Source organism: Myxococcales bacterium (assembly GCA_016703425.1).
In the GTDB taxonomy this organism is placed as follows: domain Bacteria; phylum Myxococcota_A; class Polyangia; order Polyangiales; family Polyangiaceae; genus JADJCA01.
In genome coordinates, this window is record JADJCA010000030.1 from 336622 (window position 1) to 381398 (window position 44777).

General features: G+C 68.0%; 41 protein-coding genes and 7 pseudogenes (1 of these 48 running past the window's edge). 15 read left to right on the top strand and 33 right to left on the bottom strand.

What is annotated here, in order from left to right; all coding sequences use genetic code 11:
- The 3 genes from IPG50_38160 to IPG50_38170 form a co-directional block, all read left to right on the top strand.
- Positions 1-682 carry the 3' portion of a methyltransferase domain-containing protein gene (locus IPG50_38160; protein ID MBK6697973.1) on the top strand. Its footprint begins 191 nt before the window's first position, so 682 of the gene's 873 nt are visible here — the last part of the coding sequence; its start codon lies off the left edge, out of view; its stop codon occupies positions 680-682.
- Between the two features lie 198 nt (positions 683-880).
- Positions 881-1993: a hypothetical protein gene (locus tag IPG50_38165; protein MBK6697974.1), complete on the top strand. Its 1113-nt coding sequence runs from the start codon at positions 881-883 to the stop codon at positions 1991-1993.
- Positions 1994-2056: 63 nt separating this feature from the next.
- Positions 2057-3826, top strand: coding sequence for a hypothetical protein (locus tag IPG50_38170; protein ID MBK6697975.1), 1770 nt, complete (start codon positions 2057-2059; stop codon positions 3824-3826).
- A 220-nt stretch (positions 3827-4046) separates the two neighbouring features.
- Here the strand turns inward: IPG50_38170 and IPG50_38175 are convergent, their stop codons facing one another.
- The 3 genes from IPG50_38175 to IPG50_38185 all read right to left on the bottom strand — a co-directional run bounded on the left by IPG50_38175 (position 4047) and on the right by IPG50_38185 (position 5805).
- Complete coding sequence (locus tag IPG50_38175; protein MBK6697976.1) at positions 4047-4556, bottom strand: SRPBCC family protein; 510 nt, start codon at positions 4554-4556, stop codon at positions 4047-4049.
- Entirely contained in the window at positions 4537-4899 is a 363-nt protein-coding gene (locus IPG50_38180) for a helix-turn-helix transcriptional regulator (GenBank protein MBK6697977.1), read from the bottom strand. Before IPG50_38180 ends, IPG50_38175 begins: the two co-directional genes overlap by 20 nt.
- A gap of 276 nt (positions 4900-5175) precedes the next feature.
- The gene (locus IPG50_38185) at positions 5176-5805 is read right to left on the bottom strand and encodes an NAD(P)H-binding protein (protein MBK6697978.1); all 630 of its coding nucleotides are present in this window, start codon (positions 5803-5805) and stop codon (positions 5176-5178) included.
- A gap of 112 nt (positions 5806-5917) precedes the next feature.
- Between IPG50_38185 and IPG50_38190 the strand changes: the two genes are divergently transcribed.
- Positions 5918-6541 carry a TetR/AcrR family transcriptional regulator gene (locus tag IPG50_38190; GenBank protein ID MBK6697979.1) on the top strand — a complete coding sequence of 208 codons (624 nt, stop codon included), beginning with the start codon at positions 5918-5920 and terminating at the stop codon, positions 6539-6541.
- 168 nt (positions 6542-6709) lie between these two features.
- Here IPG50_38190 and IPG50_38195 read toward each other — a convergent pair whose 3' ends face one another.
- Both IPG50_38195 and IPG50_38200 read right to left on the bottom strand, forming a co-directional pair.
- Positions 6710-7612, bottom strand: coding sequence for a nucleotidyl transferase AbiEii/AbiGii toxin family protein (locus IPG50_38195; protein ID MBK6697980.1), 903 nt, complete (start codon positions 7610-7612; stop codon positions 6710-6712).
- Positions 7609-8193, bottom strand: coding sequence for a type IV toxin-antitoxin system AbiEi family antitoxin domain-containing protein (locus IPG50_38200; protein ID MBK6697981.1), 585 nt, complete (start codon positions 8191-8193; stop codon positions 7609-7611). The genes IPG50_38195 and IPG50_38200 overlap by 4 nt, the downstream gene beginning before the upstream one ends.
- Before the next feature lie 89 nt (positions 8194-8282).
- On the opposite strand from IPG50_38200, the gene IPG50_38205 reads away from it, so the two are divergent.
- Entirely contained in the window at positions 8283-8501 is a 219-nt protein-coding gene (locus IPG50_38205; protein MBK6697982.1) for a hypothetical protein, read from the top strand.
- A 62-nt stretch (positions 8502-8563) separates the two neighbouring features.
- Here IPG50_38205 and IPG50_38210 read toward each other — a convergent pair whose 3' ends face one another.
- The 9 genes and pseudogenes from IPG50_38210 to IPG50_38250 all read right to left on the bottom strand — a co-directional run bounded on the left by IPG50_38210 (position 8564) and on the right by IPG50_38250 (position 21971).
- Positions 8564-9136 carry a hypothetical protein gene (locus IPG50_38210; protein ID MBK6697983.1) on the bottom strand — a complete coding sequence of 191 codons (573 nt, stop codon included), beginning with the start codon at positions 9134-9136 and terminating at the stop codon, positions 8564-8566.
- A gap of 385 nt (positions 9137-9521) precedes the next feature.
- Positions 9522-12698 carry a DEAD/DEAH box helicase gene (locus tag IPG50_38215; protein MBK6697984.1) on the bottom strand — a complete coding sequence of 1059 codons (3177 nt, stop codon included), beginning with the start codon at positions 12696-12698 and terminating at the stop codon, positions 9522-9524.
- The gene (locus IPG50_38220; protein MBK6697985.1) at positions 12695-13303 is read right to left on the bottom strand and encodes a hypothetical protein; all 609 of its coding nucleotides are present in this window, start codon (positions 13301-13303) and stop codon (positions 12695-12697) included. Before IPG50_38220 ends, IPG50_38215 begins: the two co-directional genes overlap by 4 nt.
- 184 nt (positions 13304-13487) lie before the next feature.
- Positions 13488-16567 (bottom strand): annotated as a pseudogene (locus tag IPG50_38225) (type I restriction endonuclease subunit R).
- A 28-nt stretch (positions 16568-16595) separates the two neighbouring features.
- On the bottom strand, positions 16596-17411 hold the full coding sequence (locus tag IPG50_38230) for an abortive infection family protein (protein ID MBK6697986.1): 816 nt from the start codon (positions 17409-17411) through the stop codon (positions 16596-16598).
- Complete coding sequence (locus IPG50_38235) at positions 17408-18361, bottom strand: hypothetical protein (protein ID MBK6697987.1); 954 nt, start codon at positions 18359-18361, stop codon at positions 17408-17410. Before IPG50_38235 ends, IPG50_38230 begins: the two co-directional genes overlap by 4 nt.
- On the bottom strand, positions 18358-19050 hold the full coding sequence (locus IPG50_38240) for an abortive infection family protein (protein MBK6697988.1): 693 nt from the start codon (positions 19048-19050) through the stop codon (positions 18358-18360). Before IPG50_38240 ends, IPG50_38235 begins: the two co-directional genes overlap by 4 nt.
- Positions 19051-19078: 28 nt before the next feature.
- The gene (locus IPG50_38245) at positions 19079-20335 is read right to left on the bottom strand and encodes a restriction endonuclease subunit S (GenBank protein MBK6697989.1); all 1257 of its coding nucleotides are present in this window, start codon (positions 20333-20335) and stop codon (positions 19079-19081) included.
- Complete coding sequence (locus tag IPG50_38250; protein MBK6697990.1) at positions 20325-21971, bottom strand: SAM-dependent DNA methyltransferase; 1647 nt, start codon at positions 21969-21971, stop codon at positions 20325-20327. The genes IPG50_38245 and IPG50_38250 overlap by 11 nt, the downstream gene beginning before the upstream one ends.
- A gap of 376 nt (positions 21972-22347) precedes the next feature.
- Between IPG50_38250 and IPG50_38255 the strand changes: the two genes are divergently transcribed.
- The 10 genes and pseudogenes from IPG50_38255 to IPG50_38300 all read left to right on the top strand — a co-directional run bounded on the left by IPG50_38255 (position 22348) and on the right by IPG50_38300 (position 31510).
- Positions 22348-22650, top strand: coding sequence for a ribbon-helix-helix protein, CopG family (locus IPG50_38255; protein ID MBK6697991.1), 303 nt, complete (start codon positions 22348-22350; stop codon positions 22648-22650).
- Between the two features lie 30 nt (positions 22651-22680).
- Positions 22681-23526 carry a hypothetical protein gene (locus IPG50_38260; protein ID MBK6697992.1) on the top strand — a complete coding sequence of 282 codons (846 nt, stop codon included), beginning with the start codon at positions 22681-22683 and terminating at the stop codon, positions 23524-23526.
- A 702-nt stretch (positions 23527-24228) separates the two neighbouring features.
- Positions 24229-24912, top strand: coding sequence for a metalloregulator ArsR/SmtB family transcription factor (locus tag IPG50_38265; GenBank protein ID MBK6697993.1), 684 nt, complete (start codon positions 24229-24231; stop codon positions 24910-24912).
- Positions 24912-25652 carry an MBL fold metallo-hydrolase gene (locus IPG50_38270; GenBank protein MBK6697994.1) on the top strand — a complete coding sequence of 247 codons (741 nt, stop codon included), beginning with the start codon at positions 24912-24914 and terminating at the stop codon, positions 25650-25652. The genes IPG50_38265 and IPG50_38270 overlap by 1 nt, the downstream gene beginning before the upstream one ends.
- Positions 25649-27199 carry an MFS transporter gene (locus tag IPG50_38275; GenBank protein ID MBK6697995.1) on the top strand — a complete coding sequence of 517 codons (1551 nt, stop codon included), beginning with the start codon at positions 25649-25651 and terminating at the stop codon, positions 27197-27199. Before IPG50_38270 ends, IPG50_38275 begins: the two co-directional genes overlap by 4 nt.
- 2 nt (positions 27200-27201) lie before the next feature.
- Positions 27202-27555 carry a DsrE family protein gene (locus IPG50_38280; GenBank protein MBK6697996.1) on the top strand — a complete coding sequence of 118 codons (354 nt, stop codon included), beginning with the start codon at positions 27202-27204 and terminating at the stop codon, positions 27553-27555.
- A pseudogene (locus tag IPG50_38285) lies at positions 27555-28711 on the top strand (NAD(P)/FAD-dependent oxidoreductase). The gene IPG50_38280 and the pseudogene IPG50_38285 overlap by 1 nt, the downstream one beginning before the upstream one ends.
- Positions 28712-28716: 5 nt before the next feature.
- Positions 28717-29673 (top strand): cysteine synthase family protein, encoded by a 957-nt coding sequence (locus tag IPG50_38290; protein MBK6697997.1) that lies wholly within the window; start codon positions 28717-28719, stop codon positions 29671-29673.
- Complete coding sequence (locus tag IPG50_38295; protein ID MBK6697998.1) at positions 29670-30371, top strand: class I SAM-dependent methyltransferase; 702 nt, start codon at positions 29670-29672, stop codon at positions 30369-30371. Before IPG50_38290 ends, IPG50_38295 begins: the two co-directional genes overlap by 4 nt.
- Complete coding sequence (locus tag IPG50_38300; GenBank protein MBK6697999.1) at positions 30368-31510, top strand: cysteine desulfurase; 1143 nt, start codon at positions 30368-30370, stop codon at positions 31508-31510. The genes IPG50_38295 and IPG50_38300 overlap by 4 nt, the downstream gene beginning before the upstream one ends.
- Before the next feature lie 47 nt (positions 31511-31557).
- On the opposite strand, the gene IPG50_38305 is transcribed toward IPG50_38300, so the two are convergent.
- From IPG50_38305 to IPG50_38395, 19 genes and pseudogenes are all read right to left on the bottom strand, one after another.
- Complete coding sequence (locus IPG50_38305) at positions 31558-31860, bottom strand: hypothetical protein (protein MBK6698000.1); 303 nt, start codon at positions 31858-31860, stop codon at positions 31558-31560.
- 173 nt (positions 31861-32033) lie between these two features.
- On the bottom strand, positions 32034-32264 hold the full coding sequence (locus IPG50_38310; protein MBK6698001.1) for a hypothetical protein: 231 nt from the start codon (positions 32262-32264) through the stop codon (positions 32034-32036).
- 8 nt (positions 32265-32272) lie between these two features.
- Positions 32273-32671 (bottom strand): gamma-glutamylcyclotransferase, encoded by a 399-nt coding sequence (locus tag IPG50_38315; GenBank protein MBK6698002.1) that lies wholly within the window; start codon positions 32669-32671, stop codon positions 32273-32275.
- On the bottom strand, positions 32668-33108 hold the full coding sequence (locus IPG50_38320) for a gamma-glutamylcyclotransferase (GenBank protein ID MBK6698003.1): 441 nt from the start codon (positions 33106-33108) through the stop codon (positions 32668-32670). The genes IPG50_38315 and IPG50_38320 overlap by 4 nt, the downstream gene beginning before the upstream one ends.
- Positions 33109-33211: 103 nt before the next feature.
- Positions 33212-34129, bottom strand: a complete 918-nt coding sequence (locus IPG50_38325; protein ID MBK6698004.1) for an amidoligase family protein — start codon at positions 34127-34129, stop codon at positions 33212-33214.
- A gap of 199 nt (positions 34130-34328) precedes the next feature.
- Positions 34329-34946, bottom strand: coding sequence for a hypothetical protein (locus IPG50_38330; GenBank protein ID MBK6698005.1), 618 nt, complete (start codon positions 34944-34946; stop codon positions 34329-34331).
- A gap of 109 nt (positions 34947-35055) precedes the next feature.
- The gene (locus tag IPG50_38335) at positions 35056-35343 is read right to left on the bottom strand and encodes a hypothetical protein (GenBank protein ID MBK6698006.1); all 288 of its coding nucleotides are present in this window, start codon (positions 35341-35343) and stop codon (positions 35056-35058) included.
- A complete protein-coding gene (locus IPG50_38340; GenBank protein ID MBK6698007.1) occupies positions 35340-35534 on the bottom strand; it encodes a hypothetical protein in 195 nt (64 codons plus the stop codon). The genes IPG50_38335 and IPG50_38340 overlap by 4 nt, the downstream gene beginning before the upstream one ends.
- Positions 35535-35605: 71 nt before the next feature.
- Positions 35606-35878, bottom strand: coding sequence for a hypothetical protein (locus IPG50_38345; GenBank protein ID MBK6698008.1), 273 nt, complete (start codon positions 35876-35878; stop codon positions 35606-35608).
- A 122-nt stretch (positions 35879-36000) separates the two neighbouring features.
- Complete coding sequence (locus tag IPG50_38350; GenBank protein ID MBK6698009.1) at positions 36001-36585, bottom strand: hypothetical protein; 585 nt, start codon at positions 36583-36585, stop codon at positions 36001-36003.
- Positions 36585-36821: a hypothetical protein gene (locus IPG50_38355; GenBank protein MBK6698010.1), complete on the bottom strand. Its 237-nt coding sequence runs from the start codon at positions 36819-36821 to the stop codon at positions 36585-36587. The genes IPG50_38350 and IPG50_38355 overlap by 1 nt, the downstream gene beginning before the upstream one ends.
- Before the next feature lie 16 nt (positions 36822-36837).
- Positions 36838-37527 (bottom strand): N-acetylmuramoyl-L-alanine amidase, encoded by a 690-nt coding sequence (locus tag IPG50_38360; protein ID MBK6698011.1) that lies wholly within the window; start codon positions 37525-37527, stop codon positions 36838-36840.
- Between the two features lie 44 nt (positions 37528-37571).
- Positions 37572-38006: a hypothetical protein gene (locus tag IPG50_38365; protein ID MBK6698012.1), complete on the bottom strand. Its 435-nt coding sequence runs from the start codon at positions 38004-38006 to the stop codon at positions 37572-37574.
- 10 nt (positions 38007-38016) lie between these two features.
- Positions 38017-39919 (bottom strand): annotated as a pseudogene (locus IPG50_38370) (hypothetical protein).
- Positions 39920-39992: 73 nt separating this feature from the next.
- Positions 39993-41338, bottom strand: a pseudogene (locus tag IPG50_38375) (phage tail protein).
- 10 nt (positions 41339-41348) lie between these two features.
- A complete protein-coding gene (locus IPG50_38380; protein ID MBK6698013.1) occupies positions 41349-41738 on the bottom strand; it encodes a hypothetical protein in 390 nt (129 codons plus the stop codon).
- Between the two features lie 4 nt (positions 41739-41742).
- Positions 41743-42437, bottom strand: a pseudogene (locus IPG50_38385) (hypothetical protein).
- A 10-nt stretch (positions 42438-42447) separates the two neighbouring features.
- Positions 42448-42995 (bottom strand): annotated as a pseudogene (locus tag IPG50_38390) (hypothetical protein).
- Positions 42995-44513: pseudogene (locus IPG50_38395) on the bottom strand (t4-like baseplate wedge). Before IPG50_38395 ends, IPG50_38390 begins: the two co-directional pseudogenes overlap by 1 nt.
- Positions 44514-44777 lie beyond the last annotated feature (264 nt).

Genomic DNA, 44777 nt, shown 5'->3' on the forward strand with positions numbered 1-44777 from the left:
CGCGCTGCATTGCGTCGCGGAGCGCGCAGCCCTTGGTCGCGCGGGGAACGTGCTGGCGACGGACTTCTCCTCTGAGATGGTCGCGCTTGCGTCGAAGAACCTAAGCGTGCTCGATGCCGGCGACATCGTCCGCTGCGCAGTGCACGACGGGCAGGCGCTGGCGCTCGCGTCGGATTCGTTCGACGCCGTCTTCTCGGCCTTCGGCATCTTTCTATTCCCGGACCGCTGTGCGGGATGGCGTGAGGCTGCGCGGGTCCTCAAGCCGGGTGGGCTCCTCGCAACGGCGGTGTGGCGCGGCCCGGAGGATAACGCGCTGGCGCGGCTTCAGATGGGCCCCGTCATGGCAGCGCTGCCGGAGCGCATTCGGGCGGCGGTCCCTCGGCCTTCATGGCTCGATATCGCGTCACGCGAAGGCCTCGAACGGGAGCTCGCGAGCTCGGGCTTTGAAGAGGTCGAGGTGACCGTATTCGACGCGGTCCTGACGGCCCCGACGGCCCGCGTGATGTGGGAGTCGATGCGCGAGAACCCGGTCACACGAGGCTTCCTCGCCCCGTGTACGGATGCCGAGCTTCTCGCGGTTGAGGACGCGGTCCTCTCGAGCTTCCTTTCCATCTCGGGGGGACCTGACCGCCCGGTGCGCTTTGAGGCGTCTTGCCACTTGGCCGTCGCGCGGCGCTCTTGACCTGATCTCCTCAGAGCGCCTCGCCGCGTCGACCTGATCGATCCGAGGGGCGCCTCGGTCGACGGGCCGCTGCATGCGAACCAGGTGCGCGGGGAGAGCAGGGTGCTCACCCAAACGATCTTGCTGCATTCGGCCCTCGCTCGACCGGTTCCGGAGCGGCACACGTTGTGCGACTGCCAGCGCACCGAGGTGCTCCCCATGAAGCTCGACCGTTCGCTTTTCCTTGCCGTCGCAACATCCCTCGCCGCCGTCGCCTGCGGCAGCTCGTCCGCCGAGACCGACACCGACGAAGGTGCCGTGCAAGGCGCCGAAGGCGCCCGCTGCGTCGATCCGGGCCAGGACGGCGCCGGTCCGTCGTCGGACCTCGCCTTCTGCACGGACTTGGCGACGCGCGCTGCCGCCGTGGGCGAGCACTTCCAGAGCGTGCAGAACGTGTGCAGCGGCTACCTCACGAACTTCAAGAGCGAGGCGGCCAAGCGCGCCAAGACGTGCATGACCGGGCTCCGCACCGAGCTGGCCGGTCGTGGCCCGGCCTTCGATTGGATGGGGCTCTACGAGTGCGGCTACTCCAGCCTACGAGGCACCTGCGAGGCGAATGGCATCACGTCGGCCTGTCGCGACCTCATCACCGAGCCGAACCAGATGTCGACCTCAACGGCCATGGCCGAGCCCGCGATGGTCGAGGCCGAGTGCGTGTCGTTCCTGTCGGGCCTCAAACGCGCCGGCGTGGAGCAAGTGAAGGGCTGCGTCACGCAAACCAAGTTTCCTGTCTACTCCTGCGTCGAAGGCATCGAGCCGAATACGAGCGCCAAGAACCTGTGCCTCGACACCAAGGCGCGCACCGAGTCGGGCGCCACGCGGCTCCAACTCGCCGAGGGTTGCAAGCACCTCGCCATCGACGAGGATGCGAAGGGCGTCTGTTACCAGTTCGTGAAAGCGAGCCGCGTCGCCATGGCGGAGCGTCTGGTAACGGCCATTCAGCAAGCCACCGTCGATCGCCGCGCGCCGCTCACGGCCGCCAACGTTCACAACATCGGCGTGAGCGCGCTCCGCGAGGCGTGCCGCGCCCCCGCCGAGGTCGACGCGATCTGCACGCAAGTGGTCGCCAAGTACACGGCGGCGGGAAAGAGCAACGCCGGTGGCCGCATCACCCGCGAGTGTCGCGCCGTCTTCCCAGGGCTGCTCAAGGCGGCGCGCGATCGCATCCTCTCGGGCGCCGTTCCGGTCGATGGCCGCATCGTTTCCGCCATCGTGTCGTTGCCGACGCCGGTCGATGCGACGGCGGACGAGTTCCCCGAAACGGCCGAGTGAGCCTACGCTGGCGCCGCGAAGGGCGGCGCCGATGTCGCTCGAGCAAATCGGGAGCGGTGAGGTATGGGCGAGGTTGACGAGCTTTCGAAGGTCCAGAGGCGTCAGCTGGGGGCGGTCGTCGAGATCGCGTCGGCGAACACGAGGTGTCAACGGCCCCTCATCGCCCGAGCGCGCGCCGCACCGATCGCGGCCGCGCTGTGTCTCGCGGGCGTCGCGTTCGTTGCGTGTGGTGACGAGGTTCGCGACCTTGCGGGCAGCGAGGCCTCGGTCGACGCCAGCTCGAGCGACGTAGGTCTCACGAGCCCCGCGGATGGCATCGCAAGCGACGCTGGCGACATGCCCGATGGCAGCGTCACGGGGAGCGACGCAAGCGCCTTGGATGACGCGAACGGCTGCGGGGCCGACGGCATGGCGTGCACGTCGACGACGGTATCGAGCGGCCTCTGCAAGTCGGGCCAGTGTGCCCCGTGCAACGAGGCCCTCGATCAAGCCGCCTGCGCCACAGGCTACGTCGACGCGGGCCCACACGTCTGCGTGGGCGGAACGTGCGTCGCCGCGAGCTGCTCCAGCGCCGCTTCATGCCCCAGCGGTCAGGGCTGCGCACAAGGCACGTGCGTCGCCTGCGACGCTCAGTCGGGGAACACCTACGTCGTCGACCCCGGCCTCGGCAGCCTATCGGCGACGGGTAGCGGCAAAGCCTTGAGCGTGACGACCCCGGCGTGTGCTTTCCGCACCGTCCGCCAGGCCCTTGATGCGATTGCCGCCAAGGCTGGCGACGCAGGGCCGCCCCCTCCCGGGACCACCATCGTCCTGCGCGGGCCCAAGCTCGCGACGGCTTCGTCCGACGAGCCCATCTGGCTTCCGGAGAATGTGACGATAGCGGGCGAGGCCGGCGGCGGCGTAGAGCGCCCTCCCGCATACGTGGCGCTCGTCGTCGTGGGCGTCACGACAAAGAACGTGAAGCTCCGGGGACTTGTCATCGACGGCATCGCACCGACGGTCGGCGGCAACACCGCTTGTCTCGGGACCCATGGGGATTCCACCGTGGTCCTCGAGGACGTCGAGCTACGCCGCTGCGATGTCGGTCTCCGCGCCTCTGACACCTCGAAGGTGACGGTGAACGGGAACACGACGATTCGCGAGATGGGGACCGACGGCATCGTCGGTTTCTCCGACACGGAGATCAACGTCACCGGCATCGGCGGGCCCATCGCCTTGCTCAAGAACGGAACGGCCATCACCGCGCTCGGCTCGTCGAAGGTGACGCTGTCGAGTTCACTCACGCCGATCCTCATCGCGGAGAGCACCGCCGGCGGTGTCGCAGCGCGCGGCTCGGCGACGGTCAGGCTGCTCGGCGGCGCGGCGCCGATCACGCTCCGCGACAACGGGGTCAGCCTCTCGGTGCAAGAGAACGCGAAGCTAGTGGTCAAAGGTGACGCCGCGGCTCGCAACGTTCTCGCCACGAACACCACCAGCGGCACCGACGGCCTGCGGATTCTCCTCGTTACGCAGAGCGGACTCGTCCACACGCTCACCACGATCGACCTCGGGACCGATGTCGGCGCGAACGCCGGGGGCAACACGCTCCAAGACGTATCCAAGCCGAACACGGGGGCGGGGATCTGCATCTTGACGGCCCCGAACCTGGGCGAGACCCTCGAGGCGCGCGGCAACAAGTTTGTCACCGGCGGCGATGCGGGGCTTGCCGTCGATTGCAAGGCCGGGGCTGGGGGACTTGGTGCGCCGAAGGGGTTCTGCACAGGTGCCGTCAACGTGGCCGGCACTGGAGTGACGGGCAACACGATCCGCGTGGACGGCTGCACGCTCAACTGAGCGACCCGTCTCGCAGGGGCGTCGAGTGAGGGGCCGGCTTGTCCACGCGGGCACCACGAGCGGCGCCGACGTCGGTGACGGTCATCGCGGGCTTGAGGTCGAGCGCGCGAAAAGAGCTCGACGCCCGCGTGTGGACCTGCGCATCCCAGGGGGCGCTACTGGCGGCTTTCTTGCCTTTGGGGGGCGGCCGCGCGCTTCGTGCGACGGGTCGACCGCGTCGTCATACGTGCTCGGCGCTCGCGGCGAGGCTCGCGAGGAACGCGTCGAGCTGGTCGAGTTGCTCCGGCATCGCGCCCGTCGCCCCCGAGGCCTCGAGCGCGTCCTTGGAGGGATAGAGGTCATGCACGACCAGTACGGTCTTGCCGTCCTTTTCGTCGAAGGTGACCGTGGTGACCGTCACGCCAGCCTCTCCTTCATCGTGCGTCCAAACGAGGCGCGAGGGCGGCGTTACGTCGCGGTACGTGCCGAAGAACGCCATGGTCGAGTGGCCGTGCCGAAACACGAGGCGATACTGCCCTCCAACGCGAACGTCCATCTCGCAAGACAGCAACGTCAGTCCATACGACTTCGGCACCCACCACCGTTGAAAGAGCTCTGGCTTGGTCCACGCTTCAAACACGAGGCGTGCCGGGCCGTTGACGGTACGCTTGACGACAAGCTCGCGGTCGGACGTGCGTTCTGCTGTCGTGGGATTCATGGCGGTTGCCCCGTCATCGCTTCTTTCGGCCATGGCTCTTCTCCTTCTGTTTCAGTTCATCGACGACCAAGTCCAACTCGTCGAAGCGCGCGGCCCAGAGCTGGCGGTAGCGCTCCATCCACGCTGTCTCCTCCTCCAGGCGACGAAGACCGAGTCTGCAGGTCCGCACACGCCCGACTTTCTGGGTGGCGACGAGCCCCGCCTGCTCTAGGACCCCAACGTGCTTCTTCATGCCCGTTAGGGTCATGTTGAACTTGTGGGCGAGGTCGGAAATCGACGCGTCGGCGCGCCCGAGCTGGTCCAAGACACCACGCCGGGTCGCATCCGAGAGCGCCGCGAATGAGGCATCGAGGCGGTCACTCGAAGACTGAACCATGCGGTTCACCATAGCGAGATGCATCGCGTCTCGCAAGACGCCTGGCAACCTGCCGAGAAGGCCGGTGCGAGGAGCCGGGCAAACCCGGTCGAATTGGCCTCGCCCCGCGCGCTATCGCGTTGATCGCTAGGCGATGGCGAGAGGCGAGGTCGTCACGAGCGCCGCGTCGGTCGCGCCCAGGCCCCACGGCTCGAGCATGAACCCAAGGCCGAGCAGCGTATCGGCGCCGGTGGTGATGAGCGCGAGGACGTCGAAGGTCATGCTGGTCTCCTTGGCTCAGTTGCTGATCGAGGGTGTTTGCCGAAGGAACTCCGGCCCCGCGGCGCGGGCGAGGAGGAACTCGGCGACGGAGGAGGCGGTGATCGTGAAGCCGAGACCTTTGCCGTCTTCGGCCATGCGAATGGGCTTGGCTGCCCCTTCAGTGATCCCCACCAGGCGCACGGCGACCCACTCGAGCGCCGAGGCACGGAGCGCGCTCTCCATGCGTTCCTTGTCGTCGATGATGGGTTTCAACCAGCGAAGAAACACGGGAACCACGACGCGGTTCACCAGCCACGGCCCGCTGCCATTGGCCCCAACGTTCGACATGCAGACGATGCGGGGAACGCCGTGCCTCTGCATGGCTGCCAGTGTGGCCTTTACGGAATCCGAGATGAGCGTCGTGGGCTTGCCCGTGCCCTTGCCGCCTACTCCGAGGCAGTGAATCACGACGTCGGCACCCCGCACGCAGGTCTCGACGTCCCCTGCTGATGTCGGACTTCCGCCGATCACCGTGAGCCGTTCATGCTTCCGGCGGACCGTGTCAGGGTTCCTCACCACCGCGGTCACTCGATGGCCAGCAGCCAAGGCGCGGTCCACGACCAGACCGCCGGTGAGCCCGGTGGCTCCAAAAAGGGCGATGTTCATGGGCAGACTCCCGCCGCGAACGGCGGACACGAGGAACCGAAGGGTGCGACGAGGTTCAATATGTTCACAGCGTGAACTTTACGCGATAAGTTCACGGTGTCAACATGATGACGTGGCTCCCTCGAAAGCGCCCTACCACCATGGCGACCTTCGGAACGCGCTGGTTGATGCTGGCGTGGGGCTCATCGAGCAGGTCGGCGCCGAAGCCTTCAGTCTCCGTGAGGTGGCGCGTGAGGTCGGTGTGTCCGCGAACGCGGCGTATCGTCACTTCGAAGACAAGGGGGCGCTCTTGACCGCGATCGCGGTGAGCGGCTTCGAGCGCCTTTCCTTGGGAATGCAGGAAGCCATGCTCGCGGCTCGACCCCGGGGCGCCGTGAAGTCGCGCGCGGTCACCCGATTCAACGCCGCGGCGCGCGCCTACCTGGACCTCGCCCGCGAACATCCCCAGCTCTACGGGTTGATGTTCGGCTCGGCAGGGCGTGCGTGCCTTGCAGCGGAGGGCACGCTGGTCGGTCCGACGCCGGGGGCGCTACTCGGGCGGGTCCTCGACGAGCTCGTCGAAGAGAAGCTGATGTCGACGAAGCGTCGCGAGGGGGCAGAGGTTCACGTGTGGTCCGCAGTGCACGGCTTCGCCTCGCTGGCGCATGGCGGACCGCTTGCTGAGCTCAGCCCGAAGGCGCGCGCCGACGCCCTCACAGAGCTGCTCCTGTTCGTCATCGCAGGACTCCGCGGCTGAGGTCGAACGGCATCAAGACGAAGGACTGCAGCTGCAACCTCGACAGTCACAGGACGCCGACGCCGCGCCTGCGGTTCAGGCATTCTTCTGCGCAGCGACCCATGCGCGCAGCGGACGCTTCTTGCGGCGCTTTTCTGATGGACAAGATCGCCGTGCGAGACACGACGGTCATTGCGAACGCCAGGACCAGTTCTCGGGTTCCCACGTCGCATCGAGTCCACCGGCAAGCACGGGGTCGAGAAATGCTTGGGCCGCCTTGGTTACGTCGTCGAGGCCGGGCCAAGTGAGGTGGTCCTCGCGGGCCATCGCGGCGTAGGGCGTGCTCCAGGCTGACAGCGGGGTGGGCACCGACGTGGGCAGCGCGTGCGTCTTGCGGAACGCAAACGTCTGCTCGAGCGCCGCTTGCAGACGCTTCGCGTCGATGGGCTGCGCGGTCGCGAGCAGGGCGATGTCGGGGAGGTCCTTCACCCGCGAGTTCGGGCGTGACCGCGGCATCGTGTACGCGTGCAGCTTCTCCGCGAGGTGCGTCTCGATCGGGTAGAGGCGCAGCGTCGGCGGTGCGATGCCGGCGAAAGCAAGGACGTCCTCGGCGACCGCGATCTCGGGCTCGCCCAGGATCGGATCGCCGAACGCGACGTCGACGCCGAAGGGCTGGCCGTAAACTTTCCCCGCGAACTTGCACTCGGCGCGAAAGCGAAGGCCATCGTACTGCATGCCGTCGTTCTGGATCTCCGGGTGGTCTTCATCGGGGCCAACCTCGAACGTGAGGAAGTCCCCAAGGTCGCGCCGCCCCGCCTCCTGCAGCCTCGCGAGGACGTCGTCGGGCGAGCCGACCATGCGGAGGTCGACATCCTTCGTGGTTCGGGCGCGGTCGACGCGCAGCTCGAGGACGAGTCCGCCCTTCAGCGTTGCTGCATCGCCGAGCACGGCGACGACGCGCGCGAGGAAACGAGCGAACACGAGCAGCTGCCGCTTGCGCGCGAACTCGGCGCCGGACTTCGCGGAGGAGCGCAAGCGCTGTTCGAGGGCCTGCTTGAAGGCCTCGGGGGACGAGTACGTGCGGACCGTCATGCGGCGATCCCTCCGAAGGGCTTGAGCGCAACTTCGACGTCGTCGAGCTCGGACTTCGTGACGAGCCCACGGCGAAGGGCTTGCTGTGCCGCTTGTCTCAGCATCTCGGGCGAGAGTCCCTCGCGCGCGCAGTCGTTCAGTGTGCGTCGCGGGTTCGTGAGCGGGACCGCGGTGAACCAAGCGCGATCCTCAGGCGCTACGTCGGCGTGGTGCAGCACCACATCGGGCGGCACGCGGAAGCGACGCTTCCTCCACGCAGCTGGGAGCGTGAGGTGGAGCTGCGCCGGCAGCACGTCGGAAAGGCCGTGCAGCGACAACGCCGTTTGGTGCGAGATCACGCCAGCCTGCTCGGACCAGAGCCAGGCGGTGACCAGCTCCTCGTGCTCGGTGGCCGGGAAATGCACGAGCCGGTAGATCCCCCGCTGAGGCCGCGTCACGCGGCCGGCGTGAATGTGCTTCCGAAGCAGGTGGGTCGAGTAGCCTGCCTCCGCGGCCTGTTTCGTCGTGACGTACCCGGACTGCGCGGCAGCGGTCTCGAACAGCCGGTCCCAGTCGGGGCCATTGGGTTCCGACCGCAGCATGCACAAAACGTAACCCGTAGTTCCGTTGTGTGCAATGGGCCAGGGGTGGACACCACGCTTGGGAACTGTGGGTTCCCTTTTGTGCGACGTTGTCCTCCGTTCACCCTGGGCGTTCGGACGGCTCGCGGGCGGGCATCCTCGCGGCCTCACCCTGCGGGAGATGGCTCGCCCTCTCCGGTGAGCTGGTCGACCTCCGCACGATGACGGGGAGGCCCTTCGACGTGGCCGACGCCGCACTCTTCCATGGAGACCGCGGCGCGTTCGTGCTGGCCGACAGCGAACGCGTCTGGCGCGTTGCGCTGCCATGACGTCGCACCACGCGGCGTCCGCTCGCCGCCACGTGCTGAGGATCCTGGCCACCCGGCAGTAGCTACGGCGCACTCTGCGCCGCCCAGAAGTCGCTCAGAATGCGCTGGCTCTCCTCAGGCGAGCGCAAGGCGATGGGCTTGCCGTCTTCGCCGATGGTGAAGTGGCCCTTGAAGGCCTCCGGCATGGCGTCGTAGTTCGCCTGCGCGAGCGTCAGCGCTTCCTGGAGGCAGGCGTAGCCGTAACGGGCCACCAGGTAAGGCAGTGCATCCTTGCCCAGGATGCACTCGTAGGTTTGGTAGGCATACGGAGTGTTGACGGCCAGCTTACGGAGGCTCTCGCTGACCTTCGCGAGCGGACCGACCAGCGCGTTCTCGTCGCGAAACTGCGCCAGGCCACGAAGCGCGCGCACGCGCATGTCGAGGTGGCGTTCCTTGCGGAAGGCCTGCTCGAAGAAGCCCTCGAGAACCTCGAACCTCTTGTCGTAGAGCAGACGCAGGCAGAGGTTACGGACGTGGAGGTCTTTGGCCCCAGCGTAAACAGCAACAATCCTCCGTCCCATCGCCTCGTCGACCGCCGCGGGCGCGAGCGCGTCCAGCTCCATCCACGACAGTGCTGGTTTCGTCTTTGCCGCCATCGGAGCTTCCGAGGCGAGGATAGCCGGTCGACCCTCGGCGACGTCCCACCGAGCGACTGGCACGCCTCGATCATTCACCAGCGGGTGGGCCGATCCAGCCGTGAGTGAGAGAGCCCCGAGCTCGGCCTTCCGTTCTTTTGTTCAACGCGGGGTCGGCTGCATTGCGCCGACTCGAAGTAGCTCCGGGACCGGGCCGCCGTGACGAGGTTCGGCGCGCCGTCGAGCCGAGAGGCTACGAATGCGCGGACGCACGCGGGGGATCGCGGCGCGCGGAGTTGAACGCGAGCCTCGGCGGGATGTTCGCCGCGTAGGTCGGCGGCGTTCTCGGCGATCGGCGTTCGGAGAGGGACCCGAGCCGCGCGCGCGGCGCGCTCCGAGACGGGCATCATCCCTCCCCCTCGATGATCGACCAGACGCGGTGGTAGCTCTGGCCGCGCTCCCCGAGCGCCGCCGTCCATGCGTCGACCTTCGCGCCGCGGAGCTTGGCGCGCACCGCGTTGAGGGGCTCCGAGGCGCCGACCTGCAGGGTCCGGGCGAGCGGCGTTGCCGCCGTTCGTGGAACCCCGAGGAGTCGGAGGGCCACGGCTTCATCGGAGTTGACCCCGTAGTACACGCGCGCCGGCAGGTTCCTGAGAACCCGCTGGTCGTCGTCGGTCATCGTCTCGAACGAGTCGCCGATGGTCAGCGACTGCAGAGCCGAGAGACCCCATGAGGCGGTTTGCGTCAGGCGACCGAAGACACTCCGGCAGCACCGGGTCATCGCTGCGACGGGATCCGCGTCGTCGGCCGCATCCTCGTCGTCCCCTGTCTTCTTGGCGAAGTACTCGGTGGCCATCTCGGTCAGCGGCCGGCCCTGCACCCAGTCGCAGATGATCCGGGAGAGGGTGTCACCGTCGGGCTGCGGTCCACCAGTGACTTCCTTGAGGGGCTCGCGCAGCTCGGGCACCTGCAGAAGGATCCCCATCATTCGCTGGAGATCATCGCGGCGAGTGCCGAACAGGTCGGGCGTCCAGACATCGCTCGTTACGCGTGCCTGGTTCAAGCGCACGAGGGTGTTGGAGACCGACTCCCACGAGAAGCCGGTCGCGTCGACGAGCTTCAGTGGCTGCCCTTTGATGCGCTCAGCGTAGTTGTAAACGCCTTGCACGAGGCTATCCGCCCAGCCCTTGTGGCTCTTGCGAAGCGCCTGGAATCCCAGCGTTCCACGCAGCACCTGCTCAACCTGCGCGGCAAAGCGCTCGTGGCTTCCGATTTGACGGTAGGTGTGCGCGAGGTACTGCAGGAACGAGGACCAACCAGGCTGCCAGGACAACGTCTCGAGCTTCAGCAGGCTTCCGCTCGCGGCTGCCTGCTGAACCATCTCGATGAGCGTCGAGTTGAGCGCTCCGACGGAGCGGCCGATGAACTTCTCGAGCTGCTTCGCCTTCGCGTCGTCATGGCCGGCAAGCGCGACGATGCCGAGGTCTCCTTGATCGACCCGGCCCGCGCGCCCCGCGATGTTCCAGAAGTCCTCCGGCGGCATGTCCTGGCCGTAGGGGTACTGATGGCTCGCGAACACCACCCCAGACACCGGGAAGTTCACGCCCTGGGCGATCGTGGTGGTCGCCACCAGTGCCTTGAGCTTGCCCTGCTCAGTCAGCCACTCGATCAGCGTCCGAGTGTCCTCGGAGAGACCGGAGTGGTGAACGCCGACTCCGTACTCGAGCAGACCCGCCAGCGGGAAGTCCTCTCCCATTTCGTCAGCGAGAAAGCGCCGAATGTGGCCAAGGTCAGCGCCACCGACATGAACGCGATTCTCTTCCACCTTGAAGGCTGCGGCCACCCCCCAGCTATTGCGCGGCTTGTCGACCAGCACGATCACCGTGCCGCGGCGCTGGAGGATCTGTGCCGTCGCGGCTGCCAGCTTTCCGGGCGAGCCAGAAACATCGGACCAGGACAGTCCAAGCGGTCTTCGCTCGCCGATGTCGAGTGTCTCCGGCACGCTAATGGTGTTGCGGGTCGTGTGCTGCGTGACGAGTCGGACGGCGAAGTCGCCTCGCTTATCGCCCTGCACGGCACGAGCGATCGCGATCACGCGATCGTTGGGGCTCCAGTCGACGCCCAGCTCGATGTTCTTGTTGCTGTCGGGGGACAGCCAGCGCGCGATCTCTGCCGCGTTGTGGATAAACGGCGTGAGTAAGAGGAATTGTGTGTAGCGGCACTCCCGGTTGATCGTTGCGAGAAGGAGCTCGAGCTTGAGCCCGCGGATCTGCAAGCCAAGGCCGTGTGCCTCGTCGACCACCACGAGCGTGAGCGGTCGACCAATCTTTTCCTCCCATCCGCCGCGGAGCATCAGATCGAGCTTTTCGGGCGTCGTCACCAGGATCCGAAACTGCCCGGCCTCGTCCTTGTCAGTCAACATCCCGGCCTCGAGACCGTCGATCTCGAGCGCCGGGCTCACCTTCTCGACGATGGTGCCGAGTGGTCCAAAGTCCCGGCGCAGACGAAGCGCGAGCTGATTCACGAGCGCGCGCGTAGGGGCAAGGTACGCCACCCAGCCGCGCTCATGGTCGAACTGGTTGAGGGCCTGGAGAATGCGGAACTCGGCGATAAACGTCTTGCCGCTCGAAGTCGGGAGGCTCACGACGACTGACCGGTGGCCGGAACCGAGCAGGCCTTCCTCGCGCAGCGTCCGACGCTGCGGTGGCAGCATCTCGAAGATCGGCTGCTTGCGGTCGCGCGAGATCAACGAGCCAACGAACTTCGTCACACGGCTGTTTACCGCGCGGGTGACCGTCCAGATGCTGTTGTCGACGAGGACGCGAGCGGTTCGGGCAAGCAGGCGCGCCAGAGCTTCTTGCGCCATCAGTTGCCCACGACCGGCCGTAGCGATTGCGCGATCGAACTGCGCTTCAAGCTGTTCGCGAATGTCGTAGTGGCCTTCGACCGAGCCCTGGGAAAGGTAGACGCCAAGGATCTCGGCGGCCTTCGCCAGGTGGTACTGCGACATCAGCTCCCACGCAGGGCGCGCATCCTTTCGGTCCTCGGCTCGAGCAAGAAAGGTTGGCTCGCGCGCTCGCTGGTCGGCGCGTAGACTCGCGACCCGCTGCTGAACCGCGTCGAGGTCGTCCCAGCCCTGTTTGCGGAAGAGCCGCAGCCAAATGTCGAGGATGCTGGCTGAGACCCGCGTGCCCCAGTCGGTGGCATCGAGGGGCAACACAGGCAGCCCCTCATCGAGCAGCAGTCGACGAACGTCGGCGCCGCGGTCTCCAAGGACGCCGAGGCAGCCAAGGCGAACGAGGGCGGCCGCCGCATCGAGCGGGAGCGGCCCTCGTGGAAGTGACCTCGCTACCTGGAACGCCTGCACGGAGGCGTGCCGCAGCGCTTCGGCGTCATCCCCGTCGAGCAGCTCAAACGCGCGGAGCTCAAGCGCGTTTGCCACGAACTGCATGCGCTCGTCCGAGAGCGGCGTTCCGCCATCAGTACCCAACGCGTTGCGAAGGCGTCGCCGGCCAGACTCTTCCGTTGCCTCCCGAATCTTGTCGGCACCGAGCGATTCGAGAATCCAGGAATCGGCAGTCATGGCGCCTCCTCCTGCAAGAGCCGAGGCCAGTCCGCGATGGGGACGGGCAAGTACCAAGCGATCAGCTCAATCCGCGTTGGCGCGCCCAGCTTCCCGGACAACGCCTTGCCGCGGCTTTGAAGGTCGGCCTCGTTCGGTTGGGTATCCCGAATCAGCACACCAATGATGAGCAGCTCCTTGCCTTCAGAGCCGAGGTAGCGGCTCACCGCCTTCTCGTAGAGGTCGCGGTAGGGCTCGCCAAGGCATCGCGCGTGCAGCCACTGCAGCAGCGAGCGCTGAATGTCGAGGCGCTTGGCACTCTCCTCGAGCTGCCAGGCCATCCCGCTGCCGCCGTACATCACGTTCGGGGGCGCAGTTGCCTCCGACGAGGTCTTCACCTCACCGAAGAGCAAGAGCACCGTCTCGCCCTGGCGATAGAAGCCGACCAGATCCGTTCCCGGTAGGCTCGCTCGCGGCGTGCGCCTGTCCCGGACGGTGTTCCACGGCCAGTGCACCTCGCGGCCTGAATCCTGCTTGAGAGCGCACTCTGCAAGCGCTTCGCCGACTTCCCAACCTTCCGGCTCGGGCACGGCTTTGAGCAGGCGCTCCACGAACTCCGTGGCCATGCCTGTTGTGGCTAGCCCCCTCAGGTCCGGCTCGAACGAAGCGGGCTCATCGACCACACGCGGTCGCACGACATCGCGAACGAAGCCGGCGAATCGCTTCGCATCAGCGACGTGTCGTCCCTCCCAGCAGGCACTACCGTGTTGCCCTGGTACGAGATCGTCGAAGCGAGCGCGGCCGCAGACGTCATGTCGCGCTCGCCTTCGTCCAAAAGTCCGACAGCAGCTCAGCCTGCTGCAGCACCGTATTCGTCGCGGCTTCCTGCTTGTCGGGCGGGTAGCCGTACTTGCGCAGGATGCGCTTTACGATGACACGCAGCTTGGCGCGGATCGATTCCTTCACGGTCCAGTCGATGGTGACGTTGTGCTTCACCGTGTCGACCAGCTCGCGCGCGATGGTGCGCAGCGTCTCGTCGCCGAGGACCTTGACGGCGGTGTCGCTGACCTCGAGCGCGTCGTAGAAGGCCAGCTCGTCGCTGCTGAGCCCGAGCTCCTCGCCCCGCTTCTGGGCGGCGCGCATCTCCTTCGCAAGCTCGATGAGCTCCTCGATGACCTGCGCGGCCTCGATGGCGCGGTTTTGGTAGCGACGCACCGACTTCTCGAGGAGATCCGCGAAGGAGCGTGCCTGCACCAGGTTGTGCTTCGAGCGCGCCTTCACTTCGTCGTTGAGGAGCTTCCGGAGCAGCTCGACCGCGAGGTTCCGGTGTTTCATCCCGCGCACGTCGGCGAGGAACTGGTCGGACAGGATCGAGATGTCGGGGTTCTTGAGGCCGGCCGCCGCGAAGATGTCGATGACCTGGTCGCTCACGATCGCCTTCGAGACGATTTGCCGGATGGCGTGGTCGATGTCGCCGGAGCCTTTCCGGTCCCCGACCTGCGTCTTGGCGATCGCCGTGCGGACGGCCTGGAAGAATCCGACGTCATCGCGAATGCGGATCGCCTCGTCGTGTGGCACGGCGAGCGCAAACGCCTTCGAAAGCTCGGTGACGACCTGGAGCAGCCGCTCCTTGCCGCTCTCTTGGGCGAGCACGTGCTCCTGCGCCGCGGGCAGCACCGAGAGGCGCGCGGCCGGCGAGCTGCTCATCCAAGCGCTCCAGTCGAAGCCGTGGAAGATGTCCGAGCACTGCTCGTAGCGCTCGAGCATCAGCGCCACGGCCTCCTCCTGGTCGAGCGCCGTCTCGCCCTGTCCGCCGCTCTCGGTGTACGTGTGCAGGGCCTTCTTGAGCTGATCGGCGAGGCCCAGGTAGTCGACGACGAGGCCGCCCGGCTTATCCCGGAACACGCGGTTCACGCGCGCGATGGCCTGCATCAGGCCGTGCCCCTGCATCGGCTTGTCGATGTACATCGTGTGCATGCACGGCGCATCGAAGCCCGTGAGCCACATGTCGCGGACGATGACGAGCTTGAACGGGTCGCTCGGGTTCTTGAACCGCTTGGCGAGCGCCTCGCGGCCTGCTTCGTGCGGATGTGCTGTTGCCAGTCGCTCGGGTCGGACGCGGACCCGGTCATCACGACCTTGATCGCGCCCTTGTCGTCGCTCTCGTCGTGCCAGTCGGGGCGTAGCGCGGTGAGCGCCTGGTAGAGGTCGACGCAGATCCGGCGGCTCATGCAGACCAGCATCGCCTTGCCGTCCATGGCCTCGAGGCGAGCTTCGAAGTGCTCGACGAGGTCCTCCGCGATGAGCTGCACGCGCCGGTCGGTCCCGACGAGCGCCTCGAGCGCCGACCACTTCGTCTTGAGCTTCTCACGCCCTTCGAGCTCCTCGCCCTCGGTCAGCTCGTCGAAGGCCTCGTCGAGGTGCGGGCGCTCTTCCTCTTTCAGCTCGAGCTTCGCGAGACGGCTTTCGTAGTAGATGGGGACTGTGGCGCCGTCTTCGACCGCGCGCTGGATGTCGTAGACGCTGACGTAGTCGCCGAAGACCGAGCGCGTGTTCTTGTCGGCCGCGTCGATGGGCGTGCCGGTGAAGCCGATGAACGATGCGTTCGGCAGGGCGTCGCGCATGTGGCGCGCGAAGCCGTCGATGAAGTCGTATTGGCTGCGGTGGGCCTCGTCCGCGACCACGACGATGTTCGAGCGCTCGGAGAGTTGCGGGAACGTGTCGCCGCGGGTCTCGGGCATGAACTTCTGGATGGTGGTGAAGACCACGCCGCCCGAGGCGACCTTGAGCAGCTCCCGCAGGTGGGCGCGATCCTTCGCATGCTCGGGGCTCTGGCGCAGGAGGTCCTTGCAGCGCGCGAACGTGCCGAAGAGCTGCTCGTCGAGATCGTTCCGGTCGGTGAGCACGATGAGCGTCGGGTTCTGCATCGCCGGGTGCAGCACGACGCGGCCCGCGTAGAAGGCCATCGTGAGACTCTTGCCCGACCCCTGCGTGTGCCAGACCACGCCGACGCGACGGTCGCCCTGCGGGCGCGAGGCCGAGATCGTGGCGTCCAGCGCCCGCGCCACGGCGTGGAACTGATGGTAGCCCGCCATCTTCTTGATGGCAGTGTCCCCGTCGTCCTCGAACACGATGAAGTAGCGGAGCAGGTCGAGGAGCCGGCGCTTGTCGAACACCCCGCGGATGAGCACCTCGAGCTGGCTCATCGTCTTTGACGCGAGCGCCTCGCCCTCGATGGTGCGCCAGGGCAGGAAACGCTCCTTGTTCGACGAGAGCGTACCGATGCGCGCTTCGAGCCCATCGCTGATGATGAGCAGCTCGTTGAAAACGAAGAGCGACGGCAGCTCCTGCTTGTAGGTCTGGAGCTGCTGGAACGCGCTCCAGATGGTCGCATTCTCGCTCGCGGCGTTCTTCAGCTCGATGACGGCGATCGGCAAGCCGTTCAGGAACACGACGACGTCGGGGCGTCGGTTGTGGCCGCCCTCGCTGACCGTGAGCTGATTGACGACGAGCCAGTCGTTGTTCTCGAGCACCTCGAAGTCGACGACCCGCACCGGGTCGTAGCCGATGGTGCCGTCGGCGCGCAGGTACTCCACGCTGACGCCGTTCACCAGATAGTAGTGCAGCTCGTGGTTCGCATCGACCGGCTGGGGCGACGAGATCCGCGTGAGTTTTCGGAACGCCTCGTCGAGGCCTTCGCGCGAAACCGTGGGATTCAGCCGCGCGAGCGCGTCGCGCAAGCGGCCGTCGAGCACGACGTCGCCGTAGGTCCGCCTCTCCTGGCCGGGCTCGCCGGGCGCGATCGAGGGGCCTCCCGTGATCGTGTACCCGAGCGCCTCGAACCAGGCGAGGGCCGCTTGCTCGACGACAGATTCGGTGAACCCGCTCATGGCTTCTTCCCCTTGCGAGACGTGCGGGTCATCGCGCCGCCTCCAACTTCGACGAGGCGGACAACAGCCCCCGCTCGCGCTGCACGAGGTAGGACTCCACGAGGAACGTCGCGACGGTCTTCGCCGCGTTCACGATCACGCGGGCGTGGTGCGCCTCGGGCTTCCGCTCGCGGGCGTGACCGTCGCTCATCTTGTTGCGGATGGGCGCGAGCCCGTTGACCACCTGCACGAGCCCGCGCGCGACTTGCTTGAAGTTGTCGTCGAGGTCGGTCCGCTCGTCGTCGATGCGGAGCTGCTTGGCCACGGCCTTGAACTGCTTCGGCAGATCGCCCTTGTAGTCCCCCGGCGCTCCAACGAGCTGCTTCTCCAGCTCGACGAGCACAGCCTCTAGCATCGTCCGTGCGGCGGTAATGGCGCCCTCGAGATCCGCAGCCGAGAGGCGCTGGTCGATCTTGATCTCGAGCTCGTGAACGTATGCGAGGCTCAGTACATCAACCGCCCGAGTGACTGGCAGCATCGCCACCTGCGCCTTCCGCAGACGGGCGATCAAATTCTTCACCTTCACGATGTTGGTCGAGGCGTCATCGCCGTCGCGTGTACCTCGATGTTCGAGAAGCGCCTCCAACGCCTGTGCGACACGAGGAGCATCGGACGACCTCAGAAAGGCGCGCAGCCTGTTGGCCTTCGACCCTTCGGGGAACTCCTGGTCGATGTCGATGCCGAGGTCAGCAAAGAACTCGCCGAACGTTCGGTTGCTGAAGTCGAGCACGTAGCCGCTGCCCATTCCGAAGATGTCTTCGACGGCACGCAGGTCCATCGCACTGACGGTGGGCGGCACTGTCATGGCAGCCTCCCGAGATGGCCGTTCAGTGCCTCAGCCCACTCGCGAACGCCCGACGCCATCTGCTCGACCTCGGACGCCGTAATCGCCACGCGACGCCCGAGCTGCGCGCTGCGGTCCCCTGACTGTCGAAGGTAGTCGTCATCGATCACGCCCATGCGATGGGCAAGCAGGTGCCGCTTCTGGAACGCGCGATGGAGTCCGGAGACGACACCAGCGCCGAGGACTGCCTCTGCATCGAACGCGAACTGGGTCTTGAGCGCCTCCTGCGCGCGGGTGACGTTCTGAAAAGAGATCTTACCTGCCTTCGCGGGCTCAGCGGCTCTGGCAGCGAACACCTCGCAGACCGCGCGGCCCCAGCCGTCGAAGGCTGAGACACAGTCCTCGAGCGCGTTCTCGACGAGGCTTCTGGCAACCTCGGCATCGACCGTCGCGGCGAGGGAGAGCATCTTGGCTACGACGCGCAGGTTGGCGTCGAGGATGCTGAGGTTGTTGTGGGCGCCGCAGTCGGGACAGAAACCGAACACGCCATAGATGGCATAGCGGAGCGTGCACGCGTCGCAGAGGCTCTCGGTCTCGAGGTCCAGCTCGGAGTAGCCGCGAATCGGTGGCGGCTGTCCATGAACCCTCATCGATAGCCCGATGCCACCACCGCGGTGGCTGAATTCCATCGACTTCATGTCTTTGAGGAAAGCTCCGACGACCTTGTTCTTCACGACGGAAAGCGCGTGGTCGATCTGCGCCTGCGTGAAGAACGTGTTGCTCGGGCCTTCGTGGCCGCAATAGGGACAACGGCAGGTGCTGATGCCGTTCAGACCCGTTCCCGGCGTGACCTTGAAATAGCGCTTGCAGTCGTCCTGTGGGCACTCGCGCCCGATGTAGCCGTCGGCGTCGGCACTCAGCGAGACGCTAAACGTCTTGGGCAACGATTCGAGGTTGCGCGTGCGGCTCATGACGCCCCCTCCGCGGACGATGGCGGGCTTTCGACTGCGGCGCTCGCATCATCCTCTTCGGAAGAATCGAACGAGGCGAGCGCGTCGCGGTATGCCTCGTGGTCGACGCGAAAAAGGACCTCGCTCGCACGAAAGCTCAGCTCGAAGATCTGGATGCTGCCGTGCGCGTCGTCGACGTAGTCGTTGAAGTCCGCGTGATCCTCGAACCGCAAGGGCGCAGTCCTCTGAACGGCGCGTTCCTGTTGGTGCGTCGCGTGCAGAAACCCGACGATCGTGTCAGCAGCTTGCGCCGCCAACATCGCCTGGATGCTCTCCATCCGCGGACGGGATCCATCTGACCCATGTGAGGCGAAGCCGAAGTCGTTGCGCAGCTCGCAGACGCCCTGCAGCGCCGTGTGGAGACCGTTGAGCGTCTGCTTGAGGCTCTTCTGCCCGCCAGAACTGCTGCTAGCCGAAGGAGGCGAAAGCGGCAGGAAGGTTGTGACGGTCTTGAACAGCTTGGGCAGGTCGTCATCCGAGGCGTACGGCTGCTGTCGCTCGGTAAGAATCGTTCGGCATGCGCTCTCTACGAGCGTCTTCGCGAGATCGAAGGCGAGACCTGGGTTCTCCACCACGGCGCGTTCGAGCGCCGTCACCTGCTCCTCCACGTGAGCGAGGCCCTGGGCCATCGCGGCTCGTGCACCGCGCATGACGAATGCTTCGGAATTGGTGACGGCCTCAGCCATCACCGGCTCCTTGCCTGTCGACCAGCGGACCGACGTCAAGGCTGCCCGACAGCAGACGCGGAAGCAGCTCGTCGCGAAGACGCGCGAGCGTTCGTGACTCCTCGGTCAACGCCCTGAAGCGCGCGAAAAGCGGGTCAAGGACCGAACCGAACTTCGCATTGACGGCATCAGGCGCGACAACGAGCGGGATTTTCCGCATGTTGCCCTGGCTCAGCTTTGCTTGAACGGCGCCTGTTACGTAGGCTGCAATGTTCGTTTGTTGAAACAGCAGAAAGAGATGCTCCTGCGAGAAGCCGCGAACGCCCGTAAGGACGTGCGCGTGGTTGTTAACCCAGAAGCGGCCCCACACGTACTGAGTGAACGGCAGTCCTTCAGGCGTCACGACCGATCCGTCTTCGCCGACGAGTACGAAGCGGCCGTCGAACAGGAAAGCGTCGACATAGTCCATGACCGACGTCGCGCCGTAGTATGGGAAGTCCCCACGGCGTTGCTCGCGCTCGCGCGAAGACAGGGGCACTCGACGTGAGTCGTGGATCTCGATCACGTCGCCAATTCTTCCGGCTTCCCACCCCTTCGGAATGCTTCCCAGTTCCGATTCGACGAACTCGCTTGGGAACAAGCTCGCAGTCTCGGCATCCATGCCGCTTGGGGTGCGGCCTTCGGACTTGGCGCGCACGGGGTCGAAGTCGACGAACCATGACTTGAAAAGCGCCCGCGCCATCGCCTCGAGCGTCGCGTTCATCTTGCTGTTCAGCTCGATCTTGTCGTCGAGCGCACAGAGGATGCGGGCGATTGCGCGCTGCTCGGGGACCGGCGGCACCGGGAAGAGCTGCGAACCGAATGTGTCTCTACTCAACGACGGATTCGAGGTGCCGTCCTTCAGGTGGTTGAGCCCGACGTACTTGACGAGGTAGTACGCGAACTTCAGGTCCACGTCGTCTCGTAGAGGTCTGAGCGAGTAGGCGGTGTCGATGACCCAGTAGTCCGAGTCGACCCACTCTACACCGAGCGGCCCTTGCCCCTTGCGCCCGCACACGACGCCAGGCCCCGCGAAGAGAGCCGTGTCGTGACTTCCGCACCGCCCATTGGTTCCGAAAACGGGAACCGGCCCTGGGCGTCTGCTCGTCTCGACGAGCGCCTTTCCATATCGAAGCTCGAAGAGAATGCTCGAGCGAACGAGCGGCCACTGGACCGAGTCCGGCGCAAAGCCCCGCGCCAACGTCGCGCCGAGGAACTCTTCAGCCCCCATACCCGAGCCCCCGCAGGTTCTTTCGGATCTCCTTTTCCAGCCGCGCCCCCTCCGTGAAGTGCTCCTCAAGCGTCGCCACGAGGCGCTTCATCTTCTCGTCGAAGGGCTCGCCGTCGTCCTCGACTTCCTCGGCGCCCACGTAGCGGCCGGGCGTGAGCACGAACTGGTGCGAGGCGACCTCGGCAGTCGTCGCGCTCCTGCAGAAGCCGGCCACGTCCTCGTACTTGCCCGCGCCGTCACCGCGCCAGCGGTGGTACGTGTCGACGATCTTCGCGATGTCATCGTCGGAGAGCTCGCGATGCACGCGGTCGACGAGCGTGCCGAGCTTGCGCGCGTCGATGAAGAGCGTCTCCTTCTGGCGATTGCGCATCTTCTTGCCGCGACCACCGAGGCCGTTCTTCTTGTCGCGCGCCAGAAACCAGAGGCAGACGGGGATCTGCGTCGAGTAGAAGAGCTGCCCCGGCAGCGCGACCATGCAGTCGACGAGATCCGCCTCGACGATGGCCTTGCGGATGTCGCCCTCGCCCGACTGCTGCGACGACATGCTGCCGTTCGCCAGCACGAAACCGGCGATGCCGGTCGGGGCGAGGTGGTGAAGGAAGTGCTGCACCCAGGCGAAGTTCGCGTTGCCCGCGGGCGGCACGCCGTACTTCCAGCGCACATCTTCCTTGAGGCGCGGCTGGCCCCAGTCGCTGTCGTTGAACGGCGGGTTCGCCAGGACGTAGTCGGCCTTGAGATCCTTGTGGCCGTCGGCGTGGAAGGTGTCGCCATGGACGATGTTGGCGTCGATGCCGCGGATCGCGAGGTTCAGCTTCGCGAGGCGCCAGGTCGTGTGGTTCGACTCCTGGCCGTAGATGCTGATGTCGCCGACGCGTCCGCCGTGCGCTTCGACGAACTTCTCGCTCGAGATGAACATGCCGCCCGAGCCGCAGGCCGGGTCGAAGACGCGGCCCTTGTAGGGCGCGAGCATCTCGACCAGCACCCGCACCACGCCGCGCGGCGTGTAGAACTGGCCGCCGTTCTTGCCCTCGGCGGCGGCGAACTTGGTGAGGAAGTATTCGTAGACGCGGCCGAGCACATCGCGCGCCCGGTTCTCCCGGTCGCCGAGGCCGATGGTACCGACGAGATCGATCAGCTCACCGAGGCGCGTCTTGTCCAGCCCAGGCCGCCCGTAGTCTTTCTGCAACACGCCCTTAAGCGTCGGGTTCTGGGCCTCGAGGGCGACCATCGCGTCGTCGATGAGCTTGCCGATCGTGGCCTGCTTCGCGTTGCCCTGAAGGTGCGTCCAGCGCGCCTCCTTCGGCACCCAGAAGATGTTCTCGGCGCGGTACTCGTCGGGATCTTCTGGGTCGGCGCCCGACTTCTTGTCGGCCGTGAGCGCAGCGTGCTTCTCCTCGAACGCGTCCGAGATGTACTTGAGGAAGATGAGCCCAAGAACGACGTGCTTGTACTCGGCCGCGTCCATGTTGTTGCGGAGCTTGTCCGCCATCTGCCAGAGCTTCTCTTCGAAGCCCACCACGGCATCGGACGTGGAGCCGTTCTTCGTGCTCGCCTTCTTCGCGTCGGGCGCGGCCTCGTTCGCTGCGGCCTTGGGCGGTCGTCCGGGCTTCTTCCTGCCTGTGTCACGCTTCGCCATCACGTCCCGTCCTCACCGCGCGGCTGCGCATCGATCCACTGGTCGAACTCGGTACGCTTGATGCGCCCCCCCCGAATCTTGAACGCAGGATTCTATGTCACGGCCTCGGCAGGCTCAACGCCTGTTCAGGCCGCCGTCCAAGGTGCCGGCAACGCCCCCCGACCGCCTGCTGCGGTCACCCGGCGGGCGCGGGATCAGGCCGACATGATCGACGCCGACCGCGACGTGCTCGCCCAACAACAACTCCTTGGTGCGCAAGATCGGCGAGGCGCTTGGCGCGGACGCGGGAGACCGCGGCTGCGTCGCAGACCGACGCGCCGACGACGGCGCCCACGACGACTCGGCTGACCAAGCTCTCCGTCCCGAACTCCACGCAATGTACCGCGAGGTCCTCGGGCGCGAGACCCGGTCCTCGGACTCGGCGTACCCGGTGTGGAAGCCGAGGCAGGCCCAGAACGGCCGCATCCGCGCCGGGCCGATCGAGCGGCGCGCGCCCGGCGCGGCCGCCACCGTGAAGGTCCTGCCGCTCCGCATGACCGCCGCCGAGGTCGATGCTCTCGACGAGGCGTGGAGGCGCCTCGGGTTCAGGAGCCGGACGGCGATGATTCGGGCCGTGATCGCGACCTATGTCGCCGACAGGAACGCTCTGCTTCCCGACCAGGCACTTGCGCCGAGGTGATCGACCTTCCTCCTCGCGCAGCGTTCGTTCATGATCGCGCGCGAGGCTCACATGAACTCGATGGAGTACGCGAACTGGGCGCGGCGGGCGTTCTGCTACTGCGAGGCCGCCCTCGCAGAGGAGATCGCGACTCCCTCGCAGTTGTGCATCACGGAGGAGTTGGTCCGCGCCGCCTTCGTGCGCGGACTCGGGCATACAAAGCCAGCCGAGGCACACAGGCTCAGGACCGAGGAGCCGGCCGGGTTCGCGGGCGCGGTGTGCTGGAATGATCCCTCCCACGGTGCATCGTCGGGCCGTCCCATCCAGCACGACGTCGCGGTCGCTGCCGGCAACGACGCTAGCGGCAATGCTGACGCCGGCATGATCACCGAGGTGAAGTGGCTGAAGACGAACAAGGCGGACGACGTCGGCCGCGATCTATGGAAGCTTGCGTTCGCGCGTGGCGCGTCGGTGCACTCGGCCGCTCCACGGGCGTTCCTGCTGATCGGAGGAGAGGCGTCGAGCTTCTCCAGCTGCCTCCGCTCGCTGCGCGCAGGTGGTGCCGACTTGCGCTGGTCTGACGCCGGGCGCCAGGGCGGCGCACCTTCGCCGACGACCATCAAAGTAGACGCTTTCTGGAAGACCGCGTTCGGCCGCCGAGCGTTTGATGGGCTACTCGGCTGGGGCGCCAACGGCCACGTTCGACAACCGCCAGGCTGCGCACTGCGGGTGAGGATGACACGTCGGGCTCACTGGCTGCGGACGCTTCCGAACGAGACTGGCAACGGTTCGACATCATGGCGCCTGGTGCTGTGGGAGATGACTACTCACGGCGCCGGCAACCCAAGCCCGGTGCCGTGGCCGACGATGCGGGCTCAGGCGGGTCTAACGTGCTGATCGAGGTCATCCATGGAGGGCACCGTTCACCCACCGGTCGCTGAGTAAAACGCCCCGCGCCTCGCGAGCCCGATTCTCCTGGAGAAGAGCCCGCCGAGAACGCCCGCACGGACGCCCGCGACCACCTCGACGCCGCCTCCCGCGCTCTCCTCGCGCACGATCGAGAACACCGTGCGCGCACCGTCACGCCGCGCCGTTCCGCGAGAAATGCAGAACCCCGAGAAGCTCGCGCCGCTCGGGGTTCCGTTTACCTGCTGGTCGCCCTTTTTGGCGCGACTCGAAGTAGCTCCGCATGGGGAGCGGCTTGCGAACCACTCTCTGCGGGCTCTGACGGGTCGCTATCTCCGTCGGGGGTCTGTCCCGTCCGTTCTCTGCATAGCGAACCCCGCGCAGCCACTGGGGCGATGATCCGGGACAGCTTTCGGTTGTGGGACTGCTCTCCGCTCTCTCTGTCGGCGGCTCACTGATGCCCCCCGTGCCGCGCCGAGGTGCCTCGCTGGTGGTGGACAGATTCAACGGATCCAACTGCGTCCCGTTCGCCTGGACTGTCCGGCCACGTCGAGCGACCGCCGAGGTGCTTCGCATGGTGAGCGCGGCGCTCGCGGGCGCCGATCTGCCCAAAACGGGCCGGCTCACGGGTTTCACGGCCAAATGCGATCACATCTCTTGACTACTCAAGTATACGGTTGAATACTTGAGCGCATGACGACGCCCCATCGGCGGTTCAAGGACGCCATCTACGAGCAGTTCGCGCGGCTCGGGAAAGCCGTCTCGGCGCCCAAGCGGCTCGAGCTGCTCGACTTGCTCTGCCAGGGCCCCCGCACTGTCGAGGCGCTCGCCGAGCAGGCAGCCATCTCGGTCGCCAACGCTTCGCAGCACCTGCAGGTGTTGCGCGCCGCTCGGCTCGTCGACGCGGAGAAGAAGGGCCTCTACGTCGAGTATCGCCTCGCGGACGACGAGGTCTGCCGTTTCTTCTTCGCCCTCCGTGGGCTCGCCGAGGCGCGACTCGCCGAGGTCGACCAGGTCGCCCGCGAGTACTTCGACCAGCGCGGCGCGATGGAGGCGGTCGAGGGCGACGAGCTCATGCGCCGCGTGAAGAGCGGCGAGGTCACCGTGCTCGATGTTCGTCCGCCCGAGGAGTACCGGGCCGGCCACATCCCCGGCGCGCTCTCGATCCCTGTCGGTGAGCTGAAGGCGCGCCTGAAGGAGCTGCCGAAGGACCGCGAGGTCGTCGCCTACTGCCGCGGCCCGTACTGCGTGATGGCAGTCGAGGCGGTGGAGCTGCTCCGGAAGAAGGGCTTCAAGGCCCACCGCATGGAGCAAGGAGTCGTCGACTGGCGTGCCCGTGGTTGGCGCGTCGAGGCCGAGAGCCAGGGAGCACGCTGATGATCTTCAAGCCCTACTACTACTTCGAGACCGGCTGCGCTGCGTACCTGTTCGGCTGCGGGGGCCTCGGCAAGTGCGCCGTCGTCGATGCCCACGAGGAAGACGTCGACGCCTACGCTGCGTTCGCCGAGTCGAAGGGCATGCGCATCACGCACGTCATCGACACGCACGTGCACGCCGACCATCGCTCCGGCGGCCCTGCGCTCGCCAAGAAGGTCGGCGCAACCTACTGCCTGCACGAGTCCGCCGACGTCGCGCTCGCGTTCGAACCCCTAAAGGACGACCAGGAGATCGAGCTCGGCAACACGCGCGCGAAGGTGCTCCACACGCCCGGCCACACGCCGGAGAGCATCAGCCTCGTCGTCACGGACCTGCGGCGCGGGGCGGACCCGTGGTTCGTCCTGACCGGGGACACGCTCTTCGTCGGTGCTGTCGGGCGTCCTGACCTACCCGGTCGGGCACGCGAGAACGCCGGGGAGCTTCACGACAACATCCACGCGAAACTGCTCACCCTGCCCGATGAGCTCGAGATTTACCCGGGGCACTTCTCGGGATCCGTGTGCGGCGCGGGCATGAGCGGCAAGCCCTCGAGCACCATCGCGTTCGAGAAGCGATGGAACCCGCTGCTTTCGAAGTCACGCGAGGAGTTCATCGACGCCCTATGTGATGTGCCGCCAAAGCCCGCAGAGATGGCGCAGATCATTCGCATCAACCAGGGCCGCGAAGGGAACACCCCATGAGCAGCGTGCGTCTCGGTCTCCGCGAGAACCTCGCGCAGTTCTCGCTGCTGGTGGTGGTCAACGCCTTCGTCGGCGCCATGGTCGGCATGGAGCGCACCATCCTGGCGCCGATCGCGGAGCAGGAGTTCCACCTCGCCGCGAAGACCGCGGTGCTCTCGTTCATCGTCGTGTTCGGCGTGACGAAGGCGCTCACGAACTACCTCGCCGGGCGGCTCTCCGACCGCTTCGGACGCAAGCACGTGCTCGTCGGCGGGTGGCTTGTCGCCGCTCCGGTGCCGTTCCTGCTGATGTGGGCGCCGACCTGGTCGTGGGTGCTCTTCGCCAACGCGCTGCTCGGCGTGAGCCAAGGCCTCACGTGGTCGACGACCGTCATCATGAAGATCGACCTCGCCGGTCCTGCGAAGCGCGGGCTCGCGATGGGACTCAACGAGTTCGCTGGCTACTTCGCAGTGGCCGGAAGCGCGCTTGCCACCGGCTTCATCGCGGCGCACTACGGCCTGCGCCCCGAGCCCTTCTACCTGGGCGTCGGCTTCGTTGTGATTGGTCTCCTGCTCTCCGCGCTCGCCGTCCGAGAGACCAAACACCACGTCGCCGCGGAGTCGAAGCTCCACGGCGAGCTGCCTCCCGAGGGCATGCCCACGCAGCGCGAGGTCTTCTGGCGCACGACCCTCACCGACGCGAACCTCTCCAGCGTCAGCCAGGCTGGCCTCGTCAACAACCTGAACGACGGCATGGCCTGGGGCCTGTTCCCTCTCTTCTTCACTGCGGCCCGCATGGACCTCGGCCAGATTGGCACGCTGGCCGCCATCTACCCGGCGACATGGGGCGTCACACAGCTCTTCACCGGCGCGTGGTCCGATCGCGTCGGCCGCAAGTGGCTCATCGCCTCCGGCATGTGGGTCCAGGCGGCGGGCATCGGTCTCGTCGTCCTCGCGAGCGGCTTCGCAGGGTTCGCAACGGGGGCCGCGCTGCTCGGCGTTGGAACCGCGATGGTCTATCCGACGCTGCTCGCGGCCATCGGCGACGTGGCACATCCCTCGTGGCGCGCATCCTCGGTCGGCGTCTACCGACTGTGGCGCGATCTCGGTTACGCCATCGGCGCGCTGCTCGCTGGCGTCATCGCCGACGCGCTTGGCCTCCCGGCCGCGATGTGGGCCGTCGCGGCGCTCACGTTCGCGTCGGGTGTCGTCGTCGCGCTGCGCATGACGGAGACGCTGCGCCCCGCCGCTGGAGCGCGAGAGCCCGGACCAACGTGCGTCGAACCCACCCAGCTCGACCAGGTGGCGAACGCAGTCATCGTCGACGTGCGCTCGCCGGACGAGTTCGCCGCTGGGCACGTCGAGGGCGCCATCAACATCCCGCTCGACGCGCTCGCGGAGCGGGCCTCCGAGCTTCCCCAGGGAGCCGTCGTCGTCACCGTGTGCGGCAAGGGTGGCGGCCGCTCCGAGCGCGCTGCCGAACAGCTGCGTGCGAGCGGGTTCTCGTCGGCTCGGTCCCTTTGCGGTGGGACCCAGGCTTGGATGCAATTGACCGCGCAAGGAACATGACCATGGCAAAGACCCTCTTCATTCTGAACGACCCACCCTATGGCACCGAGCGCAGCTACAACGCGCTCAGGCTCGCTGGCTCCCTGTCGAAGCGCGAGGGCGAGGAGGTGAAGGTCTTCCTCATCGGCGACGCGGCTGCGTGCGCCAAGGCGAACCAGAAGGTGCCGCAGGGCTACTACAACCTCGAGGTGATGCTGAAGGCACCCGCGCGCCATAGTGCCGAGATCGGCGTCTGCGGCACGTGCATGGACGCGCGCGGTATCGCGGACGCGGAGCTCGCGGAGGGCACGAAGAGAAGCACGCTCGAGGAGCTCACCAACTGGACCCAGTGGGCCGACAAGACGTTGGTGTTCTGATGAGTACGCCCAAGACGGTGGTCATCCTCGGAGGCGGCGTCGGCGGTCTTGTCGCTGCTCGCGAGCTTCGGAAGCGACTTCCGCGCGAGCATCGCGTCGTGCTCGTGGACCGCGAACGTGAGCACCTGTTCGCTCCCTCGCTTCTGTGGCTCATGGTCGGACTGAGGGACGCCGCGAGCATCAAGCGCCCGCTCAAGCGCCTCGAGCGCAAGGGCATCGAGGTCCGTCTTGGCGAGATCGAGAAGATCGATCCCGAAACGCGCCAGGTAACCGTGGCCGGCGAGACGCTTCATGCCGACTACCTCATCGTCACGCTGGGCGCGGAGTTGGCTCCCGAGGCCGTGCCCGGGCTCCAAGACGTCGGGCACAACTTCTACACGGAGGCCGGCGCGGAAGGGCTGCACGCGGCGCTCCAGTCTACGCGAAAGGGTCGCATCGTCGTGCTGACGGCGGCGCCCGCGTACAAGTGCCCGGCGGCCCTTACGAGGCCGCCTTGCTCATCGACGCCTACCTTCGCAAGCGCGGTCTGCGCGACGCGGTCACGGTCGAAGTCTACGCCGCTGAGCCCGGTCCGATGGGCGTGGCTGGACCGGAGATGTCTGGCGCTGTGAAGCAGCTCCTCGAAGCCAAGAGCATTCCCTACTACCCCGAACATCAAGTGAAGGCGGTTGACGCGGCGGGACGCCGGCTCGAGTTCGCGAATGGGGCGCAGGTGGACTTCGACGTGCTCGCGTACGTCCCACCCCACCGCGCGCCACGGGTGGTGCGCGAGTCCGCGCTGGCAGGCGAGACGGGCTGGGTCTCTGTCGATCGCCACACGCTCGAGACGCGCTTCCCCGGCGTCTACGCGATCGGTGACGTGGTCTCGATCCCGCTGAAGCTCGGCAAACCGCTCCCGAAGGCGGGCGTGTTCGCGCACGGTCAGGCCGTGGTCGTCGCCAAGAACATCGCGGCCACGATCGCTGGCGGAAACGCCGCTGCCCGCTTCAACGGCCACGGCGAGTGCTTCGTGGAGATCGGCGACGGCAAGGCCGGGTTCGGCGGCGGCGACTTCTATGCCGAGCCGAAGCCCAACGTGACGGTGCGGGCACCGAGCTGGCGCTGGCACCTGGGCAAGGTCCTCTTCGAGAAGTCGTGGCTGTACACAAGGCTGTAGAGGTGATCGTGAAGCACGACCGTCAAGGCATCCTGCAGCACATCGGGCGCACACCGCTCGTCCCCCTGGAAAGGATCGCGCGCGGCCTTCCCGTGCGCGTGTTGGTGAAGTGCGAGCACCTGAATCCCGGCGGGTCGATCAAGGACCGCATCGCGCTCGCCATCGTCGAGGACGCAGAGGGTCGCGGAGTCCTTCGCGCTGGCATGACGCTGGTCGAGGCGACGGCCGGCAACACGGGGATGGGCCTCGGGCTCGTGGCTGCCGCGCGCGGCTACCGCCTCGTGTGCGTGATGCCGGAGAAGATGTCGATCGACAAGCGCCAGGCGCTCGCGTCGCTCGGCGCGAAGGTCGTCATCACGGCGAACGCGCCACCTTCGAGCCCGGAGAACTTCCGCAACGTCGCTCAGCGCATGGCCGAGGAGCACGGCTGGTTTCTCACGGACCAGTTTCGGAACCCTGCGAACGTTCGCGTCCACGAAGAGACGACCGGCGCGGAGATCCTCGAGCAGACCAGCGGGCGCGTCGGCGCGTTCGTGGCGGGGGCCGGAACAGGAGGGACCCTCACGGGCGTCGGGCGTCGGCTGAAGGCGGCGTACCCCGGCGTCCGCGTGGTGCTCGCCGATCCGGTCGGCTCGGCGCTCGCCGACTGGGTCGAGACCGGCACGCTCGGTGCGGATGGTTCGTACGCCGTGGAGGGTATCGGAGGCAGCGAAGCGCCCGAGAACCTGCACCGTGACGTCCTCGACAGCGCGGAGCGGGTCAGCGACGACGAGAGCTTCGCGATGGTGAAGCGGCTCGTACGCGAGGAGGGACTCCTCGTCGGCGGCTCTGCCGGCACCAACGTGGTAGCGGCGCTTCGACTCGCAGCTCGAGGCGGTCTCGATGGGCCCGTGGTCACGGTGCTCCCCGACTCGTGGGATCGCTACCGTGCGAAGCCGTGGATGCAGGGGTGGGCGTCGTGACCGAAGCTGCCGTCGCAGCCGGAACCTACGCTCGATGGCGAGCGACGGCGCTCGGCGGCATCACCGAGCGAGTCGAGACGCGGGTCGTCTTCGAGCGTGCCGGCCCCCTCAAGGGCAAACGCGTGCTCGATGTCGGAACCGGTGATGGGACCTACGCAATCGAGGCCGCTGAGCGCGGTGCAATCGTCACGGCGCTCGACCTCGAGCAGGAGATGCTGGACGCAGCACATGCGCGTGCCGTCTCACGCGGAGTCGAAGTGACCCTCCAACAGGGGCGCGCTGAGCAGTTGCCGTTCGAGGATGCCTCCTTCGACGTTGTCGTCGCGGTGACGGTGCTCTGCTTCGTGCCGGACGCGCAGCGCGCTGTACGCGAGATGGCTCGCGTTCTGACGCCTGGCGGTCGCGTCGTGCTCGGCGAGCTTGGCCGCTTCAGCGTGTGGGCCGCCGAGCGGCGCGTCCGAGGTTGGCTCGGCGCGAGCACGTGGCGGCGTGCACAGTTCTGGTCCCGTGGCGAGCTCGCAGCGCTCGCGCAGGGCGCTGGGCTTCACGCCGCGAACGTGCGCGGCTCCGTCTTCTTTCCGCCGAGCAGCCTTGCCGCCCGGCTCGTAGCTCCCGTCGAGCCACTCCTCACCCGTCTCCATGCCCCGGGCGCGGCCTTCCTCGCGCTCGCAGCGGACAAGCGCGAGTTCCCGTCATGAACCCCAGCGATCCCATCTACCTCGACCACAACGCCACGACCCCTCTCTTGCCCGAGGTCGTCGAGGCGATGCTCCCCTATCTGCGCGAACACTTCGGCAACCCCTCGAGCGGCCACGTGTACGGTGCTCGGGCACGCAGCGCCCTGGCGCACGCGAGGGAGCAGGTGGCGGCGTTGCTCGGTTGCGACCCTGACGAGGTGCTCTTCACGTCGGGCGGCACCGAAGCGAACAACCTGGCGATCCGCGGCGTGGGCGAGGCGCTCGAAGCGCGCAGCCACATCGTGACGACCGCGATCGAGCATCCAGCGACTGCGCGCCCGTGCGCGTGGCTCGAGAAGCACGAGCGGAGCGTGACCCGCGTCGGGGTCGATGCCGAAGGACGCGCCAGCGTGAACCAGGCACGGGAGGCCATCGACGGCGACACGGCGCTCGTCACGGTGATGCACTCGAACAACGAGACGGGCGTGCTTCAGCCCGTCCGCGAGCTGGCCGGTCTCGCGCACGGAGCCGGCGCGCTCCTCCACACCGACGCCGCGCAGTCGCTCGGCAAGGTACCCGTGAACGTGCGCGACCTCGACGTCGACCTGCTTTCCGTCGCAGGACACAAGCTCTACGCGCCCAAGGGCGTCGGCGCGCTCTACGTGAAGCGTGGCACGCCGCTCGTGCCCTTCGTCCTCGGCGCGAGTCACGAGCGCGGGCTTCGCCCGGGCACCGAGAACGTCGCCTCCATTGTCGGCCTCGGCGCCGCATGTGCAGCGGTTGGGCGCGACCTGGAGGCGGCGGCGAACCGGATGCGCGCGCTACGGGACGAACTCTGGGCTCGTCTCGGCGCCGACGTTCCCGGGTTGGCACTTAACGGCCATCGCGAGCTGCGCCTGCCGAACACGCTCAACGTCCGCTTCCCGCGAGCTACCGGAGACGCGGTACTGACCGGCGCGCCGGAGATCGCCGCGTCGACGGGCTCGGCGTGTCACGAGGGCCACGAGAGCGCGTCGGCTGTCATCCTGGCAATGGGTGTTGCCCCCAAGGAGGCGCTCGGCTCGGTGCGGCTCACCCTGGGGCGAAGCACCACGGAGGACGACGTCGCGCGGGCGAGCGAGGCGCTGGTGCGGTCCTGGCGGCGCGTGGCCGGCGAATAGCCACTTTCATACCAAAGCGGCTATTCGCCGCTCCCGCAGCTCCGGGCTCACCCCACCAGCTTCTTGAGCATCGCCATCCCCCGCTCGGCCTCGGCCGGCGTCGCGTCGGCCAGCTCGAGGTACACGCGGCCGCGGGCGTCGTAGAAGCTCTCGGTCTGGACGATCCAGCGCTCCCGCTCGGGCGTGGCCAGCTCGACGTCGGCGGCGAGCTTGTGGAGCGCGGCGCTCACCAGGCGGTGGCTCGTGCCCTTCGGGAGCCGGATCTCGATCTGCGGCTCGGCGGTCCCGTAGCGGCTCTCGCCCTGGCTCACCGTCTTCGTCGTCTGCGTGTTCTGGCTCGTGGTCCGCATCGTCGTCCTCGCGTTCTGTAGGGCGGCTCGTCGCCCGTTGCGAGGGACATACAGGCTTCGGTTCGCGCCCCTAGCAAGGCCAAGAACGTCGGTTTCCGATGTCTTTTCGAGCGGTTGGAATAGGCGCGAGGTTCCGCGCCCTTCGGGCCGCGCAGCCGACGGAGGCCGATGGCCTACATCCGCCGCGTGAGCCCGGCGCGAAGCATCTCGGCCACGAGTGAAGCGGCCAGCTCTTCGTCGGTCTCGCCCTTCACGGCGAGCTCGATCTCCTCGAACTTGCGCGCGTTGGCCACCACCCACTCGATGTACTTCGGCACCGTGAAGTCCTCGACGCCGAACGCGATGTCCTGCATCGCTTTCACGATCTGCAGGGCGGTGCCTTGGAACACGCGCCCGTCTCTCATCACGATCTTCATGCTGCGGTCTCCTTCCGGCGCGCTCGCCAGTTGCCCGAGTCGATGACGGGGCGACCTTCGACCTGCTCGGGCGCGAGGAGGTAGGTCTCGACGGCGGCGCCGTCCTCGAGGGCGATGCGCGTGCGCCGGTAGAAGCGCGGGTGCCCTTCGAGCTGGTCGAGCGCGGCGAGCGTGGCCTCGTCGACCTCATACACCTCGCCGGCCACCGCGTGCTCGCCGCCGCGCACGAGCCCGGGGAACGCGCCGAGGTCGCGCAGCTCGAACGCCGGCTTGGTCCTCGCCTCCGCGACGAGCCGGGCGCCCGTCAGGAGCCGGTGGTTCGGCTCGCCCGCGAGGAGCGTCCCGTAGACGAAGACGCGCGTGGGCGCGCCACGCTGGCCCTTGGGCGTGTTCATGGCTCCACCCCCGCTGCGGTGGCAAGGGGCGCGACGTCGAAGCCCAGGCGGGCGTACGCGCGCCACAGGACGCGGAAGTAGCCGGGCTGCGGCGCCCAGGGCTCGAACCCGTCCTCGGGCTGCAGGTACGTCGTCGCGCGGCGGCGTTGCCCGTGCTCGTCGAGCACCAGCTTCACGACGCGCTCGTAGGCGAATGGGTGGCCCTCGAAGCGATCGAGCGAGCGGAGGTCCGCGTCGTCGAGGCGGTAGAGGAGCCCCTCGACGCGGGCGCCGCGGGCCCGCACGACGCTCGCGACCGCCCCGTCCCAGCGGTGGCTGAAGCCGCCGAAAGCGAGCGCGTAGTTGGGCAGCGCGGCGCGCGCCACGGGCTGCGCGCTCGCGCACCGCGAGCGCATCTGCTCGTCGTCGAGGTTCGAGCCGTACGCGAAGTAGAGCACCTGTCCCATCTTCTCATCTCGCCGCGGGCCGAGGCCCGCCGTAGTCATCCATCGCTTCCGTTGGCGGCCGAATCCAGGGCCGGCGTACCCGGCCCCGCGCCCCTCACGCTGCTGCTCGGGCATCGCCCACCTCCTCGCTCGCCGGGGCGCTCGCGGCCGGGCGGCGGTCGCGGCGCTCGCCCTTCCAAGCCGCCGAGCCCGCGAGCTTCTTGGTGAGGTGCAGGCGCGCGGTCTTGAACTCGTCGCCGATGAGCCCGAGGTGCAGGAGCACCACCCGGAAGTCGTACTTGGCGGTCGCGGGGTTGAACTCGCGGCGCTTGCTCGACGCGGCCTTCGAGCCGAGGGCCTTGGCCGCCATCGCGAGCGCCAGCTGCACGTAGGCCTTCACCTCGCCCGCGTGCAGCGTCCCGTTGAAGTAGCGCAGCTCGATCGTGCCGCGGAAGAAGAGGCTGTTGAGGTTGAGCCCGTGGTAGCGCGAGGAGTCGTAGCGCTGCGGGCTGGTGTTTCGGTACCCGTACCAGGCGTCGCTCACCTCCTGCATCGTCCTGGGGCGGCGCGCTTCGATGCGCTGGATGAACCCCGAGTCGATCGGGCGGCAGTAGCGCGCGAGGCGCGTCTCGCTGACCCCGAGCGCGTGCTCGAGGAGGCGCTCCTGCTTGTGCACCAGCTTCACCAGGTTCGTGACGCTCTTGGCGTCGAAGCGGCTGCCGTCGATGTGGATGTGGATGCCCGTCGAGGTGTCCGCCTTCGCGCCCGCGGTGCGCACCGCCCGGACGACGTTCTGCAGCTCGTCGATGTCGTCGTAGCCGAGGACCGGCGAGACGATCTCGCCGCTGTTCTCGCCGCCGCTCAGCGAGCCGTCCGGGACCACCTGCCAGCGGCGCCCGCGCGCGTCGGTGATGCGCCAGCTGCGGTACTCGTCGGCGACCGTGCCCCCGACCACGCTGTGGATGGCGCGGGCGAGCTTCTCGCGGCTCAGGCCCACCGTCTCGATCTCGATCCCGAATCGCAGCGTCTTCATCGTCGTCGTCCTCGCGTTTCGCGCGGGGCCCAGTGCCCGTCGCGTGAGGACATACAGGCTTCCGTTCGCGCCCCTAGCAAGGCAGAACACGGCGCTTTCTGATGTATTTTCAGGCACTTGGAATAGCCGCGACCTTCCGCGGACTTGGGGGCGTCGCGGACTCGGTGCCGCCGCGACGCCCCCCGGATCTCGGTGCCCTTCACGCGCTGGCTGCGCCCGCATTCGTGAAGAGCGCTGCGGCCTCCTCGGCGCCCAGGTGCGAGAGGTAGTGGCCGAGCGCGCGGCGGAAGAACTCCATGCGGTTCTTGATGCCGCGCGTGCGCCACGCCTCGTCCATGCGCTCGACGACCTCGGCCTCGAGTCGCAGCGGGAGGATCTTCACGTCGACGGGCTCGCCGTTGCGCTCGCGCGTCTTGCGCGGGCCGACCGGGATGCGACCCTTCTCGGCCTCGCGGATCTTCCAGATGAGGTAGCGCCGGTCGTCGCTGCCCGTCGCCCGGCCGACCGCCTCGAGGTACTTCGCCTGCAGCTCCTCGATGCTCATCGACGTGAAGCGTCCCCTCACGTGCGTCGGCGTGGCCGCGCTCGCGTTGGACGCGGCGCTCTCCTCCGCGGGCGTGTCGACCGCGGGCGGCGGGCTCTCGGGCGCGGCCGGCTGCTCCGCTCGGGCGGCGAGCGTCTCCTCGATGCGCCGGATGAGGAACTTCCGGTTCGGGCTCCGTGACGTCTCGCCCACCACCTCGCGGAAGCGCGCCTGCAGCTCCGGCAGGCGCAGTCGCTCGAGCTCGTTCCTGGTTCGCTTGTTTCGGTTGCTCATGGTCCGTCTCCTCGTCGGGCGCCGGGTACACGTCACCCTTCACGCGCGCGCCCTGGCTCGCGTGTCGGGCTGCGCTCCGCGATGGAGCGCTCTGTCGGTCAGCTCGTCGTCAGTCCTTCAAGTCGGCGAAGCACTCGAGATCGATCGCGCGTGGGTCGCAGTGCACGAAGCTCGCGCTCCCGTCCGCGCGCAGATGGGCGACGTCGAGGCGATCGAGCCTCGTCACGCCGCCGAGTCGAGCGAGGACCTCGTCGTCCGTGAGGAAGTAGTCGTCCGCGTCGACGTTCACGTCGGGGCGCAGGGCGCCGCGCATCACGCCGAAGATGCGCACGCGCTGCCCGTTGAACCCGGGGATCTCGCTGCCCACGTACGTCGTCGTTGCGCCGATGATCTTCATCGCTCCTCCTTCTTCGCGGCGGCGAGCCCCGCCCGGTACGCGGCCTCGAGCGCGGCGCGCAGCTGCCACACCGCGAGGTCGCGGAAGTCGAGGCTGTCCGAGCGGCGCGTCTCGAGCGTCGAGAGCCCGAGATGCTGCTTCGCGATGTCCTCGATGACCTTGCTGTCGCTGGCTGATCGCTCGCGCTTCATGCGGGACATACAGGCTTCCGTTCGCGGGGCTAGCAAGGTCGTTCCGAGAAGAATCGACCTCGCTGCTCCACTCAGCGCGACGCGACTCGCCACGCGGCCTTCGAGCCGTAGCGAAGCTGCTGGCCCTCGACGAGGAAGACGTCGGTCGGCGCGGTGCCCTTCTCGTAGCGGGGCTCCTCGCGCTCGTCGTCTTCGCAGTCCTCGTCGTCGTCGTCGACGAACTCCTCGCGCACCGCGACGCCGGCGACGGCGTTCTCGAAGGGCCAGCTCTCCTGGCTCATGATCATCACCTCGGCGTCGGGGTCCTGGTCCTGCAGCAGCTCGATCAGCTCGCTCACCTTCATCGTCGTGCTCCGCTTCGGGGTGGTCCGTGAATGCGCCCCGTTCGCGAGGGACATACAGGCTTCCTTCTGCGGGCTATCCAAGGCGAAGAAGCGAGAATCGACCTCGCTCGCGGAACTGCGCGTTACCCCGCCAGAAGTCCGGGGAGCCTCGCCAGATCGAGCCACCCGCGCAGCACGCGGGCACCGACGCGGAGCGCGGTGGCGCCGACGCCGAAGCTCGTCTCGCGGGCGCGCCCCGCGGGCTTGTTCACGGTGTTGTCCCAGAGCCCGTAGTCGAAGGTCGCGATGCGGCCGTGCTGCTCGTCGAGTCGCTCGAGCACGCAGACATGCTCGGGCGGTGCGAGGTACAGGATGTCGCCGGGCCTCGGTCGCAGGTCGCGCTTCGCCCAGACGAACGCGTCGCCGGTCGCGAAGACGAGCCGCGAGAGGTTCGTGCCGCTCTGCCACGGCGCGCGACCGCCGTCGTCGTCGCGATTGAGGATGCGCTCGTCGCGGAAGCCCAGCTCACGCAGCACGTAGTGCGCGAGATCGCCGCAGGCCGAGTAGCCCTTCCAGCGGTTGCGCCCCTCGGTGACGAGCTCGAACACGGGGTCGCCGAGCACGCGGCCGGCGGCTCCGTTGCAGGCGAAGCGCGCCGCCTCGACGGCGGCGGCCCGGAGCGTGGTCTCATCGACGAAGCGACGCGCGGGCGAGGCCTGCACGTTCATCACGCCGTCTTGTCGTGCAGGTCCTTGATCGCGTCCTTGAGCGCGACGAGCGCGGCCTCCACCTTCGTGACAGCCTCCGTCTGCGCGCGGCCCATCTCCGCGACCTTGTCGAACAGCTCGCGGAGCGCGGCGTCCTTCTTCTCGTTGACCCGCCAGAAGGCCCAGCCGAGGACCGCCACGAGCCCGTAAGGGCCGGTCGCCTGAAGCCACGTCGCGATGGTGCTGAACTCGTTCATGTCGTTCTCCTCGTCGTCAGGCCACGGGCGTGGCGGGAAGCAGGTCTCGAACGTCAGCGGCGCGCCGCACGCCCGTCGCGCGCCGTACCGCCTCCTCGAACGCGACGTCCGGAGCGAGACCGACCTCGAGACGCAGCCACGCGTAGAGGACCAGCCACGCGCCGTCGGCGTGTCCGAAGTAGTGGTGCGCGAGCACGCCTGGCAGCGCCTTGCCTGCCTCGGCGAGCGGCCCGAGCTGGAAGCTCGCTGCACGCAGCCCCGGCCAGCGGCGCGGCACCTCGAGGCCCGGCGCCGGCGCACTCGTCGCCCACCGCACGAGCGAGGCCACCGCCTCGGCCTGGGCGGGCGTCGGCAGCACGTACTGCCCCTCGTGTGCCCACGGAGCCTTGATGCTCCGCTCCCACGGGAGGCCCTTGCGGAGCAGCCGCGGGTAGTACGGGTTCACGACCTTGACACCGAAGGACGGGCCGTTGTGCACGGGTCCGGCGTGCCAGAGCATCTCGGACGCGAGGTCGCCGTGCTGGGTCAGTTCGCCGTCCGGCCCGAGGACGAGATGCACGCTGAGCCCTCGCTTCTTCAGCACGGCGATCGTCGAATCGACGCTGCGCGTGACGGTCTCGTGGATGACGAGCTCGGTCGCGCGCGTTCGCTTGCCCTTCGATACGAAGCGCGCGGTGCCGTCCTCGAGGAAGGTCCGGACGCGCACGCTATCCGGCGCGCTGCTCGCGACGCCGCGAACGACGAGCCCGCTCACCGCCCGGGCTCCTTCACGCGGGCGGCCTCGGGGAGACGCGTTTCGATCTTCAGCCCCCGCGGGAACCAGCGCGCGACGTCCTCGGCGGCGACCGGCTTCGCGAGCTTCGCGTCCACTCGCCCCTGCTGGTCCTTGAGCAGCGGGATGACCCGCTTGCGCTTCACCAGCTCGGCGTGGACCTCGTCGACGAGCATCCTGTGGAGGTGGCCGAAGCTGCCCGGCGCGGGGTGTGCGGGCTCAGCATCCGGCGACCGAAGCAGGAACTCTGTCGAGCGACACGTGGGGCACGCGGGCAGCGGCACAACGGCCGCGTCGGCCTGCTCGTCGCGCGCGACTCCGACCTCGAGCGAGTCGAGCACGATGCGGTTCTCGGCGGCGCACTTGCCGCAGCGTTGAAGGACCTCGGTGGCGTTCAGCTCGTGGATCGACATCGAGGCCTCCTCAGGCGACCGCCGTGTACGTGCCGAACCACCAGACCGTCCCGAGCGCAGGGAGGGTCTGGTAGCTGAAGTAGCCGAACCCATCGCGATCGACGGTGAACGTCGACGGGTTCCCCGAGAAGCCGCTCGACTGACTGAGCGACGAGAACGTGATCGACGACGGTGACGCCGGGAAGCGGTTGCGGAAGTTGGTCGCGCCGCCGCCCGCGAGCGTGCGCGAGGCCGTGTCGGCATTCGAGTACTCCATGCCGAGTCGGCCAACCTCCTGGACGCTGCCCGTCAGCTCGAACGCCGAGTTCGTGGTGCTGCTCATGGGCAGATTCCACGAGCGATCCCACGTCGTGAACGTCGCCTCGTTGTTGAAGTCGTGGAGGAACTCGAGCGAGTTGCGGCCGAAGCGGAAGGCCGCCGAGTTGTAGAGCGTGCTGTCGCGCGTCCAGCCGGCGCCGTTCCACGAGGCGTTCAGCGTGAACCACACGGAGTCGCTGTCCGCGTAGATGCGCAGGTGCGTAGGCGCGGTGCCCGACGCATTCGAGTCGAGGATGAGCGCCTTCGATCCGCCGAGCGCGGGCTGCCGGATCGTTCGGTGCTGGCCGGGGTTCGCCTCGTTGCCGCGGAAGTGGTCGCCCTCGACGGCGTCCAGGATCTCGGCGAGCGAGGTCTCGACGTTCACCGCGTTGAGGTTGTTGCCAGCGTCGGCGACGGAGATGGCCGACGCCGCGTGGGCGCCCGCGGCCTGGTTCACGTGGCCGTTGAGGCCGCCGAGAAGCGTGACGAGCGCGGCTCGAAGCGTGCCCGCCGCGATGGCCGTGGGCGCACCGGCGATGGCGTCGACGCCCACGAGGCCCGCGCCCGGAGCCGAGGCGCCCGTCGCCGAGAGGTCGGTGACGATCTCCTGCAGCTGCGACTGCACGTTGATGCCCGCGATGTTGTTGTGCGCCGTCGCAGCGATGGCGCTGGCTGCGTGCGCTCCGGTCGCAGCGCTCACGTGCGTGTTCAGGAAGCCGAGGAGCGCGGCGAGCTGCGTCTTCACGGTGCCAGCGGCCAGCGCGTTCGGAGCACCGGCCGACGCGTCGACGCCGACGCGGGTGGCACCGGACGAGCCCACGGCGCCGGTCGTGAGGTCGTCGACGACCTCGTCGATGGCCGCCTGCACATTGGCGGCGCCGACGAAGCCGTGCGCAACATAGTCGATGGCGGTCGCGGCGTGCCGGCGTGCCGCCGCCGTGAAGTGGTCGCGCAGCTCCGCGTCCACCTCGTCGAGCGAGGCCTGCACCGTAGCCGCGAGCGGGGCGAGGATGCCCAAGCCCCGTCACGACGGAGACCGAGGAGCCCTGCGCGAAGATGAAGGCCTGCCGTCGCGAGGTGTCGAGGTCGGCGACGAGGATCTGCGTCTGCCCGGGGCGTCGCCGCACGTCGCAGAGCAGCAGCTCGTCGGCCTGCAGCGCCGCCTTGGGCGCGACGCCGATGGCGCCCTCGGGCGCCTGACGGACCACGAGCTCGAACGACTCGTCACGCCGGAAGAACACCTGCTGCGAGTTGCCGTCCGTCCGGGGATCGGAGAGCAGCCGCTTGAAGCGGAGGAAGATGCCGAGCCAGCGCTCGTTGCCGACCGTCGCCACGTCGGTCGGGATGCCGACGAGGTCGACGGCGCAGTCCACCGTCTGGCCGGTGCCGAAGAACATGCGCTGGCCGAGGTTGTCGTAGGCGCGCGCCGGTGCGGTCAGGTCGACCGTTAGGTCCGGTACCGGCGAGTGCGGCGCGGGGACAGCACCCGCGACGATGCCGTAGATGTTCAGGTCCGCGGCGAGGTCCCGGTCGGCCTTCTCGAGCAAGGCGAACGCGAGGTCGAGCTCGGCCTCGGTGACGCGCTGGCGGAAGTAGAAGTCGACGCGATCGGCCATGTCCTTGCCTCGGAGCGCACGGGGCCCTCCGGTGAGGCAAAGCCGGCTGACGCGGCTTTCGGGGGACAGGCCTTCAGTGCAGGTCCGTCGTCTCCCCCAGGTCGCTGAGACCCAGCTCCCAGTGGTTCGGCAGGATGGGCGGGAGCGGCTCGACCAGGGTCCGACGAAGTGGGTGTGTGCGGGCTTCAGGTATCTCGACGATGGCGCGGAGCCCTGCCGGCGCTCGCGCTCGGCCAGGATGCGCGCGACCTCGACGTTGAAGGCGTACCGGGCGAAGCGGGTCCGAGGGGCCCGAGGACCCAGTCGATGCCCAGCCCGGACTCGCCGAGGATGAGCGTGTCGGCGTTGGGAACGGCGAGATGGCCGAGATGTCGATGCCGAGGAAGAAGCGGATCGCGTTCTGATGCCCCTTCGCCGTCCCCTTCTGCCGGTACATCTCGACGAGCACCGACGCGAGTCGGCGCTTCCCATGGTGTCGAGCTCGAACGGGAACGGGTTGCCGAGGTCGCGGAGGATGAGGTCGAGGAAGCCTCAGGCGCGCGCTCGAGATCGAAGATGTCGGGCCAGCGATCGAGGTCGGCCAGCAGCAGGTCGGTCACTTCCTGCAGGCAGGCGATGAAGCGGAAGAGGTCTCCGGTCTGATCGTCGCGGCGGTTGTGCTTGGGGAGCATCCGCCAGAGGTCGAAGCGACGCGTCTGCGGCCGCGCAGGGCGGAACCCGGTGAACGTCGCGCGGTGGTAGGGCGCGAGGACGACGTTGCCGAACAGGTCCGTGACGCCGAGCGCCACGACCTCATGCACGACGTCCGGGGGTCATCTCGGTGTCGAGCGTGAGCAGCACGACGCTGCCATCGACAACCGAAGCGACGACGGCCAATGGCACGGCCGGCGCTCCCTTCGGCGTAAGGACAAAGCTCGAGCCGCCGGGCAGCAGGACGGGCTCGTCCAAGGCGACGCGAACCGTCTTCTGCGCGAGCGCCTGCGCCCCCACCAGCCGCGGCGCCGTGCGGTCCTCGACGACGAACGAGTACACCTCGTCGACGGAGGCGGCACCGCCCACCGTCTGCCCCGCTACGCGCACGGAGACCGTGGCGAGGCTCGCCATCTGAACCACCGGGTGCAGCACGACGCGAAGCGTGTCGACGGTCTGCGTTGCTCCGGCGAGCGGGCCGGCGAAGGCGGCGGTGATCTCCGGCAGCGCGCCGCCGTCGAAGGCCAGTACGCCGTCGACCCAGACATGGACACTGGCTCGGTTCACGCCGTCCGCGCCGGTGTCGATCAGCTCGAGGGCGAGCGTCGCGTCGACGGGCACGCCGGTCTCGCCCGGGCTTGGGTCGCGGTTCACGACCACCAGCCGCGGCGTGCTCACGACGAGCGCGACGCTGTCGACGTAGAGCGCGGGAAGCTCGAGCGTGCTCATGCCGGTGCCCTCATGCGGTCACCAGCTCGAGGCGCACGCCTACGGTGTGCACGCCCGACAGCTTCGAGACATTGGCAGCGAGGTCCGTGACGAGTCGCTCCCGGCCCGGCTTCGCACGCATGCGCGCGAGCGCGGTGCCGTCGACGACGAGGGAGGCCTCCCACGCGAGTCCCGCGGGCGTGCTCGCCGGCACCCGAAGGCGAAGCAGCGCTCGCACCAGCTTCACGCCCGTGAGGTCCGTCGACTGCGTCACCTCCGTGTGGTCGCCGAGACCGAGCTCGAAGAAGCGCCCCGGCTCGTCCTCGCCGAGCACGAAGGCGTAGTCGCCTCCGGTCGCCTTCGAGGTGACCAGGCGTCCCTGGCCTCGCCCGAGTCGGCTGGTGAACGCGGTGAGCGCCATCGCCTCACACCTGCCGGAACAGCTCGACGTGGTCGAAGAAGGAGCGCCGCGTCACGTCCTTCACCGAGCAGCCGAAGCCGCCGCGCCCAGAGGTGAGCGGCTGGCTGCCGGAGTTGATGCCGAGGTGGTCGTCGATGAACTCGACCATCCCGGAGACGGGCTGCCAGTCGGGCGGCGTGCCGAGGGCCGTGCGCCGCGAGGTCGTTCTGGAAGACCTTGAGCACCACGTCGCCGTTGGTGTTCACGATGACGTCGAGCCGCAGATGCACCCAGGTCGCCTGCGCGAAGCTCGCCGCCGACTTGAGCAGCACGCCGGGACCATCGGCGTTCGGCAGCCCCACCGTGACGGCACCCTTACGGAGCACGATGCGGTGCGGGTCATCGTCGGAGAGCCCGAGCAGGTACGCGCTGTCGTTGACCGAGTTGCCCTGGCAGCAGAGGAACAGAACGGCGAGAAGCCGCGGGTCCGCCGCCAGGGCTGCGCTGAACGACGCCGAGAATGGAGCCACCCTTCGCCATCGGAGCGAAGCTCGCGAGGTTCGCGAACAGGGCTACCGCGCCATCGACGGCCGCGAGGGAGTTGAAGGCGTAGAGGAAGCTCCCGCCGCCTCGGGGTCGAGCGATGCCCGCGGTGACGCCGCGATCCACCGTCGCGATGTCGAGCCCGTCGTTCAGGTACGTCCAGTCTGCGGCGGCCATCGGTCGCTCCTCAGAGGGTGGCCGCGTTCGCCCAGGCGTTGTTGAAGTCCTCGACGGCCGGCACGCCTCTGTCGAACAGCGCGGTGCTCGCCGTCACCGCGGTCCACGTCCACGCGTAGCTCTGGTTCGAGCGCCACTGGTCTTCGAAGTCCTCGCGCGGCTCGCCGTCGAACACGCCCGTCGCGGCAGTTACCAACGCCCAGTCGCGCAGGTACGGCACGTTGCTCCAGCCCGTCTCGCAGTCCTCGACGGCGCCGCCACCGAAGGCGCACGTGACGAGCTGCGCGGGCGGCAGCTCGTAGAGGTAGACCGCGTTGGCCCAGCCGCGTCGAACTCCCTCGTAGCCCTGAGCGCGCTGTCGAAGAACGCGAGCATCACGGTACCGTCGTCGAGCGACGCGAGGAGCGAGAACCAGCGCTCGAAGTCCTCCAACGCGTCCTCGGGCGCGGTGCCGAAGCCTGCGAGCACCTCGAGGCTCGTCACGGCGGTGAGCGTCCAGTGCTCGGCCTCGCCGGGCAGAGCCCCCTCGTCCTCGAAGCTCGGGTTGAGGAGCGCCATCAGAGCAGCTCCCCCGTGTCGCCGTTGCGAAGGGTCACGGTGCCGAGCACCGGGAACTCGCGCACGTTGAGCTTCACGCCGGCGGGCAGGTCGTTGAGCGTCAGGTCGAGCCGCGCGTCGCTCCATTCTGGTGCACGCCCGGCGTGTCGCGGATGACGTTGAAGAGATCCGACGAGAAGATCTCGCCAACCGCGTTCCCTCGGCGTCCTTGATGTTGAAGCCGAAGTCGACGAGCGGGTTGGGCGTTGCCGTCCTGCTCGCTGACGCGGAAGTAGAACGGGAGGTTCAGCGCGCAACCCGGTCACGGACGTCGTTGCCGGCGAAGTCCTGGCGCAGGATGAGGCGCGTAGCGACATCGACGACTCGGTAGACCGGGTCCCGCACGCTCACCTGAAACGTCAGCGTGCACGGGTGACCTCCAGTTACCCGCCGCAGCACCACAGGTTCTTCAGCGCGGGGCGTCGGCGCCGCCGCGCCCGCCGTCGACTGCGGGATCACGTAGAGGATGCCGGTGTTCTCCGCGATGGTCGGGTCCTCGTTCGAGGTGAGCATCAGCGCCGCGCGATGACCCGGGAGCCTTCGCAAGTTGATCCCCGAAGTCGTCCTCGCGACTGTGCGCGTGAGCGCGCGCAGGCTCTCGGGGCGAGTAGCTTCGAGGAGGCCACCGTCTCACGATCCGCGCCGCCCGAGGCGGGCAGCGGGTTGCGGACGGGGACCTGCACCGGGCTGCCGTACGCGTCTTGAAGGCGCCCTCGATGACGACGATGCGTCGGCCTGCGTCGACGTTCCCTGACGCTGCCGCCGCCCGTCTTGTAGGTGACCGAGACCGTGCCGCTCCGAGGCATGCCCGCTCACGCCGCTGCCGAAGCGCAGCGTGGCGCGGTCGTTCCGGCCAACGGTCACGACGAAGTGGCGGTCGCTGCGCGCGAGTCGAGGAAGCTGTCGACCTCCGTGAACGCGCCCTGCGGCGTGGTCACGAGCGCGGAGCCGTCGAGTGCGGGGCGTAGTCGAGGTGCAACCGAGGTCGTCGACGCCGCGCGCGGGAAGAGCTGAGTGACGTCCTCGAGTTCTCGACCACGGCGACGACGCGCGGCGGGTCGGCTCCCGGGGCGATGACGGCGGGCGCAAGCAGCTGGAAGCGGACCGGCTCGGTGACCTCCTGCGTGCGCAGCACGGTGCCGGCCGGGATGGTGACGCCCGCGGCCGGAGGGAGAACGAGCTGCACGAGGACATCGGCGGTCGCGGCCTGCGCGCCCTGCAGCCGGTAGCCGAGCATCTTCGCAAGGCCATCACGCTCTTGTGCTGCGTGGCGGTCACGAGGCGCGACTCGCGAGGGTGGTGCGTGTCCTGGTAGAACGTGAGCACGTCGCCGACGAAGGCGTAGAGCTCGACCAGCAGGTTCCTGGCTCGCGACGTCGAAGTCCGTCCAGTCCGGGAAGACGCTCTTCACGAGCGCGCGACCAGCCGCGCCCGAAGGGCGTCGAAATCCTTGTCGGTGTAGTCGACGGACCTGGGCAACGTGGGTTACGGGCGGTAAGCCCGGAGGCAAAGCTGTCGAGCCGCCTCTCGGGGAGCCCGGCCCCGGACGGTCAGCGCTCGAAGGACACGGGCCACGGCCGCCGCCACGTCCCGCTCGCGCACCCGCACGCGCAGGGTAAGTGCCGGGCCGTCCTGTTCGACGCTCAGGCTGACGAGCGCCGGGCACTCCAGCGCTTGAGGTTTGCGCGTTAATTGTAGACGCGGGCCAGCTTCCGAGGGCCGCGTCGTTGCGCTGGTGGCGCA

Excerpts from the sequence above, each read along its gene's own strand:
- IPG50_38165 (MBK6697974.1), top strand. The coding sequence starts at position 881 with ATGAAGCTCGACCGTTCGCTTTTCCTTGCCGTCGCAACATCCCTCGCC.
- IPG50_38170 (MBK6697975.1), top strand. The coding sequence starts at position 2,057 with ATGGGCGAGGTTGACGAGCTTTCGAAGGTCCAGAGGCGTCAGCTGGGG.
- IPG50_38175 (MBK6697976.1), bottom strand. The coding sequence starts at position 4,556 with ATGGCCGAAAGAAGCGATGACGGGGCAACCGCCATGAATCCCACGACA.
- IPG50_38180 (MBK6697977.1), bottom strand. The coding sequence starts at position 4,899 with ATGGTTCAGTCTTCGAGTGACCGCCTCGATGCCTCATTCGCGGCGCTC.
- IPG50_38185 (MBK6697978.1), bottom strand. The coding sequence starts at position 5,805 with ATGAACATCGCCCTTTTTGGAGCCACCGGGCTCACCGGCGGTCTGGTC.
- IPG50_38195 (MBK6697980.1), bottom strand. The coding sequence starts at position 7,612 with ATGACGGTCCGCACGTACTCGTCCCCCGAGGCCTTCAAGCAGGCCCTC.
- IPG50_38200 (MBK6697981.1), bottom strand. The coding sequence starts at position 8,193 with ATGCTGCGGTCGGAACCCAATGGCCCCGACTGGGACCGGCTGTTCGAG.
- IPG50_38210 (MBK6697983.1), bottom strand. The coding sequence starts at position 9,136 with ATGGCGGCAAAGACGAAACCAGCACTGTCGTGGATGGAGCTGGACGCG.
- IPG50_38215 (MBK6697984.1), bottom strand. The coding sequence starts at position 12,698 with ATGACTGCCGATTCCTGGATTCTCGAATCGCTCGGTGCCGACAAGATT.
- IPG50_38220 (MBK6697985.1), bottom strand. The coding sequence starts at position 13,303 with ATGGCCACGGAGTTCGTGGAGCGCCTGCTCAAAGCCGTGCCCGAGCCG.
- IPG50_38230 (MBK6697986.1), bottom strand. The coding sequence starts at position 17,411 with ATGACAGTGCCGCCCACCGTCAGTGCGATGGACCTGCGTGCCGTCGAA.
- IPG50_38235 (MBK6697987.1), bottom strand. The coding sequence starts at position 18,361 with ATGAGCCGCACGCGCAACCTCGAATCGTTGCCCAAGACGTTTAGCGTC.
- IPG50_38240 (MBK6697988.1), bottom strand. The coding sequence starts at position 19,050 with ATGCGCGGTGCACGAGCCGCGATGGCCCAGGGCCTCGCTCACGTGGAG.
- IPG50_38245 (MBK6697989.1), bottom strand. The coding sequence starts at position 20,335 with ATGGGGGCTGAAGAGTTCCTCGGCGCGACGTTGGCGCGGGGCTTTGCG.
- IPG50_38250 (MBK6697990.1), bottom strand. The coding sequence starts at position 21,971 with ATGGCGAAGCGTGACACAGGCAGGAAGAAGCCCGGACGACCGCCCAAG.
- IPG50_38255 (MBK6697991.1), top strand. The coding sequence starts at position 22,348 with ATGTACCGCGAGGTCCTCGGGCGCGAGACCCGGTCCTCGGACTCGGCG.
- IPG50_38260 (MBK6697992.1), top strand. The coding sequence starts at position 22,681 with ATGATCGCGCGCGAGGCTCACATGAACTCGATGGAGTACGCGAACTGG.
- IPG50_38265 (MBK6697993.1), top strand. The coding sequence starts at position 24,229 with ATGACGACGCCCCATCGGCGGTTCAAGGACGCCATCTACGAGCAGTTC.
- IPG50_38270 (MBK6697994.1), top strand. The coding sequence starts at position 24,912 with ATGATCTTCAAGCCCTACTACTACTTCGAGACCGGCTGCGCTGCGTAC.
- IPG50_38275 (MBK6697995.1), top strand. The coding sequence starts at position 25,649 with ATGAGCAGCGTGCGTCTCGGTCTCCGCGAGAACCTCGCGCAGTTCTCG.
- IPG50_38280 (MBK6697996.1), top strand. The coding sequence starts at position 27,202 with ATGGCAAAGACCCTCTTCATTCTGAACGACCCACCCTATGGCACCGAG.
- IPG50_38300 (MBK6697999.1), top strand. The coding sequence starts at position 30,368 with ATGAACCCCAGCGATCCCATCTACCTCGACCACAACGCCACGACCCCT.
- IPG50_38305 (MBK6698000.1), bottom strand. The coding sequence starts at position 31,860 with ATGCGGACCACGAGCCAGAACACGCAGACGACGAAGACGGTGAGCCAG.
- IPG50_38310 (MBK6698001.1), bottom strand. The coding sequence starts at position 32,264 with ATGAGAGACGGGCGCGTGTTCCAAGGCACCGCCCTGCAGATCGTGAAA.
- IPG50_38315 (MBK6698002.1), bottom strand. The coding sequence starts at position 32,671 with ATGAACACGCCCAAGGGCCAGCGTGGCGCGCCCACGCGCGTCTTCGTC.
- IPG50_38325 (MBK6698004.1), bottom strand. The coding sequence starts at position 34,129 with ATGAAGACGCTGCGATTCGGGATCGAGATCGAGACGGTGGGCCTGAGC.
- IPG50_38330 (MBK6698005.1), bottom strand. The coding sequence starts at position 34,946 with ATGAGCAACCGAAACAAGCGAACCAGGAACGAGCTCGAGCGACTGCGC.
- IPG50_38335 (MBK6698006.1), bottom strand. The coding sequence starts at position 35,343 with ATGAAGATCATCGGCGCAACGACGACGTACGTGGGCAGCGAGATCCCC.
- IPG50_38340 (MBK6698007.1), bottom strand. The coding sequence starts at position 35,534 with ATGAAGCGCGAGCGATCAGCCAGCGACAGCAAGGTCATCGAGGACATC.
- IPG50_38345 (MBK6698008.1), bottom strand. The coding sequence starts at position 35,878 with ATGAAGGTGAGCGAGCTGATCGAGCTGCTGCAGGACCAGGACCCCGAC.
- IPG50_38350 (MBK6698009.1), bottom strand. The coding sequence starts at position 36,585 with ATGAACGTGCAGGCCTCGCCCGCGCGTCGCTTCGTCGATGAGACCACG.
- IPG50_38355 (MBK6698010.1), bottom strand. The coding sequence starts at position 36,821 with ATGAACGAGTTCAGCACCATCGCGACGTGGCTTCAGGCGACCGGCCCT.
- IPG50_38365 (MBK6698012.1), bottom strand. The coding sequence starts at position 38,006 with ATGTCGATCCACGAGCTGAACGCCACCGAGGTCCTTCAACGCTGCGGC.
- IPG50_38380 (MBK6698013.1), bottom strand. The coding sequence starts at position 41,738 with ATGGCGCTCACCGCGTTCACCAGCCGACTCGGGCGAGGCCAGGGACGC.